Source organism: Roseivirga sp. UBA838, assembly GCF_002296035.1.
Classification (GTDB): Bacteria; Bacteroidota; Bacteroidia; order Cytophagales; family Cyclobacteriaceae; genus Roseivirga; species Roseivirga thermotolerans.
Genome location: NZ_DBHC01000013.1, coordinates 30,409 through 87,663 on the forward strand (window position 1 = coordinate 30,409; position 57,255 = coordinate 87,663).

The 57,255-nt window shown below is 44.1% G+C and carries 56 protein-coding genes (1 of these 56 only partly in view); 27 read left to right on the forward strand and 29 right to left on the reverse strand.

Going from position 1 to position 57,255, the window contains the following annotated elements:
• The first annotated feature begins 244 nt into the window (after positions 1–244).
• Positions 245–697: a 3-oxoacyl-ACP synthase gene (locus tag B3O12_RS04450; protein ID WP_286755434.1), complete on the forward strand. Its 453-nt coding sequence runs from the start codon at positions 245–247 to the stop codon at positions 695–697.
• Between the two features lie 121 nt (positions 698–818).
• On the opposite strand, the gene B3O12_RS04455 is transcribed toward B3O12_RS04450, so the two are convergent.
• The gene (locus tag B3O12_RS04455) at positions 819–2,414 is read right to left on the reverse strand and encodes a M1 family metallopeptidase (protein ID WP_286755435.1); all 1,596 of its coding nucleotides are present in this window, start codon (positions 2,412–2,414) and stop codon (positions 819–821) included.
• Positions 2,415–2,551: 137 nt separating this feature from the next.
• Positions 2,552–3,103 carry a PepSY-associated TM helix domain-containing protein gene (locus B3O12_RS04460; RefSeq protein WP_189629385.1) on the reverse strand — a complete coding sequence of 184 codons (552 nt, stop codon included), beginning with the start codon at positions 3,101–3,103 and terminating at the stop codon, positions 2,552–2,554.
• 108 nt (positions 3,104–3,211) lie between these two features.
• Here B3O12_RS04460 and B3O12_RS04465 point away from each other — a divergent pair, with 108 nt between their 5' ends.
• Positions 3,212–4,054, forward strand: a complete 843-nt coding sequence (locus B3O12_RS04465) for a sterol desaturase family protein (protein WP_286755436.1) — start codon at positions 3,212–3,214, stop codon at positions 4,052–4,054.
• Positions 4,055–4,184: 130 nt separating this feature from the next.
• On the opposite strand, the gene B3O12_RS04470 is transcribed toward B3O12_RS04465, so the two are convergent.
• Genes B3O12_RS04470 through B3O12_RS04480 form a run of 3 tightly spaced genes read right to left on the reverse strand, consistent with a single transcriptional unit; the run spans position 4,185 to position 6,398 of the window.
• Positions 4,185–5,567, reverse strand: a complete 1,383-nt coding sequence (locus B3O12_RS04470; RefSeq protein WP_286755438.1) for an HTTM domain-containing protein — start codon at positions 5,565–5,567, stop codon at positions 4,185–4,187.
• Between the two features lie 59 nt (positions 5,568–5,626).
• Complete coding sequence (locus tag B3O12_RS04475; protein WP_286755439.1) at positions 5,627–5,887, reverse strand: hypothetical protein; 261 nt, start codon at positions 5,885–5,887, stop codon at positions 5,627–5,629.
• Positions 5,871–6,398 (reverse strand): DUF4494 domain-containing protein, encoded by a 528-nt coding sequence (locus B3O12_RS04480; RefSeq protein ID WP_286755440.1) that lies wholly within the window; start codon positions 6,396–6,398, stop codon positions 5,871–5,873. The genes B3O12_RS04475 and B3O12_RS04480 overlap by 17 nt, the downstream gene beginning before the upstream one ends.
• Positions 6,399–6,873: 475 nt before the next feature.
• On the opposite strand from B3O12_RS04480, the gene B3O12_RS04485 reads away from it, so the two are divergent.
• The 3 genes from B3O12_RS04485 to B3O12_RS04495 all read left to right on the forward strand — a co-directional run bounded on the left by B3O12_RS04485 (position 6,874) and on the right by B3O12_RS04495 (position 13,729).
• Positions 6,874–8,049, forward strand: coding sequence for a THUMP domain-containing class I SAM-dependent RNA methyltransferase (locus B3O12_RS04485; protein ID WP_286755441.1), 1,176 nt, complete (start codon positions 6,874–6,876; stop codon positions 8,047–8,049).
• Positions 8,046–10,226 carry a patatin-like phospholipase family protein gene (locus B3O12_RS04490; RefSeq protein ID WP_286755442.1) on the forward strand — a complete coding sequence of 727 codons (2,181 nt, stop codon included), beginning with the start codon at positions 8,046–8,048 and terminating at the stop codon, positions 10,224–10,226. Before B3O12_RS04485 ends, B3O12_RS04490 begins: the two co-directional genes overlap by 4 nt.
• A 122-nt stretch (positions 10,227–10,348) precedes the next feature.
• Positions 10,349–13,729 (forward strand): methylmalonyl-CoA mutase family protein, encoded by a 3,381-nt coding sequence (locus B3O12_RS04495; protein ID WP_286746633.1) that lies wholly within the window; start codon positions 10,349–10,351, stop codon positions 13,727–13,729.
• 401 nt (positions 13,730–14,130) lie between these two features.
• On the opposite strand, the gene B3O12_RS04500 is transcribed toward B3O12_RS04495, so the two are convergent.
• The 4 genes from B3O12_RS04500 to B3O12_RS04515 all read right to left on the reverse strand — a co-directional run bounded on the left by B3O12_RS04500 (position 14,131) and on the right by B3O12_RS04515 (position 18,835).
• Positions 14,131–14,658: a flavodoxin family protein gene (locus B3O12_RS04500; RefSeq protein WP_286755443.1), complete on the reverse strand. Its 528-nt coding sequence runs from the start codon at positions 14,656–14,658 to the stop codon at positions 14,131–14,133.
• 699 nt (positions 14,659–15,357) lie between these two features.
• Positions 15,358–17,133 carry an MAC/perforin domain-containing protein gene (locus B3O12_RS04505; protein ID WP_286755444.1) on the reverse strand — a complete coding sequence of 592 codons (1,776 nt, stop codon included), beginning with the start codon at positions 17,131–17,133 and terminating at the stop codon, positions 15,358–15,360.
• A 420-nt stretch (positions 17,134–17,553) separates the two neighbouring features.
• Positions 17,554–18,486, reverse strand: coding sequence for an energy transducer TonB (locus tag B3O12_RS04510; RefSeq protein WP_286755445.1), 933 nt, complete (start codon positions 18,484–18,486; stop codon positions 17,554–17,556).
• A 25-nt stretch (positions 18,487–18,511) separates the two neighbouring features.
• A complete protein-coding gene (locus B3O12_RS04515) occupies positions 18,512–18,835 on the reverse strand; it encodes a tetratricopeptide repeat protein (protein WP_189629863.1) in 324 nt (107 codons plus the stop codon).
• 156 nt (positions 18,836–18,991) lie between these two features.
• On the opposite strand from B3O12_RS04515, the gene B3O12_RS04520 reads away from it, so the two are divergent.
• From B3O12_RS04520 to B3O12_RS04535, 4 genes are all read left to right on the forward strand, one after another.
• Positions 18,992–19,729, forward strand: a complete 738-nt coding sequence (locus tag B3O12_RS04520) for an electron transfer flavoprotein subunit beta/FixA family protein (protein ID WP_189629864.1) — start codon at positions 18,992–18,994, stop codon at positions 19,727–19,729.
• Between the two features lie 16 nt (positions 19,730–19,745).
• Complete coding sequence (locus B3O12_RS04525; RefSeq protein WP_286742886.1) at positions 19,746–20,699, forward strand: electron transfer flavoprotein subunit alpha/FixB family protein; 954 nt, start codon at positions 19,746–19,748, stop codon at positions 20,697–20,699.
• Between the two features lie 11 nt (positions 20,700–20,710).
• A complete protein-coding gene (locus B3O12_RS04530) occupies positions 20,711–21,295 on the forward strand; it encodes a bifunctional nuclease family protein (protein ID WP_189629866.1) in 585 nt (194 codons plus the stop codon).
• Between the two features lie 62 nt (positions 21,296–21,357).
• Complete coding sequence (locus B3O12_RS04535) at positions 21,358–22,665, forward strand: NupC/NupG family nucleoside CNT transporter (RefSeq protein WP_286742891.1); 1,308 nt, start codon at positions 21,358–21,360, stop codon at positions 22,663–22,665.
• Between the two features lie 276 nt (positions 22,666–22,941).
• On the opposite strand, the gene B3O12_RS04540 is transcribed toward B3O12_RS04535, so the two are convergent.
• Positions 22,942–25,065, reverse strand: a complete 2,124-nt coding sequence (locus B3O12_RS04540; RefSeq protein WP_286755446.1) for a xanthine dehydrogenase family protein molybdopterin-binding subunit — start codon at positions 25,063–25,065, stop codon at positions 22,942–22,944.
• An 18-nt stretch (positions 25,066–25,083) separates the two neighbouring features.
• On the reverse strand, positions 25,084–25,539 hold the full coding sequence (locus B3O12_RS04545) for a (2Fe-2S)-binding protein (protein WP_189629869.1): 456 nt from the start codon (positions 25,537–25,539) through the stop codon (positions 25,084–25,086).
• Positions 25,540–25,834: 295 nt separating this feature from the next.
• On the opposite strand from B3O12_RS04545, the gene B3O12_RS04550 reads away from it, so the two are divergent.
• On the forward strand, positions 25,835–26,434 hold the full coding sequence (locus B3O12_RS04550) for a hypothetical protein (protein WP_286755447.1): 600 nt from the start codon (positions 25,835–25,837) through the stop codon (positions 26,432–26,434).
• Between the two features lie 106 nt (positions 26,435–26,540).
• Here B3O12_RS04550 and pckA read toward each other — a convergent pair whose 3' ends face one another.
• Positions 26,541–28,160: a phosphoenolpyruvate carboxykinase (ATP) gene (pckA, locus tag B3O12_RS04555; RefSeq protein ID WP_189629871.1), complete on the reverse strand. Its 1,620-nt coding sequence runs from the start codon at positions 28,158–28,160 to the stop codon at positions 26,541–26,543.
• A 221-nt stretch (positions 28,161–28,381) separates the two neighbouring features.
• Between pckA and B3O12_RS04560 the strand changes: the two genes are divergently transcribed.
• On the forward strand, positions 28,382–29,908 hold the full coding sequence (locus B3O12_RS04560) for a peptide MFS transporter (protein WP_189629872.1): 1,527 nt from the start codon (positions 28,382–28,384) through the stop codon (positions 29,906–29,908).
• 74 nt (positions 29,909–29,982) lie between these two features.
• Here the strand turns inward: B3O12_RS04560 and B3O12_RS04565 are convergent, their stop codons facing one another.
• Positions 29,983–30,552 (reverse strand): uracil-DNA glycosylase family protein, encoded by a 570-nt coding sequence (locus B3O12_RS04565; RefSeq protein ID WP_286755448.1) that lies wholly within the window; start codon positions 30,550–30,552, stop codon positions 29,983–29,985.
• A 38-nt stretch (positions 30,553–30,590) separates the two neighbouring features.
• Positions 30,591–31,172: a GNAT family N-acetyltransferase gene (locus B3O12_RS04570; RefSeq protein WP_286742907.1), complete on the reverse strand. Its 582-nt coding sequence runs from the start codon at positions 31,170–31,172 to the stop codon at positions 30,591–30,593.
• 79 nt (positions 31,173–31,251) lie between these two features.
• Here B3O12_RS04570 and B3O12_RS04575 point away from each other — a divergent pair, with 79 nt between their 5' ends.
• On the forward strand, positions 31,252–31,872 hold the full coding sequence (locus tag B3O12_RS04575; protein WP_286755449.1) for a trimeric intracellular cation channel family protein: 621 nt from the start codon (positions 31,252–31,254) through the stop codon (positions 31,870–31,872).
• Between the two features lie 3 nt (positions 31,873–31,875).
• Here B3O12_RS04575 and B3O12_RS04580 read toward each other — a convergent pair whose 3' ends face one another.
• The 8 genes from B3O12_RS04580 to B3O12_RS04615 form a co-directional block, all read right to left on the reverse strand.
• Positions 31,876–33,051, reverse strand: a complete 1,176-nt coding sequence (locus tag B3O12_RS04580) for a hypothetical protein (protein ID WP_286755450.1) — start codon at positions 33,049–33,051, stop codon at positions 31,876–31,878.
• Between the two features lie 128 nt (positions 33,052–33,179).
• Positions 33,180–33,875, reverse strand: a complete 696-nt coding sequence (locus B3O12_RS04585; protein WP_286755451.1) for a GDSL-type esterase/lipase family protein — start codon at positions 33,873–33,875, stop codon at positions 33,180–33,182.
• On the reverse strand, positions 33,865–35,514 hold the full coding sequence (locus B3O12_RS04590; protein ID WP_286755452.1) for an AMP-binding protein: 1,650 nt from the start codon (positions 35,512–35,514) through the stop codon (positions 33,865–33,867). Before B3O12_RS04590 ends, B3O12_RS04585 begins: the two co-directional genes overlap by 11 nt.
• 59 nt (positions 35,515–35,573) lie before the next feature.
• Positions 35,574–36,584, reverse strand: a complete 1,011-nt coding sequence (locus B3O12_RS04595; protein WP_286755453.1) for a hypothetical protein — start codon at positions 36,582–36,584, stop codon at positions 35,574–35,576.
• Positions 36,585–36,629: 45 nt separating this feature from the next.
• Entirely contained in the window at positions 36,630–37,100 is a 471-nt protein-coding gene (locus B3O12_RS04600; RefSeq protein ID WP_286755454.1) for a GNAT family N-acetyltransferase, read from the reverse strand.
• A gap of 243 nt (positions 37,101–37,343) precedes the next feature.
• Positions 37,344–38,780: a flotillin family protein gene (locus B3O12_RS04605; protein ID WP_286755455.1), complete on the reverse strand. Its 1,437-nt coding sequence runs from the start codon at positions 38,778–38,780 to the stop codon at positions 37,344–37,346.
• Between the two features lie 10 nt (positions 38,781–38,790).
• Positions 38,791–39,369 (reverse strand): hypothetical protein, encoded by a 579-nt coding sequence (locus B3O12_RS04610; protein ID WP_189629882.1) that lies wholly within the window; start codon positions 39,367–39,369, stop codon positions 38,791–38,793.
• Between the two features lie 215 nt (positions 39,370–39,584).
• A complete protein-coding gene (locus B3O12_RS04615; RefSeq protein ID WP_286748180.1) occupies positions 39,585–40,046 on the reverse strand; it encodes a carboxymuconolactone decarboxylase family protein in 462 nt (153 codons plus the stop codon).
• 212 nt (positions 40,047–40,258) lie between these two features.
• Here B3O12_RS04615 and B3O12_RS04620 point away from each other — a divergent pair, with 212 nt between their 5' ends.
• The 4 genes from B3O12_RS04620 (at position 40,259) to B3O12_RS04635 (ending at position 44,343) form a co-directional block, all read left to right on the forward strand.
• On the forward strand, positions 40,259–40,453 hold the full coding sequence (locus tag B3O12_RS04620) for a hypothetical protein (RefSeq protein WP_286755456.1): 195 nt from the start codon (positions 40,259–40,261) through the stop codon (positions 40,451–40,453).
• 49 nt (positions 40,454–40,502) lie between these two features.
• Positions 40,503–41,399, forward strand: a complete 897-nt coding sequence (locus tag B3O12_RS04625) for a helix-turn-helix domain-containing protein (protein WP_286755457.1) — start codon at positions 40,503–40,505, stop codon at positions 41,397–41,399.
• Positions 41,400–41,621: 222 nt separating this feature from the next.
• On the forward strand, positions 41,622–42,077 hold the full coding sequence (locus B3O12_RS04630) for a (2Fe-2S)-binding protein (RefSeq protein ID WP_286755458.1): 456 nt from the start codon (positions 41,622–41,624) through the stop codon (positions 42,075–42,077).
• Positions 42,078–42,087: 10 nt separating this feature from the next.
• Entirely contained in the window at positions 42,088–44,343 is a 2,256-nt protein-coding gene (locus tag B3O12_RS04635; RefSeq protein WP_286755459.1) for a xanthine dehydrogenase family protein molybdopterin-binding subunit, read from the forward strand.
• 143 nt (positions 44,344–44,486) lie between these two features.
• Here B3O12_RS04635 and B3O12_RS04640 read toward each other — a convergent pair whose 3' ends face one another.
• The 7 genes from B3O12_RS04640 to B3O12_RS04670 form a co-directional block, all read right to left on the reverse strand.
• Positions 44,487–45,341, reverse strand: coding sequence for a sigma-70 family RNA polymerase sigma factor (locus B3O12_RS04640; RefSeq protein ID WP_286755460.1), 855 nt, complete (start codon positions 45,339–45,341; stop codon positions 44,487–44,489).
• The gene (locus tag B3O12_RS04645) at positions 45,338–45,793 is read right to left on the reverse strand and encodes a DoxX family protein (RefSeq protein ID WP_286755461.1); all 456 of its coding nucleotides are present in this window, start codon (positions 45,791–45,793) and stop codon (positions 45,338–45,340) included. Before B3O12_RS04645 ends, B3O12_RS04640 begins: the two co-directional genes overlap by 4 nt.
• A 6-nt stretch (positions 45,794–45,799) precedes the next feature.
• Entirely contained in the window at positions 45,800–46,258 is a 459-nt protein-coding gene (locus B3O12_RS04650; protein ID WP_286755462.1) for a RidA family protein, read from the reverse strand.
• Positions 46,248–46,892 carry a DUF998 domain-containing protein gene (locus B3O12_RS04655; RefSeq protein WP_286755463.1) on the reverse strand — a complete coding sequence of 215 codons (645 nt, stop codon included), beginning with the start codon at positions 46,890–46,892 and terminating at the stop codon, positions 46,248–46,250. Before B3O12_RS04655 ends, B3O12_RS04650 begins: the two co-directional genes overlap by 11 nt.
• A 16-nt stretch (positions 46,893–46,908) precedes the next feature.
• Positions 46,909–47,466: a sigma-70 family RNA polymerase sigma factor gene (locus B3O12_RS04660; RefSeq protein ID WP_286755464.1), complete on the reverse strand. Its 558-nt coding sequence runs from the start codon at positions 47,464–47,466 to the stop codon at positions 46,909–46,911.
• Between the two features lie 276 nt (positions 47,467–47,742).
• On the reverse strand, positions 47,743–48,465 hold the full coding sequence (locus B3O12_RS04665; RefSeq protein ID WP_286755465.1) for a PIG-L deacetylase family protein: 723 nt from the start codon (positions 48,463–48,465) through the stop codon (positions 47,743–47,745).
• A gap of 578 nt (positions 48,466–49,043) precedes the next feature.
• Positions 49,044–49,457, reverse strand: a complete 414-nt coding sequence (locus B3O12_RS04670; protein WP_286755466.1) for a hypothetical protein — start codon at positions 49,455–49,457, stop codon at positions 49,044–49,046.
• 69 nt (positions 49,458–49,526) lie between these two features.
• Between B3O12_RS04670 and B3O12_RS04675 the strand changes: the two genes are divergently transcribed.
• From B3O12_RS04675 to B3O12_RS04725, 11 genes are all read left to right on the forward strand, one after another.
• Positions 49,527–49,718: a hypothetical protein gene (locus B3O12_RS04675; protein ID WP_286755467.1), complete on the forward strand. Its 192-nt coding sequence runs from the start codon at positions 49,527–49,529 to the stop codon at positions 49,716–49,718.
• The gene (locus B3O12_RS04680; RefSeq protein WP_286755468.1) at positions 49,715–51,805 is read left to right on the forward strand and encodes a hypothetical protein; all 2,091 of its coding nucleotides are present in this window, start codon (positions 49,715–49,717) and stop codon (positions 51,803–51,805) included. The genes B3O12_RS04675 and B3O12_RS04680 overlap by 4 nt, the downstream gene beginning before the upstream one ends.
• A 1-nt stretch (position 51,806) precedes the next feature.
• The gene (locus B3O12_RS04685; protein WP_286755469.1) at positions 51,807–52,715 is read left to right on the forward strand and encodes an AAA family ATPase; all 909 of its coding nucleotides are present in this window, start codon (positions 51,807–51,809) and stop codon (positions 52,713–52,715) included.
• Between the two features lie 4 nt (positions 52,716–52,719).
• On the forward strand, positions 52,720–53,355 hold the full coding sequence (locus tag B3O12_RS04690) for a hypothetical protein (RefSeq protein WP_286755470.1): 636 nt from the start codon (positions 52,720–52,722) through the stop codon (positions 53,353–53,355).
• Between the two features lie 2 nt (positions 53,356–53,357).
• Positions 53,358–53,741: a hypothetical protein gene (locus B3O12_RS04695; protein ID WP_286755471.1), complete on the forward strand. Its 384-nt coding sequence runs from the start codon at positions 53,358–53,360 to the stop codon at positions 53,739–53,741.
• Complete coding sequence (locus B3O12_RS04700; RefSeq protein WP_286755472.1) at positions 53,734–54,327, forward strand: hypothetical protein; 594 nt, start codon at positions 53,734–53,736, stop codon at positions 54,325–54,327. The genes B3O12_RS04695 and B3O12_RS04700 overlap by 8 nt, the downstream gene beginning before the upstream one ends.
• 22 nt (positions 54,328–54,349) lie before the next feature.
• Complete coding sequence (locus tag B3O12_RS04705; protein WP_286755473.1) at positions 54,350–54,964, forward strand: DUF3164 family protein; 615 nt, start codon at positions 54,350–54,352, stop codon at positions 54,962–54,964.
• Positions 54,965–55,230: 266 nt separating this feature from the next.
• Positions 55,231–55,566 (forward strand): hypothetical protein, encoded by a 336-nt coding sequence (locus B3O12_RS04710; protein ID WP_286755474.1) that lies wholly within the window; start codon positions 55,231–55,233, stop codon positions 55,564–55,566.
• Positions 55,567–55,958: 392 nt separating this feature from the next.
• Entirely contained in the window at positions 55,959–56,501 is a 543-nt protein-coding gene (locus B3O12_RS04715) for a hypothetical protein (protein WP_286755475.1), read from the forward strand.
• 106 nt (positions 56,502–56,607) lie between these two features.
• The gene (locus B3O12_RS04720; protein WP_286755476.1) at positions 56,608–57,030 is read left to right on the forward strand and encodes a hypothetical protein; all 423 of its coding nucleotides are present in this window, start codon (positions 56,608–56,610) and stop codon (positions 57,028–57,030) included.
• Positions 57,027–57,255 carry the 5' portion of a hypothetical protein gene (locus B3O12_RS04725; RefSeq protein WP_286755477.1) on the forward strand. It continues 224 nt past the right edge of the window, so only the first 229 of its 453 coding nucleotides appear in the window; it begins with the start codon at positions 57,027–57,029; its stop codon lies beyond the right edge, outside the window. The genes B3O12_RS04720 and B3O12_RS04725 overlap by 4 nt, the downstream gene beginning before the upstream one ends.

Below are 57,255 nucleotides of genomic sequence, written 5' to 3' on the forward strand. Positions count from 1 at the left end.
CTTACATCGAACTCAGGTTATTTTAGGTTGTGGACTAGTCTAAATTAGATTCCTTTGGAAGGGAGTGTTCTTAAAATATGAGGCTATAATGGCAAGCGGATATGGAAAAGTATCGCTAAGTTCTGGGAGTCTTTATGCAGATGTCTAGGCGTTTATTTGAGGCTCAGGCCGGCTTAGTAAAAACTTTAATTGGGCTGCAGTAAGGCTTATAAAAAATCTCAAAACTATTTCATTTCTTTGCACCATGTTGGAGTTGAAAAGGGACGTTTTCCGAATGTGTTCGGAGAAAGTCGGTGCACGCATCAATACCTTGGAGGCCGAGCTCAGAAGCCTGAGCGAGTCTGCAGCCTCAGATACGAAAAGCTCAATGGGCGATAAGTATGAGACTTCTCGCGAAATGGTTGGGTTGGAGCAGGAGAAGGTAAGTGAACAATTGGACGATGCGCGGCAGATGCGTAAAGTGCTGGAAAGCCTCAACATAGAGCATAGTGCTTCCAAAATTATCCAGGGCTCGTTGGTCCGTACATCAACGGTGCTTTTCTACATTGCCGTTTCGTTGGGAAAAATAACCGTAGGGGGTAAAGATGTCTTTGTGATTTCCCCCGTATCGCCCATAGGTAAAGAGCTAATGGGAAAGGAAGTTAATCATTCCATTGCTTTCGCAGGTAAGATGGAGCGTATTATTGCCATTGCCTGAGTAGTTTCAGGTATTTTATCCTTCTGCTTTTTTGGAATTAGACTGTATTAAAGGCCACCTGAAGCAACTACTGATCATTGTAAGTGCTTCAGGGTCTTCTGGCCAGGTGCTATCAGATAATCTAATTTTCGGTCAGTTGGCCTTCAAAAAGTAGCCAGCTATTAGGGTCTAACTCAATCTTTGAAGGTCGGGTACTCAGTTCGGGAGACCATACCATCTGTTTTTGGTGTACCGGAATTTTGCGGAGCTCCGACCGTCCGTTGGGGTAGGTGATTTTCACTTCCAGATCAAATAAAAACTCTCCCTGTTGGCGCTGGTTGATTTCCATTTCCAACTTTCCGTTTTTGTAGGCCCATGTGGCTTCTATCTTCGGTTGTCCGGCCTGCATTATCCACTGCTTAAAGAATTGCGCCAAGTCCAGTCCACTGACTTCTTCGAATACCTTTCTGAGGTCTTCGGTATAGGCGTTGGCTAGTTTGTACCTGGCATAATAGGTGCGGATGGCTTGCCAAAACAGTTCATCGCCCACTTCTTTTCTGAGCATGTGCAATACCCAGCCGCCTTTTTGATAAGAGTTGGTATTGAGCAGTTGCATATAATCTTCTATGGCTTTGTTTACAACGGGCACTCGGTTTTGTTTGCTATAATCAATGATTTGCTGGCGCTGCTCTTTTACACGCTGCACAAAATTGTCGCGTCCATATTTCTGCTCCATGTACAGGTTAGTAAAGTAGGTAGCAAAGCCTTCGCTCAGCCATACATGATGCCAGTTGGCTTCAGAGGCTGAGTTGCCGAACCATTGGTGGGCTATTTCATGAGCAATTAATCCTTCAGAGGTGCGCTGCCCATTTACAGAGTTTTCGGAATAGAAGATATTGGAGGCATTCTCCATTCCGCCAAACTGTGTTTTAGATTGTACGTTGGCCAGTTTGGAAAAGGGGTAGGGGCCAACATGGTTAATGAACCAATCGGTGATGGGTAGGGCAAGGGCATAGTCATGAAAGCCTTTTTCCCGATCTTGCGGATACACCCAGGCAGAAATTGGAATGCCATAAATATCTCCGGTATTTTGAATCGCAAACCGGGCAGCTCCAATAACCATTACTTTAGTAGGAATGGCCACTTCCGATCTCCAGTGAGTAAGGGTTAACTTGTCATCGATGTTCGATCGCTCAACCAGTTTTCCGTTGCCAATAACCTGATAATGTGCAGGGGCTGTCACAATCCACTCCACCGTAGCTTTGTCAGAAGGGTGATCCACAATGGGCAGCCAGTGCTTTCCGCGATCAGGCCAGTTGTCACCAAAAAAGGTGCGGTCGCCATACTTGTTTTTAGAAATAATCAGACCGTTAGCAGGAACTCCTTCATAGGCTATGAGAAAGGTGACCCTTTCTCCCGATTTTGCCGGATAGTTAAGAGTAAGTTGGTTGTTTTTGTGGCTAAAATCAATGCGTTTGCTATTGGCCATTACCACATTTACCTTCATTCCTTTTCCGTTGTTTTCGTTCACCAGGTCAAAGTGAAAGTCCGGGCTGTCTTTTAAGAAGTGAACAGTTACGTGAGCAATGCCTGTAATTTGGTCATTTACATCTGTTAGTTGTAGTTCAAAATGATAATGTTGCACATCAATGGTGGCTAACCTTTCGTAGTGCTTTTGGCCATATACACCAACCGATAGAAGCCCCAGTAGTATAGAGGTAAGAATGAATCGTTTCATTTTACCAAGCTAACTAAAAAGTGATTATTGGGAAATGATTTCTACCTCCCTCTGTTTTGAAAATGAATCAAAGAATTGATGGAGTACTGGTTAAATCAGAATTTGAAGTCGATTAAACTTGTTTGAAATCAAATTTTTCAAGCCAGCCAAAAGAGGAAAACCAAAGGGAAAGCCACTCCGGCAAGGGCCAGCCACCAACCTCTTTTCTTAAAGCTATACTTACCACTGGCAATGAACATACCCGTTAGCGCAATGATGATCATGGCGCCACCAAAAATATCGGAATACCATATCCAGGCCGAGTTGGTGGTTTGGTGCAAGTCGGCCATTTCGGCCAGTCCATATCTTCGGCCAAAAAAGTCCAGAGTACCTTCTCCGTTTTCCAGACTTACCTCTGCCATAGCATCTTGAAAGTAGATTCTTAGGTTACCGTTTTGTATTCTAAAGTTGCGGTATTCGTTGCCGACACCCGTCTGCGGAATTAGTGATTTCACTAACTCATCGTTGTATTCTTCAGTGTCTGGCAGGTTTAGCGTAAGAGGTTCCGAACTGAGGGTGTATTGACGCGAGTTAAAGGTTCTCCTGTGGTTCAGTGCTATTCCTGAAATAGAAAAGGCTAGAATAAGCCCTACAAAAAAATAGGCAATGTCTCGGTGGTAGTTGCGGCAGAAGTTCTTAAACTTTCTCACTTAATTTTATTTAGACTGATTATAGATAGCGGCAAAAATAGTGGATGAGTGATTCGAAACAAGTGCAACCGACAATTTTTTTAAATTGGCCAGATGAAAATCTGATGAATGGAAAATCTGGTAAACTTCTTTGCTGATATACCCACCGAATTTCGGGCGGGGATCTTAATTGGTGGTATAGTGGTCTTTTGGATACTGGAAGGAACGCTGCCCCTTTTTCGCTTTCAATACAAGAAGATTCGTCATGCCGGAATTAACCTTTTCTTTACCCTCACCACTATGATTATTGGGTTTGGTTTGGCAGGAGCACTATTGTATGCTTCAGATACGGTGGCTGCCAACCATTTTGGATTATTGTATATTATAGACCTTCCTCTTTGGGCTCAACTGGTAGTTGGTGTACTTCTTCTCGATTTAATAGGGGCTTACCTTGTGCATTGGACAGAACACAAGGTTAAATGGATGTGGAAATTTCATTTGGTTCACCATACCGACACTACGGTAGATGTAACTACAGGGCTGCGTCATCATCCCGGAGAAACCGTGTTCAGAATAGGGTTCACTATTTTGGCCGCCATTATTGTGGGGGCACCTATGTGGATCATCATGTTCTACCAGAGTATGTCGGTGCTGTTTGCGCACCTTACTCACGCCAATATCAACATGCCGAGATCGGTGGATAGGGCTTTATCTTGGGTTTTTGTGACTCCACTCATGCATAAGGTGCATCACCATTATACTCAGCCCTTAACCGACACCAATTACGGGAACATCTTCTCTTTCTGGGATCGCATTTTCGGCACTTTTGCTCAGGTAGATGATACCCGGGAATTGAAGTACGGCATCGATACCCATATGGACCCGAAAGAGAATGATGAAATGGGTAATCTACTAAAGATTCCTTTTCAGCCTTATAGACCTCCGGTGGGCACTAAGTTTGGAGGGGAATAGGAGTATTTCCTTAAGTCGCTAAATGTCAATCGGTTGATTTGCTAAAAAGATAAGCCATATTCCACAGTTCAATATTTTAAAACTATAATTTTAGCCTTAATTCTGTCGGTAAGTTGCTTTCAGACTCACCTCACCACTTCTTTCTAAGTGGCTCTTCCAGGGGTAAGTACCACCAGGCCCATCCCCACCACGGACGTTTTACGTTGGCCAGATCTACCGTAGGGTCAATAATGAGTTGTGGCTTTCTGCCGTTGAGCGATGCAGTGGCCTGCGCAAAAACCATTACATCCATATCCATCAGTGCGTATTCTTGCTTCAGAAACTGGGCAAACTCCCAAATCATATAAGGTTTGCCTTCCATATCATCAATTTGCCATTCTTTCAGGTAGCCTCTCAGGTCAACCAGTATGCGCTCCCCATTGGCCTTGTTTTCCAAGATAAAATTGGTTTCGCCCGATTTACTTCTAAGCTTCATATGCCAGGCATATCGATGTCCTCCTTCGGTCCAGTGCACATTACCGGGAATAAACCAATGCCTGAATGGAAGAACTAGCTGTAAGGTCACAAAAACGGCCAATGCCCAGAGAACGAGCTTTCTTTTGCGAACACCCGGCATTACATGGTCGGTTTCAACTGCAGCCGGACGAGCTAGCTTTAAGCGCACGAAAAGCTTTCTAGGCCAGTCAGGAGCAAAGAATATAGTAGTGGCACCAATCATAAACCACGGAAATATGCCTATGCTAAAGAGTTGAGAGTTCATTAGGTGGAAGGCAGTAATGAGTATAAATGCCGGCCATCGCGACTTTTTCCAAAGTAAAAAGGGCACAATGAGCAGGTCTAGCAGCAAGCCACTATATGAAATGAACAGAACCATCCATTGTTCTTCGAAATAGGTGCCTAAGATGGGGAAATCAGGGTCAAGCCACATGGCTAGTGGATAGCCCTGCAGCCAGTCTGGATTGAGTTTGGCAACGCCTCCAAAGAAATACGGCACTGCTATAATGAACCTTAAGAGCCAGAGTGTCCACAGTGGAGCCGTTCTGTTGCGCAGTTTTTTCCAAATCAGGCTGTCAACGGAGAATCCTTTGTGCGCAGGCAGAAAAATGAGCAGAAAGCTTATAAGTACCACCAAATAGAAATGATTCAGATAGCGGGCTTGCTCCAGCAGATAGGTATAAGTAAAGAGAAGGAAAAACAAACCGGCCGAAACGCGATAGAGAAAACCGATGGCAATAAAAAGAGCTAAAAGCCCCAGAATGAGCCATAGAATAAACATGTAATCTTCCGGTAGTGGCTTGAAGTTAAAGGGTGCATAGCTAAAGTTAAAGTACGGCTCAATCCAATACCTGTAGATCCACCCGTAGCGGAAGTAACGCGTTACCTCCCAAAACATGATGCCACCAAACAGTACCCTAAACAACAGAAGAAAGGCATTGTCTACCGGTTCAAACAGCTTTTCTTTCCACTGTCTGGACCATATTTCTGATAATTCGCCCGAATGCTTTGAGGTCACTGAAAAAGGGTCTGGTTAAAATTGGCGGGTACCTTGTGGTACACGACCTATAAAATTAACTAACCCCTACATTCCTCAATGGCTTTTTCCAATATTCCCATGGTTTTCTCCTCATTCATGCCAATCATAGAGGCAGGGAAGCCCACTTTTAGGTTTTGTATACTTAGGGTTTGTGCCGAAGGGTCAAAAGCATAGTCGAGTGAAATGCCATTTTTGCTCAAATAACCGCTATGGGCAACCATTTCAATGCCCTGTCCTTTGAGCTTGGCACTCAGGCAATCGAATATGGAAAGGTCTATGGAGTTAAATGTTTTGTTCATCTTCGTCTTCTTCTTGGGCATGAACGCTCTCGGCTTCTACTTCGGCTACAGGTCTGAAGTTACCTTCAGGAAGCTTTTCTTCGTCTTTGTAGTGATGAAAAACCTCAAGAATCGGAGATTCTTTAACCTCCGGTACTACAAAGGTGACCAACATGTTGTTCAGGCTTTCATGAATGCGCTCATAGGCCATCTTTACATCGTGAGCTGTAACCAGCATTATATTAGTTACTTTCTTCTCCTTGCCACTGTCTGCATCGGCCACCATATAAGATACCTTGGCCTGGTAAAATTGATCGGCATCTTTATACTCAAAAACATCTACTATTTTACTCTTAGCAATACTGGTTACGGCAAACTCGCCCATTACCCGCTGTCCCATCTCTTCATAAATTCGGGCTTCAGCTTCAGTAAACGAAAGGGCATCGGCCAGGTAGGCCTCAGTTACATTTTTCAATCGGCCGTGCTCGTCCTCTTTTTGATATTTGACTTTGCAGGTAAACCAGGTTTTCATTTGATGTCTTTTAATTGGAACGCGAAGTTAAGAGGGTAAGAATGAAAAAGAAATTTGGATTGTCACTTTCGAGTGAATTTGATCATTTTCAATTGAACCGGTCTTTCCATTACCATTGGGTGAAGAAATAAAGACCGAAGCCAGCCCTAAAGCCAGCCTGAAAAGGAGAGGGCTCGCAATTCTTTTTTATGGCAACAGAGTTGTTTTCAGACGCTTTATATAAACTTTTCATTATGAGTTTGAGGCCTTGGCTGTTCTTTGGGCAAGTTCAAAATGAGAAGTAGGAAAATATGTACTGCCTGCCTTGGTTTTCTTACCCTGACTTAGGCTGATTAAGCTATGGAGGTACTGTTTATGACGACAGGGAGACACAATGCTTAACTACGACTGAAGGCTTCCTATTCCAACGACATAAGGATAAGGCATGGGCATAGTTGGTTTTTTAAATCCATCAATTCTTCCGTATTTCGTCCCAATGAGTAGCGCAGTTTTTCCTTACAAATCGGCCATAGTAGTTACCTGTTTTCCTGAGCAAAGCCCCTGGCTGGCCAGCGAAATTGAAGCGTTGGGGTTTGAGGTAGTTTCCACCAATATTTCTGAAGTAGAAACCGTGGGTTATATGGACGATTGCCTGCGACTGAATATGTGGTTGCGAACAGGAAGCCGTGTGCTTTATCAGATACAGCGTTTCCCTGCCAAAAATGCCAACGATTTATACAGTAGAGTGCGAGCTATTCCGTGGGAAAAGTATTTGCATGCAGATGGCTATTTTAGCATTACCTCTTATGTTAAAAACGATACCATTAGAGACGATAGGTTTGCCAACGTGAGGGTGAAAGATGCCATTGTAGACCGCATGGTAGAAAAAACCGGCAAACGCCCGGATTCGGGCCCCAACAAAGACCGAACGGTTATTCACATTTACTGGAAAGAAGATAAAGTAAGGATTTACTTCGATACCTCCGGTGAAACCATAGCCAAACACGGTTACAGAAAACTGCCCTTTAAAGCTCCAATGATTGAATCTTTAGCCGCTTCGACCATAAGGGCCAGTGAGTGGGATGCTCAGACACCCTTCGTAAACCCTATGTGTGGTAGTGGTACTTTAGCCATAGAAGCCGCTCTGCTCGCTATCAATAAAGCCCCCGGGCTGGAAAGAGAAAACTTTGGTTTCATGCACATAAAGGGCTATGATGAAGAGTCGTGGCAAGGCTATCAGCGCTTAGCCAAATTGCAAATGAAGGCACCGGCTACCGGGCTTAAAATTGTGGCCTCAGACATGAACCGCGATGCCATTAAAGCTGCGCGGGCGAATGCCAAAACGGCCGGTGTTGAAGAACTGATCGATTTTCAGCTTTGTGATTTTCGAGAGACACAAATGCCGGAAGAGCCGGGAGTAATTATGATTAACCCTGAGTACGGTGAACGACTGGGAGAAGAAGAGAAGCTACTGGAGGTATACAGGCAAATCGGTGATTTCTTCAAGCAGAGGTGTCAGGGCTATACCGGTTTTATATTTACAGGAAACATGAACCTGGCTAAAAGCATTGGTTTGAGAACCTCTGTAAGAATTCCCTTTTACAATGCAAAAATTGAATGTAGATTACTGAAGTACGAGTTGTACAAGGGCTCCAAAAAACAAAAGGATTGAAAGCATTAAACGCTATTTTTCACAGCTTTCCTATCAAACTCCTGGTGGTGCACATAAAGCACAATCAGTTTTTATTGCTCTACTGGTTTTTCTTGTTTTCTACTGTGGCCGGTGGTTTCGGTAAAAATTTGGGCATTCCCTATTTGTTTCTCGATCCAATATACCTCGATTCGGTAGGGTTTTGGGGCTTTTTTATTATGGGGCTCAGCCTGGCCGGGTTTTCCATGGCTTTTAACATCACTTCTTACATTCTTGACGGATTCCGTTTTCCTTTTCTTGGCACCCTGCCAAGGCCCTTTACTCACTTTTGCCTGAACAACTCTATTTTACCACTCAGTTTCATGACCTTCTATGTGGTAAAAATTATTCAGTTTCAGCGCGATTACGGTCTGTACAGCACCGGTGAAATAGCCAACTCATTGCTTGGTTTATTTACAGGGTTCGTAATTATGCTGGTGTTGCTCTTTAGCTACTTTACACTTACTAACCGCGATATTCGGGCCGTAATGCGCAAAAAGGCCCGCAAGCAAATTAAGGCCGGCATCAGCCAGAAGCGCAATGCCTTTCGGCAGTTGCAAAGGCTGCGCAGGGGCAATGTGCGTTGCGACTATTACGTGTCTATTAGGCTCGGATTTTTTTCCACCAAGCGTTTCGAAAAGTACTACGACCGGGTGGCTATTCTTGGCATTTTTAAGCAAAACCAGCGCAACGCCATTATTGCAGAGAGTTTTCTAATTGTCACGGTTTTTGGTCTGGGTCTTTTTCAGGAGTCTAGGGCATTTCAAATTCCGGCAGCGGCCTCCAGTGTGCTGTTGCTCACGGTAATTATTATGGCTACAGGAGCCCTGAGCTACTGGTTGCGGTCCTGGGTAGTTACGGCAGCCATTGGCTTGCTTATTATTTTTAACCTGCTCTTTAGTGAGTTTAACTGGGGCTATCGTTATCCGGCCTATGGAATAGACTATACCGTTGGAAAAACTCCCTACAACCTGGACGAAATCCATGAGATTTCCGGCAAAGACGATATTGAAGCCTCCAAGGCCTATTGGCTGGACATGCTCAATAACTGGAAAGCCAAAACAGGGCAAGAGAAGCCCAAAATGCACCTGATTGCTGTTAGTGGAGGAGGGCAACGTTCTGCATTATGGACCACCAATGTGTTGCAACATATAGATTCCGTAAAGCAAGGGCAGTTGATGAACGAAACGTTTCTCATTACAGGAGCTTCCGGAGGGTTAATTGGCGCTGCCTTTTATCGCGAGCTTTTCTGGTTGGGCAACGATCCTCGGAATAGCATCCATCGACACGAGATAGGCAACCAGATTTTAAATCCTTTAATTTTCAAGCTGCTCATCAACGATATTTTCCTGAAAGTAAAATCGTTCGAATATGCCGGGCAGCGATACAAAGTAGAACGAGGCCATACGTTTGAACAGAACCTGGCCAAGAACCTCAATGGGGCACTAGACAGGCCTCTGGCCGATTATCGTTCACCCGAATACAGGGGAGAGATTCCTGCACTTTTGGTGAGCCCGCTTATTACCAATGATGGTCGTAAACTCTATATTTCGCCACATCCGGTAAGCTTTTTGAACTACCGCGATGAGGAAAATACCATTGTACAAGGCGTAGATTTCAGGTCGCTGCTTAGGGAACATCAGCCCGATAGTTTGCGGTTTCTTACAGCCCTTCGAATGAGTGCTACTTTTCCCTATGTGGTGCCCACCATAACCTTGCCCACCGAACCGCCTATTCAAATTGCCGATGCCGGTATTTCTGATAATTATGGGATTGTAGACGGACTTATTTTTCTCAATGTGTTCAAAGAGTGGATTATGGAAAATACCAGCGAGGTGGTGTTCATTACCATTCGCGATTCCAGCAAAGAAGACGAGCTTACCGCGCCCGAACCACAAAACGTAATGGAGCGGTTCTTCTCCCCAATACAGTCGGTTTACAAGAGTTGGGATAAGGTGCAGACCATAAAGAACGACCAGTGGTATGAACTCACCAAAGAGATTTTTGGAGATCATCTCAAAAGGGTAGAGTTTCAATATACCTATCAAACCCTCAACAGGGCATCGCTGAGCTGGCGACTCACAGAATTCGAAAAGCAAAACATAGTAGAATCTATTCATTTGCCCGAAAACCAATGGGCTCTGCAAAAGTTAAAGTAAGAGAGATTAAAGCCTGCCAATGGTTTTAACCGTTTTAATGAGCGGTGTAAAAAGCTATCCTAACAAGTGTTAGGAAAAAGTCTCATTTTGGCTAAATTTGCCCTTCTAGAAATGGATGATATATGCAAGAAGTAGCTCCTTATAAACCCAAGAATAAGATTAGAATTGTTACTGCCGCCTCATTGTTCGATGGTCACGATGCGGCCATTAATATTATGCGCAGAATTATTCAGGCCACCGGTTGCGAGGTAATTCACCTCGGACACGACCGTAGCGTGGAGGAAGTGGTGAACACGGCAATTCAAGAAGATGCCCAAGCCATAGCCATGACGTCTTACCAGGGGGGACATAACGAGTACTTCAAGTATATGTATGACTTACTCAAGGAGAAGGGTGCCGGACACATTAGAATCTTTGGAGGAGGTGGAGGAGTAATTCTTCCGGAAGAAATAAAAGAGCTAATGGACTATGGCATTACGCGCATTTATTCACCGGACGATGGCCGCGCCATGGGACTGCAGGGAATGATAAATGACATGGTGAAGCAGTGCGATTTTCCTACCGGACAAAACTTAAACGGAGAGGTAAATCACTTAAAAGAAAAGGATGTAAAATCTATAGCCAGAGTTATATCGGCTGCAGAAAACTACCCGGAAGAATCTAAATCTGAACTGGATAAAGTTCACCAACTGGCAGAGGCGGTAAAGACACCGGTGCTCGGAATAACCGGAACCGGAGGAGCCGGAAAATCATCGTTGGTCGATGAATTGGTAAGAAGGTTTTTGATCGACTTTAAGGAAAAGCGCATTGGTATTATCTCGGTAGACCCTTCCAAGCGAAAAACGGGTGGAGCCCTGTTGGGCGACCGAATTCGCATGAACTCCATTAACAACCCGCGGGTATATATGCGCTCGCTGGCTACGCGTCAGTCCAACCTGGCCTTGTCCAAGCATGTGCGCGAGGCGGTTCAGGTGCTGAAGGCCGCGGAATATGATCTCATTATTTTAGAGACCTCAGGCATAGGTCAGAGCGATACGGAAATTCTCGATCACTCCGATGTTTCTCTTTACGTAATGACACCGGAGTATGGAGCAGCAACTCAGTTGGAGAAAATAGATATGCTCGACTTTGCCGACATAATTGCCCTCAACAAATTCGACAAACGTGGTGCTCTCGATGCCTTGCGCGATGTAAAAAAACAGTACCAGCGTAATCACGGGCTTTGGAACGCCAAAATTGATGATATGCCGGTGTTTGGCACCATTGCGTCCCAATTTAACGATCCGGGCATGAATTCGCTCTACAAGTCCATTATGGATAAGATTGTGGAGAAAACACAGGCCGATCTAAAGTCTACTTTTGAGATTACCAATGAAATGTCGGAGAAGGTCTACGTGATTCCGCCTAACCGAACCCGATACCTTTCTGAAATTGCCGAAACAAACCGGGCATACGATGCCACAGCACTAACACAGGCCGAGGTAGCAGACAAACTATATGGACTCCAGAGGTCTATCGATACCCTAAAAGACTCTACCATTGCAGACCGCGATAGGCTGATTAAAGGCCTACAAGAATCTTTTGAGCAAGTCAAAATGGACCTCGATCCTTACAACTGGCAACTCATTGAGCAGTGGGAAGAAAAGAAAAGAAAATATTCGGACCCTGTTTATTCCTTCAAGGTTCGTGACAAGGAAATTAAAATTAAGACCCATACCGAATCGTTATCGCATACTCAAATACCGAAAGTATCACTGCCTAAATTCAGAAGCTGGGGCGATGTAATTCGCTGGTCTTTGCAGGAAAATGTGCCGGGAGAGTTTCCATACACCGCGGGAATCTACCCTTTCAAAAGAGAAGGCGAAGATCCTACCCGTATGTTCGCGGGAGAAGGTGGCCCGGAAAGAACCAACAGACGCTTTCATTATGTAAGCTTGGGCATGCCGGCCGCAAGGCTTTCCACGGCATTCGATTCCGTGACACTTTATGGTAACGACCCCGACTACAGGCCGGATATTTATGGAAAAATTGGTAACTCAGGGGTAAGTATTTGCTGCTTGGATGACGCTAAAAAGCTCTATTCAGGCTTCAATTTGTGCGATCCGACCACATCGGTTTCAATGACCATCAATGGTCCGGCTCCAATGCTCTTAGGCTTCTTTATGAATGCAGCCATTGACCAGCAGTGCGAAATCTACATCAAGGAGAATGGTCTGGAAGATGAAGTAAATGCCAAGATTGAAGCCATTTATAAAGAAAAAGGAGTAGCTAGACCGCAATATCAGGGTGAACTGCCCGAAGGTAATGATGGGCTCGGGCTTATGTTGCTTGGGGTAACGGGCGATCAGGTATTACCGGCCGATGTATATAACCAGATAAAGGCTAAAACCCTTTCTGTAGTACGCGGAACAGTGCAGGCCGATATTCTGAAAGAAGATCAGGCGCAAAACACATGTATTTTCTCTACTGAGTTTGCCCTTAGACTAATGGGCGATGTTCAGGAGTACTTTATCGAACACTTAGTTAGAAACTTCTACTCCGTTTCTATTTCGGGCTATCATATTGCCGAAGCAGGAGCTAATCCAATTACCCAGTTGGCTTTTACATTGGCCAATGGCTTTACCTACGTAGAGTACTACCTAAGCCGGGGCATGGATATTAACGCCTTTGGACCAAACCTTTCATTCTTCTTTTCCAATGGTATAGATCCGGAGTATGCGGTGATTGGCCGTGTGGCCAGAAGAATTTGGGCGAAAGCTTTGAAAAATAAGTATGGAGCCAACTCACGGGCCCAAATGCTCAAATACCATATCCAGACTTCAGGGCGATCGTTGCACGCGCAGGAAATTGACTTCAACGATATAAGAACCACGTTACAGGCCTTGTATGCTATTTACGATAACTGTAACTCTCTTCATACCAATGCCTACGATGAAGCTATTACAACTCCAACAGAAGAGTCGGTAAGAAGAGCCATGGCCATTCAGCTCATCATTAACAAAGAACTGGGGCTGGCTAAAAATGAGAACCCTATGCAGGGCTCGTTCATTATAGAAGAGCTAACGGACCTAGTAGAGGAGGCTGTTTTAGCCGAATTCGATCGAATCACCGAAAGAGGGGGTGTGTTAGGAGCCATGGAAACCATGTATCAGCGCAGCAAGATTCAGGAAGAGTCGCTTTACTACGAGACGCTCAAGCATACCGGAGAATTCCCAATTATTGGTGTGAATACCTTCCTGAGTTCTAAGGGCTCTCCAACGGTTCAGCCCAAAGAGGTAATTAGAGCTACTACGGAGGAGAAGGAGTACCAGATCAGCATGTTGGGCAATCTGCATAAGGGCAATGCTCAAAAGGCCAAAGAAATGATTGACAGGGTACAGAAAGCCGCTATTCAAAACCAAAATATGTTTGAAGAACTAATGGAGGCTTGTAAGTATTGCTCACTGGGTCAAATCACCAGTGCCTTGTTTGAGGTAGGTGGGCAGTATCGTAGGAACATGTAATGTTTCTGCGGTGGTGATCAGTTAATCGGTGATCAGAGATCAGGGCCTGAAACCCCATTTTTTAGCACCCATTTCGGGATTAAGGGGGGCGGACATCAGTTGATAGGAAATCAGTGTTTTGGATTGTCATTCCCGCGCAGGCGGGAGTCTCCGAATCACTGGCAGAGAATATACTAGTAGTGAGCTAATCAGAAATAAAGAGTTGGCAATGGCACGAACTAGTGGTCAGACCAGTAAGTAAAGTTCGCCAAGCCAACCGGATTTGGTGATTGCGAGCCGGCCTAAAGGTCGGCAGACATGGAATAAAATAAATTCTTTAAGACGTGGCGATCCGTTTGATGATTGTAAGTGAGGATGCCGAGTACCAATCGACTCCTCCGAACCTTCGTTATAAGCAAGGGTTAGTGGAGTAACTTCAAAACCTTCTTTCGAAAACGGTATACTTGGTCTTCAAAATTCTTCGGCAACTTATTGGCAGAGGTGTCACGATATAGCATACCCTGATATAGCATATCAAAGTATATGGAGCTATTCCTGAAAGGAACTTCAAAGCCTTCAGGGAGTTCCGGACTGGCACCTACTGAAAGCAAAAATGTATGTTTACCTGCCAGTTGTTTACCCATGGCTTTGTGTCTTTCGGTTAAATCCGTGAGTCTGTCGAAGAAGGTTTTCATTATTCCGCTCATGGCATACCAATACACCGGTGTAGCAAACACAATAGTTTGTGACTCGTGCACGGCCCTTGCCAGTTGATTGAATTCATCATTGGCCGGGTAGCGCTGACTATAGGAATAGCCTTCAAAAAAGAAGTTTTGCAAGTCCATAATATTTGCTTCTCCCGGAGCAAAAACCTCATTCACCAGTTTTAAGGTGTTGCTATCACTTCTTGCACTCCCTACAATAACCAGGGGCTTGGTTTTAAAACTCATAGGATCGCAACAGCTCCGGGCTATGAATAGTTCGAGAGCTTTGTTTCGTTACTTGGTGGTTCTATGGGATAAGATCGTCAATTATAAATCGAAATAAGCCAGGGCTCGTTGGCGGCAGGGCAGTATCGCCATTGGTTCAAAATTCAAGCTTTTAAGTTTAAAGTGGGCCATGGTTGCCCTTCGATTAAAGATCATTAAAGACTATAAAATCAATTCGCTGCCGTCATTCTTGCGCATCTGCACACCGCAGGCATGGGAGGCTCAATCACCGGTCGGACCACTCCAAGTGGTCCGACCGGTGGTTTAGGAAGCTCTTGGCCACAATGCCGATTACAAGGCGACTCTTGCTTACAAACGAGGACTAGTTGGGTGACGGAGAGTGCCTAAAAGCAATAAATCGAAAGGCGAAATGCTTAAGTGCTTTAAATACTTTAATCTAAACTACCTATAAAAATAAAGTCTGTGAATGAAGGTGTATCGATTACAAAGCGACTTCTCCGAATCCTCGTTCTCAACAAGTATTAGTTGGAGGCACACCACTGGCCAAACCAACAGGCAATCCGTTTGTTTGGTAGTTAGTATCCCAGAAACGTGTAGTTGTTTTGTTAAGTGAAATTAAGTAAAAGCGGCTCATTATACACTTGAGAGCCTGCAACCCTCAAAGTGGCAGGCTCCCAGGTATGTGGTCATTCTATTCGCTTAATCCTCTAAACCCTTAATTTGTACCGTGACTCCTATTGCATAGGCTGTAACAAAACAAGGTGAATTACTGCCGTTCAAGTCCTTATTAAACTCGGTCCATGTGGTAGAGTTTAACGGATAAGACTGTCTTACTAAATTGCCGTCTCCACCATTGGTTACTGCTCCTAGAACAACTCCTCCCCCAATCAATTTTTGACCACCGGCAACTTGGGCTTGCTGATTACCATGCTGTACTTCCTGAGAGCTTTGACGTTGATATACGGTGCCAGTAATATTTAAATAATCACTACGAATTCCAATAGCATACCCTACTAGCTCCACTTCTGAAGCAGCTCCAACATAATCGCATGCGCTAGCCTGCCACGACACCCAAGAGCCATTGACTTGTCGTGGACCGTTACTAACAATGAACTTGCTATGATTTCCACTTAAGATGGTAGTTTGACACCCCCCACCGGTCATTACAAAATTTGCTACAGACATATTTTGAGCGGTATCGCCTCCTGCAAAGGGGTTTGTACCTGGAGAAGCGCTTATGAATACCTCTAGATAGTTCCCAGGATCATAGACGGCTAAGGCATAGGAGGTAAGATGGCCAGAAGTGTCGGCTGGAACCATGCAGTCATGGCAGGTGGCAGTCCAGCCTGTAATCTCTAGTAGCCCTCCACCATTAGGTATTTGTTGAGTGTTTGGAAAACATCCTGTTAAAAAACTATGCGAATTCTTCATAGGAGATACTCTTGCTCCACCAGAAACAATTTTGTAATGGCTCTTAGTAATTGATACCGTTTTAGAAACAGTCTGGTACTGAACTAATGAAGTATAGTCTGAGAAAAGAGTTGGGTTCTCAAGGCTATACTTTAGAATAAAAAGATCAATGTATTGTTGAATAAACTTAGCTGCTGCTACGTTTTCTGTAGCTTGTGCCAAATCAACCATAGATATTGACTTGTATAAGCCGTATGTAGTATCCACGCTACAGGATTTAACCCATGAATCTATGTTGGTTGAAGATTGAGTAATGTCTATTGAACCTGCGGCTACAGCACTTCCGCCTACTACAAGTACTTCTTGTTTAAAACCTTTTTGTAGTCCTTTTGCATTTAAATTATAAGCAGCGTTGGCTGAAGCTGTGACAGAAACTACACTTTGGTAGGCCGCCTTAACCTGGGATTCAATTTGGGTTTGGTCATCATAGGTTTCGGTGGCCGCGCTTATATGAATTGAGAAGGAGCCGCCCAGATTCCAGCCGGTGGCTATATGAGTACCATATTTATTGACAAATGCTTTCGCTGAAGCTAAAGAATTAACTGATCTTAGATCATTTACAAATTGTTCGTCAAAGAATTCCGTGAGGTTTTGATCTGTCAATTCCGCTGTATTGGACAGATATGTGGTTCCAGTGTTGACTTCTCCAATACATGAACTGCTAAAAGAGGAAGAAGTCTTATACTCATCATGCATCATAGAGGCTTTCACAGAACCACTGTAAAAACCGAAGCTTCCTTCAACCCCAAAGGAAGCAGCAATTGATTCAAAGCTGCTTTGTTGGCTACTTTCAACTTTAAATGTGGCAGAATTAATCTGCTGAGATGTTTGTTGGGTGATGTAATTGGAAAGATTTTGCTTAAAGTTATCAGACCGGATATCATTTAGGTTGTTGACTATTTCCTTTAAGTCTTGTGCCAGATTCTGATCCACTAAATTGAAGGATTGTAATATGAATTGAGATGGAGGCAAAACCACCTTGTTTTGTACAGATGTTGAGACCATGTTTTTTTAAGTGTAATTTCTAGTCAAATTAACTAGAATTCTGATCTGTCAAAACATGCAATGAAAAACAGGAAAAAATACCGATTCCTGTAAGCGAAGTAAAAATACTTGCTTTTGCAATCTGTCTTTCGTTTTTGACCTTGTGTTATTCCGATTATAATTTAACCTGAGTTCGATGTAAGTAGTAAAATATCCCCTCTTAGGAGGTCATTGCGGAATTTTCCTCTGAAAACTTCACATACGCAAAGGAAAATATCCGCAATCTCATTTAGGCTCTGTTGAGATACCGGATAAAACAGCCCTTTTTGAGAGTTTAAGGCCTGTTTTTCCGGCATGAAGTTCTTTTCTTACATCGAACTCAGGTTACTTTTATGTGAGATCGCTACTACGGAAAATGAATTGAGTTGTAGAAAATACCTCTTAGCGAAGCCTAAATACAATTCGGAAGGCCATTCTTGACTTCACGGGTTGCCCTCTTTGTAAACCGGGTAGCCATTTAGAGCTTTCAACTACTCTTATAGCTTCTTCATCACAGCCATACCCTATGCCTTTAAGCACTTCCACATTACTCACCTCACCGTTTTTATCTACTATAAACGAAAGAAACACAGCCCCCTCAATATTATTCCTTTTAGCCTTTTTCGGGTACTTCAAGTTTCGTTGCAAGTGTTTGTGCCAACCCTCCACGCCTCCTACATATTCTGCTTGAACCTCCCTTTCTGTGTAGTGATATATATTGCCCTCTTTGTCCCAACTGGTGCCCGAAACAAACTCACCTAATTCAGAATAGTTCTCTTTATCGAGCGTGCGGCCCTCTTTTTTTCTTACCCATTCACCCACTTTAATACCCGACCTGAATTCTCCCTCAATTGTCGCTTCCATATTAAACGGTTCGGGTCCCTTATAAAAACCAGATCCATCCTTTACTAAAGTATTTCCAAGAGAATCTAATAAACTAATTACGGTATAGAGATTGGGGCTATTGTCGCCCCCAAACTCGAGAGTTGCAAAGGATTGACCATTTTCAAAACCAAGTTTCCAAACACCGATTTTGGTAAGCTTGCTATGGTTTCCTTCCTCTTTTAGCCTACCATTTTTAAACAGGGTTCGGCTAAAGCCCTCCAAGATATTCTGTTTGTAATGGGCATAACCGTAGGGCTCATGACTAGGGAAAAAGCGATCTACTTTGCCTTCTCTATTTTTACCATTGTTTAGCTCATAGTATGCCGCATGTTCTTTTTCTGAATCATCAAGATGTACATGATAAGCTGAATAGTATGTGGTGTCGTTGGCTTGAGAAAAGAGGTTAAAAGACAAAAGGAGGCAAACTCCCGAAAGAATAAGTGTGCGCATAGATCAGTTTTTTAAAGGAGCTAAACTAATCCATCTCGAATAATAAATTCTGATAAGCCGAATTTAATTCGTTTAGTATTTTATGGTTGCCCTGAATTTTAGCCAGGGCAATACCGTCTTCATAAACTTCCAGCGCTTTTTCTTCTTGTTCTAACTGTGTCAGAAGTTGCGCTGCCTGATAGTAAGTGGGCAAATAGTCAGGAAAATCGCTGAGCACCTTTAGCAGTATATTCAATGCTTTCGGGGCATCAGAAGCCATATATTCATTGGCCAGAGCATAGTAGTTAAAGGGTTCGTTTGGTTCTTGCTCAATATACTTTTGGAGGAGTTCTATTCGCCCGCTATTCATCTTTTCGCCTCGTTTTTATTTACTTCATTATTGACTATCTTCGGGGCAAATTTAAGGATAACCTTGGGTTTTAAACCTTTCCGATTAGCTCCATTTTTCTGAACACTTAGGCTAACGTGGGGTTGAATTATAAAATCATTAAACTATAAAGCAAGCATGAACATACTCGTTTGTATTACACATGTTCCGGATACCACCTCTCGCATTGCTTTTACCAACGACAATACAGAATTCGATAAAAACGGGGTTCAATTCATTATTGGCCCTTACGATGACTACGCGTTGGCAAGAGCTGTTGAGCTAAAGGAACAGCATGGAGGAAAAATAACAGTGTTGAACGTTGGAGAAGCAGAAACAGAGCCAACCATACGAAAGGCTTTGGCTATTGGTGCCGATGAGGCGGTAAGGGTAAATGCCTTCCCTTCAGACTCTTTTTTTGTAGCCAACCAAATAGCCGCAGTAGCTAAGCAAGGTGAATACGACCTGATTTTGATGGGACGTGAGTCGATAGACTTTAATGGAGGAATGGTTCACGGAATGGTAGGAGAACTACTGGGATTGCCTTCGTTTTCTCCCGTAATGCAACTCGATGTGGAGGGTACTACTGCTAAAATAACCCGTGAAATAGAAGGTGGTAAAGAGAAACTGGAAGTGAGCCTGCCTTTTGTTGCCGGTTGTCAGGAGCCCATTGCCGAATGGAAAATACCCAATATGAGGGGAATTATGTCGGCCAGAACAAAACCGCTCAATGTGGTTGAGCCTACTGATGCTACAGTACACAGCCAATTGAGCAAATACGAGCTACCTCCGGCCAAAGGAGCCGTGAAGATGATCGATGCCGACAACGTGGAGGAGTTGGTAGATTTGTTGAAGAATGAAGCCAAAGTGATATAACCCAAAAGCAAAAGAAATGTCAGTATTAGTATTTATAGAGTTAGAAGAAGGTAAAATCAAAAAATCTTCACGCGAGGCTATATCATATGCAGCAGCTTTAGGCAATACAACAGCCGTTGCTTTGGGGTCTGCCAGTGCCGATGAATTGGCCACAGCAGGAGCCAATGGAGCTTCTAAAGTGCTTCATGTATCTGACGAGCGGCTCAATGCGGGTCTAATTCAGCCATATGCTGAGGTATTGGCCGCTGCGGCAAATTCCACAGAAGCTACAATTATTGTAACCGCCAAGTCGTCTTTGGCCGATGCCGTGGTAGGAAGAGTAGCCGCAAAGCTGGGTGCAGGCCTTGTGTCTAACGTGGTGGCTTTGCCCGATACTTCCAATGGGTTTGTGGTGAAAAGAAGCATATATACCGGTAAGGCTTTTGCCAATACCAGCATTACCACCGACAAGAAAATTCTGGCCATCAAGAAAAACGCCATTGAATTGAAAACCGATGGTGGGCCGGCCGATGTGGAGGCCTTCTCAGTAAGCCTGGATGATGCTTTGTTCAATGCGAAAATAACCGCTACCGATAAAGCCGAAGGTGATGTGTTGCTGCCAGAAGCTGATATAGTGGTTTCAGGCGGTAGAGGTCTTAAGGGGCCTGAAAACTGGGGCATCATTGAAGATTTGGCCAAAACTTTGGGTGCTGCCACCGGTTGCTCCAAACCTGTTTCTGATATGGACTGGAGGCCTCACCATGAGCACGTTGGCCAAACCGGAGTTAAAGTTAGCCCTTCACTATACATAGCCGTTGGGATTTCCGGAGCCATACAGCACCTAGCAGGAGTCAATTCTTCTAAGTATATTGTAGTGATTAACAAAGACGAAGAAGCGCCATTCTTCAAAGCCGCAGACTATGGCATTGTTGGAGACGCGTTTGAAGTATTGCCAAAGCTCAACGAAGCACTTAAAAAGGCGCTCGCTTAGACTTTTTTATCTTGGAAAAAGTAAAGATTGAAATTTTAGGATTGTCATCGAGTCAGTCGCAATCGACTGGCTCGTTTGCCCTTGTTTTAGGAGAAGTAGATGGCGAAAGAAGACTGCCAATTATTATTGGCATGTTTGAAGCTCAGGCCATTGCACTCGAAATTGAAAAAATCACCCCCAACCGCCCCATGACGCACGACTTGTTTAAGTCGTTTGCCCATGCCTTTAATTACGAGATTACCGAAGTGATTATTTCCGATTTAAAGGAGGGAATATTTTTTGCTAAGATTGTCTGTACCGATGGGGTCAGAACCATGGAAGTAGACTCCAGACCCTCTGATGCTATTGCTATAGGTATTCGGTTTGGCGTTCCTTTTTATACCTATGAGTCAGTATTGGCCGAGGCCGGTATAATACTGACAGACGATGAGGAGATTGTCGAAGAGCAAGATGAACCCGTGGTTGTAGAAAAAAAAGGTGATCGGCTTCAGGACTTTACTATCGATAAGTTGAATGAGATGCTGGATGAAGCATTGAAAGCCGAAGACTATGAGCGGGCAGCCAAGATAAGAGACGAGATCAACCGAAGAAGTTAACCGGAACATCGTTGAAGATGCTGGCTACCCGAAAAGTCAGTTCTGAGATGGTTTAGAATATAATGGACGTATTAAGAGCAGTATTAGGACTGGCTATTCTCATAGGGATAGCCTATTTATTGTCAGGGAATAAAAAAGCCATTAGCTGGCGATTAGTAGGAGTGGGCCTGACCATGCAGGTGGTCATTGCCTTGCTTATCTCTGAGGTAGGGTTTGTACAGAATATCTTTAAGCTGATAAGTGAAGGCTTTGTTTCTTTCCTCAGTTTTGCCCTTAATGGAGCCGAATTTCTATATGGAGATTTGGCTAAAAACAGTGACTCCGTAGAAGACGCCCGTCACAGCCTTGGTTTTCTTTTTGTTTTTCAGGCACTACCCACTGTAATTTTCTTTTCGGCCATAACAGCTGGCTTATACTACCTGGGTATTTTGCAAAAGATAGTGTATGTGTTTGCCTGGGTTATGGCTAAAACCATGAGACTCTCAGGGGCTGAGTCTATGTCGGCTGCCGGCAATGTATTTCTGGGTCAAACGGAAGCACCACTTCTGGTGAAACCCTTTATTGGTAAAATGACTAAGTCAGAACTGCTCTGTTTAATGACGGGCGGTATGGCCACTATTGCAGGCTCTGTATTAGGAGCATATGTTTCTTTTTTAGGGGGAAGTGACCCCGAGCAACAGGCTCAGTTTGCTACTTATTTGCTGAGCGCTTCTATAATGAATGCTCCGGCCGCAATTCTTATGGCCAAGATTTTTATGCCTGAAGAAGAAGAGGTAGATACTGAACTGCGAGTAAGTAAAGACCAGATTGGGGTGAATGTAATTGACGCTCTGGCCGGAGGTGCCAGTGACGGACTTAAATTAGCAGCCAATATTGGTGCTATGCTTTTAGCCTTTATTGCTGTAATATATACCCTCAATTGGATATTGGTTGACGGTATTGGCGAACTGACCGGGCTCAATGCTTATGTGGTTGAAAGTACCGGAGGAGTTTTCAACGGATTTAGTTTGCAGTATATACTTGGGCAGGTGTTCAGGCTATTTGCATTTGCAATGGGGGTTGAATGGCAAGAGACTTTGCAGGTTGGAAGCCTAATTGGGCAAAAGACTGTAATCAATGAGTTTGTGGCTTACCTGAGCCTGGCCGAAATGAAGGCCGATGGAGTACTTAGCCAAAAAGCCATTGTAATATCTACTTATGCCTTGTGTGGCTTTGCCAACTTTTCTTCCATTGCCATTCAAATTGGAGGTATAGGGGGGATGGCACCGGAAAGGCAATCAGACCTTTCGAAGCTTGGGTTACGAGCCCTCATGGCGGCTACTTTGGCCACAATGATGACTGCGACTATTGCCGGAGCACTGTTCGGTTAAATGAGTTTGAGTTGCTTGGCCGCCTTATATTATCTTGACATAAACAGCGGCTGGTGTATGGCGGCAGAGATATAAGAAAGAGGCGGTCTCAAAAGCCTCAAAACCCTTCATTCTGAACTTAGGCTACCTAAAGGCAGGTTCATTTCAGAATCCATAAGTTCGTCAATGAGCGATATGAACACCCAGAACTTGCCTGCCTTGGCCGCAGGTAAGTTCTGGGTGACGCCCACCTAGATTTTGAGACAGCCCCTTTTCTGTTTCATCAATGAGATATGATTATCCTAAGGCTATGTCTTGTTGCACGAAAGGAATTTTGTAAACCCTTCTTCCCGTAGCTTTGGCAATGGCATTGGCCAAGGCTCCACCTGCAGGCGGCAAAGAAGGTTCTCCCAAACCTGTCGGGTGGTTAGTGCCGGGTACAAAATGTATCTCAACATCCGGTGCTTCTTTCATGCGTATAAGCCTAAACTTATCAAAATTGTCGGCTTGTGGTCTACCATCTACAAAGGCAAAGTCTCCATACATGGCGTGGCCTATACCATCTACCACACCCCCTTGAACCTGATTAATGGCTGCTTCAGGGTTTACTACTATGCCGCAATCTACGGCTACGGTCACTTTATCAAGCTTTGGCTGACCGTTGACCTGGCTCATATGTGCAACTTCGGCCACATAGGTGTTATGCGAGTAGTAGGCGCTAAAGCCTTTGGCTATGCCGGCATCGCCATTGTTCCAGCCTCCTTTTTCAGCCGCCAGTTTTATTACCCCAATCATTTTCTCAGGTTCATAGTCTATGGAACCCACCGGGTTGTTTTTGGCACGCTCAAGTATATCGAGCCTCAACTGAACAGCATCAACCCCCATCTCGCCAGCCAATTCATCAAAGAAGGCTTGTTCGGCCATGGCCAGGAAATTGGTTATAGGGGCTCTCCATGCTCCTGTAGTAATATTACTTCTAACATTATGAGAGTCTACTCTGTAGTTTTCAATGCCTCCGGCAGGAAACCAGTTGGAGCGGGTAGAGTCGCCCATTTGTATACCTGCTCCGGTAAGGTGGTAGCCTACCACCTGGCCATTTTTATAGGCTGCCCTGAATTTGTATTTGGATGCCGGACGGTAAGTTCCGGCAGTCATGTCGTCTTCGCGGGTAAAAATAAGTTGAACGGGCTTTCTTATTTTATCAGAAATTTGAGCGGCCTCCACCGCAAAATCGCCATAAAGCCTTCGGCCAAAGCCACCACCCATGCGAGTCATGGCTATAGAAATTTCTTCGGTTTTACGCCCCAGCGCATTGGCCACATTGCTTTGTGTCCATTGTGGGGTTTGAATAGGGCCTTCCATTTCCACTTTGCTGTCTGTAACATTAGCAAAGAAGTTCATTGGCTCCATGGTGTTGTGAGGAAGGAAAGGGGCTTCATAAACTCGTTCCAGTACACCATCGGCCGATTTAAAGGCTTGGGAAATGTTACCATCTTCTCGTTTTAAGCTTTCCTTGCTGGCCACATCCAACAACCGCGATAACTCTTTATCGTGATCAGTAGTGCTTTCCAGATTTCCCGCTTTTTTCCAGTTGGCTTTAATGGCCTTTTTACCTTTAATGGCGGCCCAGGTATTGGTGGCTACTACGGCAATTTTATCTCCGAACTGTACCACATCCAATACACCATTTACCTTTCGCGCTTCAGAATCATCGAACGACTCAAGCTCAGTACCAAAGGCAGGTGGTCTCACCGCGGCAGCATAAACCATTCCTTCTTTTCGGGTATCAATTCCAAATAGAGGTTTGCCTGTAACTATTTGGTCCAAGTCTACATTGGTTTTGCTTTGGCCTATTATTTTAAAGTCTTTGGGGTCTTTGAGAGGAACTTCTTCAGGAATCTCAAATTGTGCTGCTTTAGACGCCAAATGACCATAAGACAGTTTCTTTGAGCCATTATATACATAACCATTTTCTGTTCTTAACGAAGAAGCTGAAACTCCCCATTCCTGAGCGGCTGCCTCTAATAGTAAATGACGGGCACTAGCACCAGCCGTACGTAGGATATTCCAACTAGAACGGATAGACTGGCTACCACCGGCAACTTGTCGCTGAAAGGCTGTACTTAAAGGGGCTTGCTTAACAATCACATCGGCCCAGTTTACATCTAACTCTTCGGCCACAATCATTGGCATTGATGTCTTCACATTTTGGCCAATTTCCGGATTGGGTGACAAAATGGTGACATCACCATTGTCGGCAATGGTAATGAATGAATTGATATCGAACCAAGCGGTTGGTGCTTCTTTGGTGGCTTCTGCCGGGTTGCACCCCCATGCAAATCCAATCATTAGACCACCACCGGCAAGGGCAGAACTTTTTAAGAATGACCTTCTGTCTATTTTAGTCTTTATAAGTGTCATGTTGTTTCTGGTTTTGGATTACATTTCTGCGGCCGTGGCAATGGCGGCTTTTATTTTATTGTAGGTTCCGCATCGGCAAATATTGCCATGGGAGGCATCGGCAATTTCAGAAGCCGATGGTCGTGAATTACGGTTCAGCAAAGCTGCAGCTGTCATTATTTGCCCAGCCTGGCAATAGCCACACTGAGGCACATCGTGCTCCTTCCATGCTTTCTGAAGCGGATGATCTCCTTTTTCAGATAAACCCTCTATGGTGGTTATTTCTGCTTCGCCAATAGCCGATACCGGTAATTGGCAAGAACGCACAGCATTACCGTTCAAATGAATGGTGCAGGCACCGCATTGGCCAATGCCGCATCCGTACTTGGTGCCTCTTAAATCCACCAGATCGCGAAGCACCCATAACATGGGCATATCTGCGTCTGCTTCAACAGTTCGCTGCTTACCGTTTATTTTGAGCGTATAACTTGCCATATCAATGATTTTTTGGAGTTAAATGAGTCATTGAATATAAGCTTTTCCCATTCAAACTCACAGCTTCGGCTGGTAATTGGACATATGCTGATTTTAAAAAGACGAATGGCCGACTTTTGCCTACCAAAGCAAATAGACAGAAGAGCTTATTGAATACTGGCAGTAGTTTTCCGGTGGCGCAGTTTTAACAAGGTTTTTTGAATGATAAGGGTAGAAAAATGCTTTGTACCCCAGAATGTTACAGGTTGTTTTTTCATTCATTAATTTGGAAGCTGTTACACCTAAACATTGTACGATGAAACGATTGAAACTACTCACCCTTTGTGTGGCTGTATTGGCCATCATTTTCCCAACAGGTGGACACGCACAAATCGATAAATCATTGAACGAAACCCTTGAGTCTTTACTCGATGGGGCAGAAACTTATCAGGACTATAAGGTAATCAGGACGAGCGACCTCAGGCGGTTTAAACATGCCATGCAAGATAGTCTAAGCCACTATAGGCAAAGCCTGGCAGATCTGACCGAACAAACCCAGTCTATGCAAGCTACGGTGTTGCAACTGAGAGCAGAAAGCGAGCAATTGGCCAACACTTTGGCTACAGCAGAGTCTCGTGCCGATATGATAGGATTTTTAGGGATGGATATGAAGAAAGCTACTTACAGCATATTTGTTTGGTCGCTGGTGGTTTTGTTGTGCCTGTGTCTGGCCATAATGTATGGTCGTATTCGTCATGTGTGTGGAGTAGTGAAGCGTGTTAAGAGCGCCTATTCAAAGATTGTGGAAGATTATCGCAACCAGCGGTTTCAGGCTACTGAGAAGCAGATTAAACTGAAAAGGGAATTACAAACTGCTCTGAATCAATTGGAATTGGTTAAGAGCGCTGAAGCGTAGGATTAATACTTAATAATCAATAGTAGTGTCGGATTGGCTGTGAGGCCAAGAAAAAAACCCAGCGGACGGCTGGGTTTTTTTGTATTGAGGTTGAAGGTGAGTGCTGTTAAGCATAATCTGTTCTAGGCTGTGGGCCTCCTGCCATGATCTCTTCGTTGGCAAAAGACTCAAACTTCTTAAAGTTGTTCTGGAACATGCGCGCCAGCTTGTTAGAAGTTTCGTAGAAGCCTTTATCGTTTTTCCATGTTTCTCTGGCACTAAGCAGTTCGCTTGGTACATCAGGACAGGTCATTGGAATTTCGGCTCCAAAAATGGAGTGTTTTCTGTAACCCACGTTGTCCAATACGCCCGAAAGTGCGGCCGATATCATGGCACGGGTATATCTCAGTTTAATCCTTGAACCAACTCCGTAAGGGCCTCCGGTCCAACCGGTATTAATGAGCCAAACATTTACTCCGTGCTCATCCATTTTCTTTCCGAGCATTTCTGCATAGGCGGTTGGGTGAAGTGGCATAAAGGGAGCTCCAAAGCAGGCCGAGAATACCGGGGTAGGTTCGGTAACTCCTGCTTCTGTACCGGCTACTTTAGAAGTATAACCCGAGATAAAGTGGTACATGGCTTGCCCTTTGTTCAAACGCAAAATAGGAGGCATTACACCAAAGGCATCGCAAGTAAGGAAGAAGATGTTTTTTGGAATGCCACCAATAGAAGGAACTGCAATATTGTTAATGTGGTCGATAGGATACGATACCCTGGTATTTTCGGTTACTGAGGTGTTGCTGTAGTCTACCGTGCGAGTGCCTTTATGGAAACGGGTGTTTTCTACAATAGCACCATATTTGATAGCCCTGAAAATATCGGGTTCATTTTCTTCGGTAAGGTCTATGGCTTTGGCATAGCAACCACCTTCAAAGTTAAACACGTTCTTTTCGGTCCAGCCGTGCTCATCGTCACCAATCAACAGTCGGTTAGGGTCTGCCGAAAGGGTGGTTTTACCTGTGCCCGACAGCCCGAAGAAGATGGCCGTATCTCTTTTGTCAATTCCCATATTGGCCGAACAGTGCATTGGTAGCACACCATCTACTGTTGGCAACAAGAAGTTGAGTACTGAGAAAATACCTTTTTTCATTTCTCCCGAATACTGGGTGCCCCCAATCAGGATCATTCGTTTGGTAAAGTTTACAATGGCAAAGTTGCTTTGTCTGGTGCCATCAGTTTCAGGGTCTGCCTCAAATTCGGGGCAGCAAATAATGGTGAAGTTGGGCTCAAAGTCGGCAAGTTTATATCCTTCCGGCCTAATGAACATGTTATAGCAGAATAGGTTGTGCCAGGCAAGGGTGTTGATTACCCTGAGTTTTAGACGGTGGGTTTTGTCAGCTCCTGCGTAAGCATCGCGCACGTAGACTTTTTTGTCTTCCAGATGGCTGATCATTTTGTTGTAAATGCGGTCGAACGATTCAGGCGAAATACCAATGTTGATATCGCCCCACCACACTTTGTCTTCTGTTAGTTCATCTCTTACAATGAACCGGTCTTTTGGAGATCTTCCGGTAAATTTTCCTGTGTCACACATTAAAGCACCGGTGTCGGTTAAGTGGCCTTCACCGTTTTTGATAGACTCCTCAATCAGTTCGGTTTGGCTGAGGTTCCAGTGTGCTTCTTTAACTTTTTTAATGCCTGCCGCTTCCAGGCCTGCTTTGTTGGATTTTATTCCAGTTTCTAACATGATTTTAGGCTTAATTTCCTTGTTTATGAAATCGTTTGCAAAAGTAAGTATCGCGCTCGAAATTAATGCATTATTTGCCGACAATTACATTTTAACATCACAAGGAGCCGAAGTAAGCTCCCTTTAGGCTAAAATGTGGCCTCATTTGTGTGAAATGGCTTGTAATATCTTATGGACGGTCGTAGATTGGAAACTTTGCTGTAAAACTAACTAAAACAACTATGTCAGAATTGAGAAGTCAAGAGCCGGAGATGCTCGGCCACCCGAAAGGGTTATTCTATCTGTTCTTTGCTGAGCTGTGGGAACGATTCAGTTTTTATGGAATGCGCGCCTTGCTCACCTTATATATGGTGAACGAAATTTTTGAAGCGCTTGCCACCCGAGATTTGGCTGCTGCAGCCGTTTATTCTTCTTATGGTTCGTTGGTATATGCCTCTACCGTGGTAGGAGGTAGAATTTCTGATAAGCTTTTAGGCTTTAGGCGTTCCATTATGCTTGGAGGTATTCTCATGGCTTTAGGACATTTTGTTTTGGCCATTGAAAATGACATGGCTTTCTTTTTAGCACTGGCTTTCATTGTAGTGGGCAACGGGTTCTTTAAACCCAATATTTCCACCTTTGTGGGAGCACTCTACAAAGATGGAGATGTGCGAAAAGACTCTGGGTTCACCATTTTCTATATGGGAATCAACATTGGTGGCTTTATAGCCCCCATTCTTTGCGGATGGCTCGGTAGAGAATACGGCTGGCACTATGGCTTTGGCTTGGCCGGTATTGGAATGTTAACCGGATTGGCCTTTTTCTGGTCTGGATTGAAAAGTGGAATTTTTGGAGATAAGGGATTGCCCCCAAGTGAGGAGGGGCTCAATAAGCCGGTGCTGGGACTTAAGAAAAAGGTACTTGTTCCTGTACTATCCTTTTTGGCGGCACCGTTTATTGCACTTATGCTGGCTTCTTATGAGCCTGTTTTGGGAGGAGAGTCATTCTTTGGCGACCAAAACTTTGTAAACATCCTCTTCAAAGGAATAGGTATAGCCATTTTGTTATACATGGCCTTCATTATTTATCAGGCCACACCTTCTGAAAGAAAGAAACTGGCTGTGGCGCTATTTATTACCCTTTTTATGACGGTTTTCTGGGGTTTTCATGAGCTTTCAGGGAGCGTAATTACCTTGTTTGCCGACAGGAACGTGAACTTGTCTATTATTGATGCCGCCCAGACCAACTCGCTGAACTCCATGTTCATTATTTTCCTTTCCATTCCTATTTCTTTGCTATGGACCTCATTGGCCAAAAAGAAGAAGAACCCCAGAACTCCATATAAGTTTGGAATGGGATTGCTCTTGGCCGGAGTGAGTTTCTATGTGTTGGCTTTAAGTCGTGGTGCGGCCGATGAAAACGGCATGGTGCCATTTGTTTATTTGCTGTTAATGTACTTCTTACTTTCGGTGGGTGAGTTGTTTATGTCGCCCGTGGGGCTTTCTAAAATTACTGATCTTTCACCCAAGCGAATAGTGGCCTTTATGATGGGGGTTTGGTTCCTTTCTAGTGCCTTTGCCTTTCAGGTAGTTGGGTTCATTGGTAAAAAACTAGCCATAGAGAGCGATAATGCCGATATCAGAGGTTTCGATTCGCTTGATGTATACATTGGAGGTTTTGAGATGATTGCTCAATATGCCATTGGTGCAGGACTTATCGTATTTATTCTTTCTCCATTGTTGAATCGCTGGATGCAGAACGTGCATTAAGGATAGAGTCTTTACTAAAGAGGCTGTTTTAATAGCAACTCGTATGAGGTTAGTGGCTATTGAAACAGCTTTTTTTATTCCATAATCTGCTGAACCCTATACTGAAGTACTGGTAATACCTCTTCTTCAAACCATAAATTCTTTCTCATCCAGATGCCATTTCTGGGAGAAGGATGAACCAGCGGAAAGTACTTGGGTAAGTATTCTTTAAATGATCTCACCGTCTCAGTGAGGTTCTCCTTTCTTCCTTCCAGATAATAGCTTTGAGCATATTGGCCAATCAACAGGGTAAGTTCTATGTTTGGCATTTTTGCCAGTAACCTTTCATGCCATTCAGCAGCACACTCCGGTCTGGGCGGAAGGTCGCCCGACTTGCCTTTTCCCGGATAGCAAAAACCCATAGGAACGATAGCAAAAAGACCGGAGTCATAAAACTGTTCATCGGTTACACCCATCCATTTTCTCAGGTTTTTACCGGAAGGGTCATTCCATGGAATCCCGGTTTCGTGTACTCTTGTTCCCGGAGCCTGCCCAATAACAAGTATTCTTGAAGAACGATGGGCCCGAATCACAGGCCTGGGGCCCAGAGGCAGATGTTCTGCACAAAGTGTACAATTCCTTATTTGTTCCAGTAGGTCTTGCATAACGAAATATCGTAAAAAGCTATGGAACGATAGGTCGTCTATTTGATAGACCAGTCCTGAAAGCCAAACTGCGATAAAATATCTTGTAACGATTTGAGTGGTTGAGGAGAGGCATCGCTCTGATGAAGATCCAAATCCCACCAACTGGTAGTATGCCAGCGGCCCAATTTGTATCCAACGTTTTTCATTTCACCAATGTGTCTAAAGCCTAATGCCTGATGAAACCCGATACTGGCCTGGTTGGGAACGGTAATCACTGCTATGGCCTTACAATAGTTCATGGCCTGCAACATGTGTAGCAGCTGGAGGTACAGCTTGCGGGCTATGCCCTTGTTCCGATGGTTGGGATGCACGTATACGGTTACTTCCTGGTTCCACTGGTAGGCTTTGCGGCTCCGATGATCTGTGGCATAGGCATAGCCTGTTACCACTCCGTTTTCTTCGGCCACCAGCCAGGGGGCTTTTGTCCCATAGGTGAGTATGCGTTGTTCAAACTCCTCCAAAGGTGGGGGAGTCAGTTCAAAGGAGGTAGCGGTTTCCTGAACAATTGGGCTGTAGATACTTAGCATGGGAGCAGCATCGCTAAGTTTAACCATTCGGATAGATATTGCGGATTTCATTATAGAGAAAAAGGGCTGATTAAGGTAAAGATAAAATGCGGTAGTTTTAAAATGATTACAATCAGCGTACTTTCGTGGCATGAACGACTTTTCCAGCGCGGAGCTAATTTATTATGTTGACCTGGCCGGTACGTTTGTCTTTGCCGTCAGTGGTTGGCTGTTGGCCGCTAAAAAAGAGCTGGATTTTTTTGGGGCCTCTGTTATTGCTTTTGTTACGGCAGTGGGAGGGGGCACACTGCGCGATGTTCTCATTGGTTCAACGCCTGTAGGCTGGATGCAAGATGTTAACTATCTTATTATAATTGCCTCCGGCATGTTTGCAGCGGCATTTTTCAGAAGGATTTTTGAAAAGCTCCGCAAAACCATGTTTCTGTTTGATTCCGTTGGTATTGGATTGTTTACCATTCTAGGCCTGCAAAAAACACTCGATCTTGGACTGTCTCCTATAGTAGCGGTTATGATGGGTACTATTTCCGCAGTTTTTGGAGGTGTTTTGCGCGATACTCTGGTCAATGAAATTCCACTAATATTCAGACGGGAAGTTTATGCTACGGTGTGCCTGGTGGGCGGGATAATATATCTTATTCTAGGTCAAACGGCCATTAATGATGACTTCAGAATTATAGTAACCATTTCAATTATTATTACTATCAGAATTCTGGCTGTGGTATACAACTGGTCGTTCAGGGCTGTAAAGTAAGGGTTACTTTTTGCGCTTGTTCTTTTTTCTCTTAAAGTAAAAACTATCAGCTTGCGGACTGGTATAGAAGCCCCATATCAAGGAAAGTGTAATTGCATTGCCCGAATAGTTTACAACACCATTCAGCGCGTAGTCCGTTAAGTTATATTTGGCTTGCAGGGAGAGGTACTGCTTGTGACTCAGGTTATATTTATAGCCCAAACCTGCATTGAAATTGTAGGTGAAAACACTCTCCCCTGAAATGCCGTTGTCTTCATCCTCTTTAATGGCGTCAAATCCATCGATGCCGGCACCGGCAAGAATAAGCACTTCATTTCTGTTCCACTCTATTAACCCCCGGCTGTAGTCTATGCCAAAGTAGCCTCCAAAAAAATGCCTCGTACTTACCTCAAGGCCAAAACCTTCTTTACGATAGGCGGTGTATTCGTTTGGTGCATTGAGGAATTTAAAACTAACTGATAGGTCTAGGGTAGACTTGCCTTTTTTGCCACCAATAAAAAAGCCAATGTTAGGGTGTGAGCCTACGGCCTGCATTTCACCGGTAGGCATCCACCATCCGCCCAAAATTCCAGAGTGCAACTTGAGCATTTCATCAATTTGTCTAACCTTGGTATCATAAGCGCCCTTAATAGGCGATTGGTGATAAGTAGGCAAACGCATCATTTCATGCAAAGAGGGTTCATCGGAACCATAGAAGGAGGCTAGAAAATGTTCGGTGCTTCCGGGTTCATAGTGGCCTATTGCATTTTTGGCCATTCGCGCCAATAGGGTGTTGAAGCTTCCATTGATGGGTACAAAATCGAAATAAGAGGCTGTCCAATTGTTAAATTCCACCCCATCAGCTGCCAGATATACTTTCGTTTGATAACTGGAAAGGTAGTCCATAATGGCTGGTGTAAGCTCTCCTGAAAAGGATTGATTATGGAGCGATAGAATGGTTTTTGCTCTGAATACAGGTTCGGTAAGGCCACACTTGCCTTGCCAAAAGTTGAGCAGCAATTGTGCAGAGTCTAACTCGCTGGTTACAAAATAAGACTCCAGCATTTCAACCGAATTGAGGGCAATGTCAAAACAGTTTATCGTTCGTTTTACCATTCGGTCTTCAAAGGTTGGTTGTTGTGCTAAGAGGCTGAAGGTGCTGCTTAGAAGAAGACAGCCAATAAGGAGGTTATTGCGCATAGTTTATTATAAAATGCAAAGTTAAGTATGTTGCGTATTGATTGTTATGCCCGCGTCTCAATTATTTATCCATAAGCCTTTGATGGCCACAATTGCTCAGCCTGGGGCAGATTTGAACCAGCCTCTGCCTATTCCATAAGCCCTTCACTTTTGAGAATTTTCACCCATAGGGCATAGCCAGCCTCATTTAAATGAAGACCATCGTAGGTCAATTCGGATTTGAGTCGCTGACGATTGTCCAGAAAGAAGGGAAAGAGATTAAGGAATTCTACTTCATGTTCAGCACAAACCTTAAATAGGAGCTGGTTGGTCATAAGTACTCTGTATTGTTTGTCGTAGTGCTGAGGAAACCCATCGAACTCTGGATTTACAGGGAGTATGCTTTGTACGATTATTCTGGTACGAGGGCTTTCGCTTTGTATTCGTTGAATGATCTTTGCTATGTTGTTGGCAATGACTGCCTCGGGAATATCCATGCCGATGTCGTTAATGCCAATTAAGAGGAACAGCTTGTTTGGTTTGCGCTCTGTGATTTCACTGAGTCGATTGATAATGCCAAAGGAGATGTCGCCTCCTATGCCACGATTGAGCACTTTACTGTCTGGGAAATAAGCCTGCCACTGGCCACCTTCTGTAATACTATTGCCCAGAAAAATGATTTGTCCGGTGCTCATAGGGTCTTTCTCAAACTGCTTTAGTCTGTTTTGGTGGTGACGCATAATGTAGGGCACCGTGTCGAAAACCCTTTGGTGGGTAATCTGTGCTAAACTTTGCGATAAACAGAAGAAAAACAGACTGCCTGCCAACCATTGCTTAGGCTTCATAAACCACCGACTCTTCATGATCGAACCATTGAGGGTACATGGGCATATGGAGGGCTTCTACCCGGTTACGTTTTACCTTGAGCGAAGGGGTCATGAGGCCGTTTTCTACAGACCAGATTTCTTTCATGATTACCGCCTTGGCAATTTTTTCATATGCCTCAAGGCTGGGGTTAAGCTCTTCTATAGTCTGCCAAACGGATTGGCTAAGTTCTTCTTTGCTTTTCTTTTTCCCACTTTCAGAAGGTACAATCAGAGCTATGGGCTGAGGAATACCCGTACCTACCACGCATACCTGGTCTACATCGTAATTTTTAAGCAATTGAAGCTCTATGGGGGCAGGCGAAATGTATTTTCCTTTATCTGTTTTGAACTGGTCTTTTACCCGGCCGGTAATGCTCAGAAAACCATCGTGATCGAACTCGCCAATATCTCCGGTTTTCAGGAAGCCATCTTCGGTAAACATTTCGGCAGTCTTTTCAGGCTCTTTGTAATAACCTTTCATCAGGCAATTACTCTTTATTAGTATTTCACCCTCAGCCGATAGTTTGGATTCTACCCCGGGAAGTGGTTTGCCAACAGTTCCAAACTTGTTTTGACCGGGAAGATTAAAGTGGGAGAGAATACAGTCTTCGGTCATTCCGTAGGCCTGGTTAATGATTATGTCCAGACGGGCGTACCATTGCTTGAGGCTTACGGCTATGGGAGCAGCTCCCGAAAAATTGGCCATTGATGCCGAAAGCCCCAGTTTTTTCTTGATTTTCTTCTTTACCAAGCCACCAATTAGCGGAAGGGAAAGCAGGCGATCGAGCTTTTTCTGTGGCATTTTCTCCAAAATCTTTTCCTGGAATTTTTGCCAAATACGAGGTACACCAAAGAATATATGTGGCTGAACGGAAGATAAATCTTCAGCGAATGTTTCGAGCGATTCGGGGAAGCTTACAATGGCCCCACGAAAAACAGACGACAGCTCTATGCCGGCTCTCTCGGCTATATGAGTCATAGGCAGGTACGAAAAGTGCCTGGGACGCTCCGGTAAGTGAATGACATCGATGGCCGTGTTGATGAGCTGTGCAAAAGCTCCAACCGTATGCATAACTCCTTTAGGCTGGCCGGTGGTTCCTGAGGTATACATAATGGTCATTAGTTCATCGCTAGTTTGTTCATGTACAGTGGCACTTGGTTCGTGCTGAGCAATAAGCCGCTCCCAGGTATGATGCTCCATAGTGCCGTACATTTCAATGCCAATAGTCAATATATCGGGGATTCCGGCTTTTTGACTGGCATAATCGTCCAGTTTACCAACAATGATTGCTTTCGACTCACTGTGATCGAGAATTTCATGAATGGATTCTGCACCAAGCGTGGGGTAAATGGGTATTGAAATACAGCCTGCCGCCATTATGGCGAGGTCGGCCATAATCCAATGAGCGCAGTTTTTGGAAAGCAAAGCCACGTGGTCACCGGGCTGAATGCCCAGATTGTGTAGGGCAGAGACCATGCGGAGAATCTGGTCATTACTTTCGGCAAATGTGAATTCAACAAACTTCCTGTTAACGGGTTGTCTCAGGAATACTTCATTGGGAATGCTCTCAACCCAATGGTTAAAAGCCTCCAGTGGCGAGGAAAATCTGCGCGTCATAAGTCAAGAGTTTGGCAAATGGAATATAATGAAAATATGATAATGTGAGGATGCCGGCTTTAGAAAAGCCAGGCAATTTTCAGGTTCAGATCAAGATTCAGCGCCCACTGGTTTTTTACCTGTCTGTTCGAAGCAAAGTTGTAGTTGATCCATTCCCATTGGGCATTAAAGTGCTCCAGATTTTCAGGAGGGTTTATGTGCTCTACATTTCTAATACGGGCTCCAAAGCCAGCAAATCCATCGAGTATCAGCCGTTTGCCAAGGCTATACTCTATACCCCAGCGGGGTGTAAGGGAGTGAAACTGCTTTTTAATTTGTGTGAGCTGCCACACCACAATATCGCCCTGACCATCAGGTTCGGTGAATGAAAGGCTGGCTTCGCTCGTTTTGTTCAGGTATTCATAACCCAGGCTAAGGTAAAACCGGCTGTTTCGCGTGTTTCTGTAAAAGCGTTTTACTTCTGTTGTAGCCGCAAAACCACGGGCTTTTCTGGCAAGTTCGCTATTAAAGGGAATAAGGTGCTTGTAGGTAAACTGCAAAGAGTGCTTTATAGAAAGCATGTGCTGGTAGGAAATTTCCAGACCCGGATGCTGCCCTCCAACTGGCGACAGTGGGGTTAGCGCGATGCGATTAGGCCGACTGATGAGCAGGGCACTGTCGGCTGGTAGGTAGGGAGTGTAGAACCCTCCGGCCAAATCGACATATACACGCCTTGGGTACTCCCATTTTTTAGTGTTTAGTTCATCTACCAGAAAGCCTAGAGCGTATGGCGAAAACAGATTCAGGTAGTACAGTTTAGACCTTACCGGTAGAATAGAGATTCTGGTTTGGTGCTGCTCATTGAAGAAGCCAATCGATAGAGGTTGTGTGGTGTTTTCGAATACGGTTGTAAATGGCCCCGGCATTTTGTTAATGAGTGTGTCTTCATCTATAATGAAATTGGCGGGTTCGGAAGTCTCAATGGTTACGGTACTGTAGCGGCTGTTGAATAAAGATGCACAAGACTGCATGAACAAGCACATGATAATGGTAGCAATGGCCGGAATAATTTTGGCATTCTTATGCAACATGGTTGCAATGTAGCAAAGGCTTTACATACTGCTGTTAAGGTAAAATTATTTTAAAGAGGAGGATAGTTCTTTGCGGAAGCACAGGCTGTTGGTCACTCCTTCGTATTGTCCGTAGTTGGGTATTCGGCCATACCCATTTTTAGTATAGAGTGCAACCGCTTCATGTTGCCTTTTGCCCGTTTCTAGTATTGCTGAAGTAAAGCCCAGGTTGTGCGCCCAGTCTTCCAGACCTTTTAATACAAGCCCGGCAATTCCTTTACCACGGTGTTCTTCGGCTACATACATCCGTTTTATTTCAACTGTGCATGGGAAACTATGGGCCTTAAAGGCTCCACATGCTACGGGTTGATGATTAAGGTAGGCCACCAGACAGTGCTTTAAGGAATCTATGCTGTTGAACCGGGCATAAAAAGCATGTTCATCGCCATCGCGTTGGGCCAACTCCTGATCGAGCAGTTTAACCAACGCTACAAAGTGGGGGTGAGAAGAGTCCGTTTGGGTAAGAGAAGGAGCCATGAGCTTGTTTTGGTAATAGGTTTAAAAAAGGGTTACTTATTTAGATCACAAAGCCGTATAGACCACTTGAACTACAAACGGTGTCTTTACAGTACCTTATAGGAGCCATTTATAAAGAGATAAATGGAGGTGAGGTGTTGAAATATGCGTCATGCTTCTTACATAAGTAATCCTATAAAACAAATAACCCTTCGGTAACCATCAGTCACCGAAGGGGGCTAAGGCGTTTATCTTGTCAAAAGGCTATTGTCCTTTGCTTTTATCTGGTTTGGTCTCACCCTTTACTTTTTCGGCCATTTCCTGAATCTCATCGGCCGACTTACCTTTCAGGTATTCAGGGAGTTCCATACCTGCCATATTGAACATTTCTTGTAGTGGAGGTACGGATTTATACAGGCCTGAGATAAAATTAGCGGTAGACGTTTTGTTTTCAGGGCCATTGCCGCTGCCATTGTCCCACACAGTGATTTTATCAATCTTAATGTTTTTAATGGCTTCAGTTTGCAAGCGAACAAGCTCCGGTAATTTATCGGCCACCAACAGTAGAACAGCATTTTTGGAGTCATTTCCGGCTGCTTTCACTATCTGCTCAAGACCTTGAGCCTGTTTGGTGAGTACTTCGTAAATACCTTTTGCTTCGGCTTGCTTCATGTACAATATAGCGTCAGCTTCACCTTTGGCTTTTCTTCTAATCATTTCTGCCTCTGCTTCAGCCGCAATTTCTACCCGTTGCTTGTCTATTTCGGCAGGTACCACCACATCGGCTGTTTGAGTAGACTTGTCGCGTTGGGCACGAGCAATTTCGGCTTCTTTTTCTGCCGCATAGGCCTCTTCAAGAGCTTTTGCAGCCTGTACTTTCTCAGCTGCGGTAGAAATCCTCTTTGCTTCTGCTTCTTTTTCAATACGGGAGGCATCGGATTGAGCTACTTTAATTTTAGCCAGGTTTTCACCTTCTACGGCTTTGGCATTGGCTGCGGCTACTTGGGTGCGCTGGTCTTGTAAGGCATTGGCCTGCCCAATTTGCCCGTCTCTGTCTTTTTCGGCTACACTTTTAATGGCATCGTTAATGGCTTTGGCAGCAGCCTCTTTACCAAGTGCTTCAATATAGCCCGACTCATCTTTAATGTCGGTCACGTTTACGTTGATAAGTTTAAGACCGATTTTTTTCAATTCGGCCTCAACATTAGAGGCTACATTGGCCAGAAATTTATCTCTGTTGCTGTTAATTTCCTCAATATCCATTGTGGCTACTACCAACCTTAGCTGACCAAAAATGATGTCTTTGGCGAGGTCATGAATATTTTGTTGAGAAAGACCCAAAAGTCTTTCGGCAGCATTGTTCATTATGCCTTCTTCGGTAGAAATACCCACTGTAAACCGAGAGGGTACATCCACCCGAATGTTCTGACGGCTCAAGGCGTTGGTCAGGTTTACTTCTATGGAGATAGGGGTCAGGTCTAAAAAGGAGTAATCCTGAATAATTGGCCAGATAAAGGCGGCACCTCCATGAATACACTTGGCGGAACGACCTGATTCGCTTCCTTTTTGTCCGCCAACTTTTCCATAGACTACCAATACTCTATCGGAGGGGCACCTTTTGTACCTCCTGAAGATGCCGATGAGCATTACGAATACGAAGATTACCGAAACGGCAATAATGATGATAAATGATTCATTCATATGTGTTGAATTAGTGTTTAGAGACGAGAAGAATATTGTCATTTATGACCTCTTTTACATTAACCACCGCTCCGGTGGGTAAGTCTTCAGGGTCATCGGTTATGGCTTCTAACTCTCTTAGAGAGCCCTGCACTTTTACAAGTACTTTACCAATATTGCCACGACTGCCGTGTATGCGCATGTAAACTTCGGCCACAGCCCCTTTGGCGTTATTGATATTGAGGGTGCCACTATCTGTTAGTTTACTAAAGAAATAGAAGAGACTAGCCATTAGGGTCATCATTAAAAGCCCTGCAATGGTCGATACGATGAGGGTGGTTGCAATGCTATAACCGGAATCGAGCGAGGCAATGCCTGACCAGGAAAAGATAGTAAAGAAGCCTATAAAGTTCTTTAGGGTAAAAAATTGGAAGCCTGCTCCACTGTCGCTTTCAACATCAAAGTCGGCATCCCCGTCTACCTCGATTTCTCCGCCAATAAAAGTGAGTACCATTTGGATAAGGAAAATGAGGGTGAAGGGAATTGCCAGGCCCCAGTAAATTTTGTGGATTGTATCTAATGCATTCCACCATTCTGATAAGTTCGACATGCAAGGAAAAATTTGGTAGAATTAAAATATGGTTTTTTAGTATTCCAATCCAAATAAATCAGGTCATGGGTGTATAATTTTGCTGAGTGGCGAATGAACGGGTTAAAAAAAAGTAGGATTGCTATCTGAGATTTAGCCAACCGGAGCTGCTCGTGCCGCAGGCTAGAAGAGGGATAGAGCAGCCTGGCAGCAGAGCAACTTCCGGAATGTAAATTTTAGGCATATTGACCAACTACATAGCCTCCTGGTACAGTACCAAAAGCAATGTTCAGGCGTGTCCAGGTATTGATTTGGGAAATGGCCAGAGTAATCAGGGCAATTTGATCTTTGTTAAAGTACTTCTCCAGGGCAGCCATTAATTCAGGCTCAAAATGTGCCCGATTTACATTGGTGATAGCTTCGGTGTAGGCCAACACGGCTTGTTCCAGTTCGGAGTAGTATGGGGTTTCCCTCCAGGCCGATAGCGAATAGAGCCTTTGTGGTGTTTCTCCCAAATGTTCGGCTTCTTTATAGTGCATGTCCAGGCAGTAGGCACAACTGTTTATCTGGGCAACTCTTAGCTTTATGAGCTCCAGCAGTTTGTGATCAATACCAGACTTGTACAGAATGCTATCTGTTTTAATAAGGCCGGCAAAAATGGAATTGTCGATTTCGTTTTGTGCTATTCTTGCTTTCATGATTATGTTTTTTCATTACTACAGTTGAGGAGCAGAAAGTGTGACAATACTTATAAAAATTGTAGGGGCTGATTGGAAGACTTTCCTGTTAGCCAGAATGCCTCTTTCTGCTTTTACAAAGCGGGCTGTTTGAAATTCGTAAGTTTTGCTTTGAACTTTGTTAGACAGGTGGGCAACAGAACCTAGAGTTTTGTAGGCCAAAGGCTGCTAAAATGAAACTCGTCAAAGACCGGATGCTCATGGTGTTTTTTCTCATGGGCTTTGTTAGCCTCTTAATGAGTCAAACCAAAGAGGGAGGTGTTGGCCCAATTCATTTCAATGGGAATGTCTCAATTGGCTACAAGACTTTCGGTTGGAACCTGAGCTTGATTTACAGTTTTAGAACTATCCTCCAAAAAGAGAAATGAGATGCTCAGCAGTTGGTCAGAATGGTTTGAATATTATAAATTTCTAGTCATGAAAAGTGCGGAATCGTTAGAAGAGTTTTACAAAAGAAAGTTTCAGTGGGTGCCTGAGCAAATTAGGAAAGACATTGGGCACTTCAATCTTTTTAGGTTAAAACCGGACTTTTGTGGTTTTGAAAGCGTGCCTTACAGGAGGCGCGATTTCTATAAGGTGCTGCTCATGAAAGGGCATAGTAGGGTACACTATGCCGATAAGGTTTTTGAGGTGAAAAACTATGCATTGTCTTTCTCTAACCCCAAGATTCCTTACAAATGGGAGCATATTGAACCCATGGAAGAATGCACCTATTGCATCTTTAGTGCCGATTTTTTTCACCAATTCGGGCATTTTCAGGACTACGAGGTGTACCAACCCAATGGCACACATGTGTTCGAGCTCTCAGAGGCTCAGGCGGCTGAGGTACGGGCTGTATTCAATAGAATGGAGGAGGAGTTTAATTCGGAGTATAAATACAAATACGATCTGGTGCGAAATCAGATTTTTGAGCTACTCCATTATGCGCTCAAACTCCAGCCATCGGAACAGTTAGATGCGCGGCCTGTAAACGCTTCCCGAAGAATTGCCATGCTTTTTATGGAGCTTTTAGAGAGACAGTTTCCGCTCGATGAGCCCAATCAGTATGTGGCCATGCGCTCTGCCTCTGAGTTTGCCAGGCAACTGAATGTGCATGTAAATCATCTCAACCGGGCCGTCAAAGAAACCACGGAGAAAACCACCACGCAGCTCATTACCGAGCGCATTATGCAAGAGACAAGGGTGCTGCTAAAGCAAACCTCATGGTCGGTTTCCGAAATTGCCTATTCACTAGGCTTCAAGGAAGTGACTCACTTCAATAACTTCTTTAAAAAGAATCAGGAGTTAAGCCCATTGAAGTTTAGAAACTCGTAAGTTTTTGATGGTCTGGCTGGGTTGTCAGCTTATTGATTGTCGTTTCTTAGAACCCATAAATAGTTGCAGGCTATTTTTCGTAGACTTCAGGTTGATGTTTGTCCTGAAAAATCAATCCTTCATCGATACTGTTTGATTTTCGTAAGTGCCTGTTTGAAATGCTTAAGTTTAATTACCTTAATGAAGGTATACTGCATCTTAAAACCATCATAAGAATTATATATGGCTAGTTTTCAGTTACAAATTAATGGCGAAAAACGAGCGGTAGACGTAGACCCAAATACCCCATTGCTATGGGTGTTGCGTGACCACCTCAGTTTAAAAGGAACCAAATACGGCTGTGGAATTGCTCAGTGCGGAGCTTGCACAGTGCACCTTAATGGAACGGCCGTTCGTTCGTGTTCCATACCCGTCTCGGCAATTGGTAATCAGCCAATCACAACCATTGAGGGACTTTCTGAAAATGGAGATCACCCGGTACAAAAAGCCTGGGTTGAATTAGATGTGGCCCAATGTGGTTATTGTCAGCCGGGACAAATGATGAGTGCAGCAGCTCTGCTAAAGGCCAACCCAAACCCTACCGATGAGCAAATTGCCTCTTCTCTCAATGGCAATCTGTGCCGTTGTGGTACCTACCTAAGAATAAAACAGGCCGTAAAAAAAGCAGCAACCCTTTAATGCCAAAAAGATGAGTAGAAAAGAATCGAAACTAAGCCGCAGAAATTTTTTGAAATCTTCAGCATTGGCGGGAGGAGGCTTAATGATCAGTTTTAGCTGGTTGGTTAGCTGCAACTCTAAACGTGAGGAGGCCCTGGGCTTGCCTGAGGAGTGGTTTGAACTGAACGGGTTTTTAAAAATTGGAGATAATGGACTGGTAACTATTATGGCTCCTAATCCGGAGTTCGGCCAAAATGTAACCACCTCACTACCCATGATTATTGGCGAAGAACTGGATGTAGATTGGAATAAAGTAATTGTAGAACAGGCCAAGTTTAATACCGATGTATTTACAAGACAGTTTGCCGGAGGTAGTCAGTCCGTAAGGCAGGGATGGGTAAACGGGCTAAGAGAAGCCGGAGCCGCAGCTAAGTATATGTTAAAAGAGGCTGCTGCAAAACAATGGGGCGTTTCTGCAAGCGATATTACAACCAAAGAAGGAGTGCTTTCTCATGTGGCCAGTGGAAACTCTGCAGGCTATGGCGAAATGGCTTCTCTGGCGGTGGGTATAGAAATACCCGAAACGCTCGAACTCAAAAAAACATCTGAGCTTACACTGGTGGGTACAGCTCGAAAAAATGTAAGAGGAAAAGATATTGTGACCGGTAAGCCCATGTTTGGGATAGACTACGAAGAGGAGGGCATGCTCATAGCCATGATTATACACCCGCCAGCCTTTGGTATGCGATTGAAATCTTTTGATGCCACCACTGCCAAACAGATGAGCGGAATTAAAGAGGTATTTACCATTACTTCTTTTCCCAACGATGAGCCCAGAGGGTACTTTAGCACCGATGCTTTTACTGAAACAGTGGTAGTGGTTGGAAATACCACATGGGAAGTAATGCAGGCCAAAAAGGCAGTGAGAGTGGAGTGGGAACAGAGTCCGGCTACACAGATTACAACCGCTGGGTTTGGAGGAACCCAACAGGTTACCGTTCCTGCGGGTCTCGAAAACAGTACAGATCATTATAGACTCATGCAGCAAATGGCTGCCAGGCCCGGCAGAATAGAAAGGAGAGATGGTAATCCGGAGGCGGCATTCAAAAAAGCTGCGAAGGTAATTGAGCGTACCTATACTGCACCTTTTTTGGCGCACAATGCCATGGAACCGATGAATTTTTTCGCCCGTGTTACGGATGATATGGTTCATCTGGCAGGTCCGTTGCAAGCTCCTGAATTTGCTGAACAGGCTGTAGCCAATCGCCTGGGCGTACCATTGGAAAAAGTAGATATTAAGATGACCCGAATGGGAGGTGGTTTTGGCAGAAGGGCCTATGACCATTATGTAGTAGAAGCTGCTTTAATTTCCCGACACATGAAGGCCCCCGTAAAACTGGTGTATACCCGGGAAGACGATATGACCAATGGAATTTATCGTCCGTCTTACCATGCCACCTACAGAGCTGCCTTGGATGAAAACAATAACCTCATTGCCTTTCATGCCAAGGCCGGAGGTATTCCTGAGAGTCCGCTGCATGCCAACAGGTTTCCTGCCGGAGCAGTGGAAAACTATCTGGCGGAATCGTGGCAAATCGATTCGAACATAACGGTGGGAGCTTTCCGGGCTCCGCGGTCTAATTTTATTGCCGGTGCAGAGCAGTCGTTTTTAGACGAAGTAGCTGAAGCGGCAGGTAAAGATCCCATTGAGTTTAGGTTAGAATTATTAAAAAGGGCTAGAGAAAACCCTGTTGGCGATAGAAATGACTATGAGGCCGATCGGTATGCAGGGGTATTGGAGCTGGTTAGGGAAAAGTCTAATTGGGATCAGCCGGAAGAAGGAGTATCGCGAGGTGTTTCTGCCTATTTCTGTCATAATAGCTATGTAGCTCATGTGCTCGATGTAGAAATGGAAGGAGGCGAACCGAGAGTTAAGAAGGTGACTTGTGCGGTAGACTGCGGAATTGTAATAAACCCATTGGCGGCCACTAATATGGTTGAAGGAGCCGTAGTAGATGGCATAGGTCATTCACTTTACAGTTATTTAACCTTCAACAACGGGGCAACTGAACAGAATAACTTTAATAGGTACCGAATGATTCGGCATAGCGAAGCTCCTGAAACTATTGATGTGCATTTTGTTAAAAATGATATTGCACCTACAGGCCTGGGAGAACCTCCCTTTCCGCCTGTGTTTGCTGCGGTTGCCAATGCCCTGTACAAGGCCACCGGTAAAAGACATTACAATCAACCTTACATGGTACAACAGCAGATTTCCTTGGGTTAATTTCTACTTGATAGTTCAGCAATCGAAAGAGGGTGTTTCAAAAGCCAGGTCAGCCTTGCCCTAAACTTGTCTGTCTGTCGGTATACAAGTTCAGATTGACGAGTTTTAATGCTTTTTAGATGCCCTCTTATTTTGTCATCACCCTAAGGCTCTTGTACAGCTAAACGAAGGTTGCTAAGTTTTTCAGGGTCGAGAACATGGTAAAGGTGCTCAATCTGCCCAAACCTATTGATTTCAAATACCTGGCAAAGTTTTAGGTTAGAAGGGGTCCAATAGAGAAGGGCAGGAAAGTGATTGACTACGGTTGGAGTAATGGTGCACTCTTTGAGAAAACGCTCATAGACCGTAAACAGCAGTTGCGCCACCTCTTGCGCACCTTGAGCCACCCGGGCCAGAACTTTAAGTCCTGAACCACCATCGGCCCTGAACCCTATGTCTTCTTTGAGTACCTGCTCCAATGCTTTCAGGTCTTTGTTTCGAATGGCGGTGAGGTAATGGGCCAGAATGGCCTCCGTTCCCGGTAGTTTCACTGGTTTAACGGCATGTTTTTGCCTCTGGCCGGAGAGTTTCTTTTTAGCCCTGCTTAAGAGCTGTCGTGTGTTTTCAGTACTTTGCCCCAAAAGCTCAGCCGTTTCTTCATGCTTATAGCCAAAAGCTTCTTTCAGTATGAATACAGCCCTTTCTTTAGCCGTTAGGTGGTTGAGTAGCGTAAGCATGGCATACGACAAAACCTGTTGATTATTTACTGTTTCTTCGGCTGAAGCCAACACATAAGGTTCGGGCAACTGATTGTTAAGCTGTTCATTTTTAAGCTTTTGTTCCTTGATGTTGATGGAACGGTTAATCACTGATTTTATAAGATAGTTTTTACTATCAGGATATTGCCCCCGGGCACTACTGAGCTTAGTAACCACATCTTGAATGGCATCTTTGGCATCTTCTACAGAACCCAAAATGTTATATGCATAGGGAAAGAGTAATTGCTGATAGTTGTTCATTTGCTTTTGCAGGCCGAAAGGTAAATCCAAACAATAAAAAAGAGTTGAAGCGGAATTCTGAACCATAGGTAGTTTATTCCGGGACCATCCAATGCTCCGGTTTGATAGTTTAACCCTTGCATGGCTGCGTTTATGTTGGCCGGCAATACCAGAAGCAAAAAGGCAATAAGCAACCAGCCGGTAGTTTTAGCATATTTTCGGCTTAAAAGGCCCAGAGCAAATACAATCTCAAGTGCACCGGTGAGGTAAACCAACAGCTTTCTGGCCGGTAAAAAGTCAGGAATCATTTGGGCCATTCCCGAGGGAAAAAGAAAATGGCCTATGGCCGAAAAGACAAGCATGGCAGCCATGGCCCACCGGCCGGAGGTGCGGAGTCTCCAATTATTCTTTACCTTTTTTAACCCGAGGGCAAGCAGTAGAAACGACCCTAAAAGCACGATAAGTGGAAGCATAGGAGCCTAGCGATTTAGGGTTGCGGTTAGTGTTAGGCCCACAGAGAAGTTCCTGGGCAAGTGATGTACTCCAAAAATGGCTCTTGAGTGAGTTCCTTTTGTTCCCAGCAGAGTTAGTAACAATTCAGAAGCACCATCCACAACTTTAGGACCATCATCCCAAGTTTCAGAAGCCTGAAAGTATGCGTCTATGTGGTTGATACCTTCCAGTCTGTCTATGCCCACTTTATGATGAAGCTGCGACACAGCGTTGAGGGCGGCCAGTTGCATCGCTTTATAACCATCTGCTGTAGAAAGCTCTTTGCCCAGCCTTCCCTGAAAAAGGTATTCCCCATCTTTAATAGGAAATTGAATGGCAAGGTAGATTGTGTTTCCACGGATATTCACCGATTGATAGGCGCCTCCCGGGGTAGAGGGTTGAAGCAATTCAAAGCCTTTGGATAGAGCAAATTCGTTAAAGTTCATTAGTAGAGTTTTGTTGTGAATGATTTTCTATAGCATTTGGTTCACCCGGCAGAGGGGCTTTCAATGCTTTTATAGCCAGATAGGCTATCCATAAAAAATAAAATGTAAACCCTAAGCGCTGTCCCAGGCCGGGCATATCGCCACTTCTAAGAAAACCGCTGAGTATGGAGAGCCAGGCCAGTGCCAGCGATGGACCAGTGACTTTTTTCCAGTAGTAATGCTTTTTTAAAACAATGGGCAGAGTGAAGGCGGCAATCATAAAAGCAATAAAGCTACCTATACTACCCACAGTGTGCAGTAGCATGGTAGCTGAGGAACGCTCTTCAAAATCGCCCGGAAAAACACCGGAAAAGGTCATCAGTATACCGGAAAGAGCTAGACTCACCAATACTATTTTGGCAGTACTTTGTCCTTTTATGTGCCGGTAAAGTCCAAGGGCAAACAGGGCTATAAGCAGGCCGGTTAGGCCATAACCAAAAATGTTCCACCACCATTTATAGGGAGCGTCTACATCGCCCAATTCACTAATGGCTTTGGTCAGGTGGCTGTATTCAGGCCTTAAGGTCGAAAGAGTTAGGTAAGTGACTAAGAAGAGCAGTGGAGCAAAAAGCCCTGCAAGCGCATACTTTTTCATGGAAGGTACACAAGGTTTAACATTGGCAACTGGACGGTGTTGAAATTTCAGTGATTTTTTGAGGGACTCCCGCCTGACAACATTGGCTGATCATTTTTCCGAGCTTCTTTCTGCCGCGTTGTATCTTGGATCTGAGCGTCACGTAGTTCATTCCCAATTGTTCGGCAATTGTTTTTTGTGGCTTGCCCTCTAATTCTGACCAGACCATGATGTTTCGAAGATCGGTCGGTAAATGCTCCATAAATGGTCTGATGCATCGGTTCAGGTGATCGAAAGAGGCCTCATCGGCTTCCACCGGAAAATCTGGCAGTTCGTTTTCCGGTAATGGACTGGTGATGTGCTTTTTGCTTCTGTAATAATCAATCACAGTGTTTCGGGCAACGGTATAAATCCAGGCTTTCACATGGCTAATCTCTTCCAGGTTGCTTTCTGCAATTTTACAGAAGACCTCTTGTGTGAGGTCTTCTGCGTCTTCTGTCTGATTCACCTTGCTTTTTACAAAGCGCAGTATGTCTGAATATAGCGAGTGTGCCAGAGTACTGGTATTAAGCAAATTCTCTTGATTCTTTGCCATAGTATGGTTTTTTGAACTAACAGCAGGCAAAATCTGCCTGATTTTTAGAACGACTTTGAGCCGGATCGCAACATGGGCTTCCGTCTTTTGGCGGAGCACAGCAGGGTTCGGACGGTGATTGCTTGCTCTTTGGAGAAGCCGAAGAGCAGCATGAGTTTTGACTGGTTTTAACGGTTTTATGTTTCATGGGGATGGCGTTTGTTTCATGTTTTTCATCACCTATTTTGAGGTAGCTGATGTACAATTGATATAAATACTTAGGTATCTGGAATGGGTTTAGTTTTTAACCTGTGCAGTAATGTCTGTAAGAGGAGGGCTAAAGTCTTCAAAGGCCAATTCAAAATTTACCTTCCTTCCAATTTTTTCTATTACCCCGGTTTTTTCTACCATTTCCTGATAGGTATCGTAACAAAGGAGGGCTTTTTTCATGGCCTCCACGTCTTCATTGGCAAGTGGTACAACCACATCAATCAGTGCCTCTTCAGTTAGCTTAAGCCGGGGCCAGCCATTACTCATAAAGGTGGGTTCACCGGAGTCTGGCATGGTGAAAAAGGCCAGACGCTTTAAGTAATGAGCCCCTCTATCACGCATTTGTAAGAAGACTCGTTTTACCACGGCATGAGTCACAATATGATCGTGAAAGCCGCTGGCACCATGTACCGGGTAGGTAACTACCACATGAGGCTCAATTTTTTCTATGTAACGGCTCACTTCTTTCTCCAAAATCCTTGGGTCAAGTTCTTTAAGCCCGCTGTCTGGATAATCGAGTACCTCCATGGAGCTTAGTTTTAGACTCTCTTTAACCTTGAGCATTTCTTTATACCTCACTTCGCCCATTTGGTCTACGTTGAGTCCTAGTTTATGGCGTACCTGAGTGGCGCCTCCCTTAGTGAGTGTAAGTAAGTGCACCTCATGGCCTCCGGAAACCTGTTGGTGTATGGCTCCAGCCGGACCAAAAGATTCGTCATCGGGATGAGGAAAAATATAGAGTATCTTCATTTTAATTGGTTTTGTCGTGACCATTAATGCTTTCTTTTGCCGTATCAGACGAACATGTTTTAAAATGATGCATATATAGGGCACAGAACCAACCCAACAAAAACGGCTTTTGATAAAAAACATTCAAAAACGGCTTTTAAAAGCTGATTAAGGCGATTTTATACACTTTTTAAGGTCATCAACACTGCAAATCAAAAGCTGCAAATGACCATTTATGACCATTCTGGGTTAATCACTAAGCCCAAATTTACTCAAAAAGGGCATTCAAGGACTATTTAGGGGGATTTATACTGCATTTAAAGGGGCTTTTCACGCCTTACCTATTTGTTTTTTACGGGTAAAATGTCTCCTAAAGTTCGATAAAAGTACTAGTTAGGGGGACACTTAGGGGGACATTTAGGGGGACAAAAAGGGACTGGAAATGACTTAATGAAAAATGTTTAGTGCTTTTAAAGGGGCTTAAAACATGTAAAATAATTAATAATACCTACCCTATAATCCCAAAGTATAGAGATTGCAAACATTAATTAATTAACTAACTATCAGTCAGTTACGTATTGTACAAAAGTTGAAAGTGCTTAAAGCTTGCTTGTGTGTTTAAGGTTGGTAAAGTACTTCCTAGTCTCTTTGAGTATTTCTAAGTGGTTTTCTGATAATTTAATCAGGCTACTAATCTCGTTATCGATCGAATGTATGAGATTGTCATGCTTAGCTTTGTTTTTCGGGTAGATTTCTTCCGGCTCTGATACTTGTGAAGGTTCCCCCTGGATTGAATACTTACCGTACATATCCCCCTTATCATAAATGAGCCATAAGATGCTAACGGCAGGGTCGTATTCTAAAAATCTATAGAAATTTTGTTCAGAAATACCTGTTTCAGAGTTTATTACCCCTTTTGCTATACCGGTGCGTTTACAGAACTCATACTCTGAAAGACCATGATATTCCATATACTCGCGAATTTTTTTCTTTATGCGTGATATTTCTGCCATAATATTTTTGCAATAGTTGAAAAACTCCCCTATGTTTGTGTTAATACTAACAAATGTAAACACTTATACATGGGAAAAAAAAGCCTTACACCAAGATATCCCGAAAATATTTCGGTGAAAAGCCAAGTGGTGAAGCAGGGACTATCCCAAACCAAGATAGCTGCTGAACTAGGATTGAGCAGAGAAATAGTGAGTATGACCCTTAATGGTCACCATAAAGGAGTAAACATAATTCCAAGAATTAAAGACCTATTAAAATGAGTTTAAGCCCTTACGAAATGCATGATGGTCAGGTGGGAGTTCGGTTGAGCTTCTTACTAACGGATGAAGACAGAAAGAACGACAGAAGTGTTGAGGTGACGAGCTATGATGCATATAAGAAAAGGGCTAAGCGTACACCTGGCTTTAGGTTGAAGCAAGGCCGTGGTGCCGGTAATGAAGCACTGGTTTGCTGGGACATGATGCCGTATGATTGGCAACAGGAAATTAAACTGGTGTTTGGTGAGTTTGATAAGGAATATAATCCCCTCGAAAAGTTCTGGGAAATTTCTGCCGAAGCAAAGCGATTCTATGATGAATATCAAGATGAAGATGGCGAGTACCTAAACAAGGACCAGAAAGACCGATATACCGCTAACGCCTCCATTATTGAGGCGATCATTAAGCTGAAGGCAGATCGTAAAGCTCAGCGCAAATCTCGTAGTGGTTCATTGAAAGGTATATGGGCATCGCTTAAGAAAGACGCCATCAACTTTAACGAGTGGCTAAAAGAGCATGGCTATCGCCAGCACACCCTCCCATCTAGTGAGCGATATTTCAAAAACCGTGTGATTGAGTTTCAGAAATTCAGCTACCACAGCCTGATAGATGGCCGAAGAAAGAACACTAACCGCCAAGTGGTTACTGCTGAAATGCTCACCCTCTGGAAGGCTATCTATGCCGGACAAAAGAACTACAAACCTACCTACATTGAAGTTGCCAGAAAGTATGAAGGCTTTTTGAATGGTCACATTGAGGTATTGAATGAAGATACCGGTGAGCTGTTCAACCCTACAGATAGCTGCTATAAGCCAGCTTCTGACAGTACTATATTCTCATATCAGAAAATTTGGGAGAACAGAGTGGCTACACACTCGAAGAGAAGTGGAAACCGACAGGTCTTCAAGTCCATTTTCGAGCCATATCATAAGATGGATATGCCAAAGTTTGCCGGGTCTATTATATCTATAGATGACCGCCAACCACCATTCAAGAACGAAAATGGCGACCGACTTTGGTTCTATCTCGGTATCGATCTAGGCAGCAGTGCCTTTACCACCTGGGTATATGGCAGCAGTAAAGAGGGCATCATATTAGACTTTTATCGCCAGATGGTTCGCAACTACACCGCATGGGGTAAAAACATCCCTCATGAGCTAGAGTGTGAAATGTCTCTCAATAGTGCTTATAAGGAAACTCTTTTGCAAAACGGGGCTATGTTTCAAAAAGTCAGAATTGAAGCTAATAACGCAAGAGGTAAGCGTATTGAGAGATACTTCAAAGATGTGAGATATGGCCGCGAGAAGAAGTTAGAAGGTTGGTTGCCAAGACCACACGCCAATTCTGAATCTAATCAAGGTGATGCCACCAAAGTGCCTCGTAAGCCGAGTAATTGGATAATTGAGAACGTGCTAAAAATAATTGAGGACTGGAACAATGAGCCTCATCCAGATCAGGAAGCGAACGAAGGCATGACACGCTGGGACCACTTTTGGGAAAAGCAGCATCCTGAGCTTAAGCCAACCAACTGGAACGGCATTCTACCACACATTGGCTACCGAACCGAAACAAGTATGAAGGCAGGTAGAATCCTACTTCAGAACAAGGCTCGTGTGGTTGGTTTTGATGGTGAAGTTGCCACCGGTGAAAGGCTCATCAACATTATGCGCAGAATTGAAGGTAAGGATGTGGTGGTGTACTGGCTAGATGATCACCAAGGTAATGTGCTGAAGTCACTGGTTTACGATCGTGAAGAAAACCTAATCTGTGAGCTTCTGGGCGACCTTGCTTATAACCGTGCCAGCCTTGAGCAAACGCCTGAGGACCTTAAAAACAGAGAGCTTATTTCTGCCTATACCAACACGGTGCAGACTTACATTCGAGATCATGCCAATGCCATTGAGCCGGTAGTGCTCATTGAGAAGCCTAAGCCATTCACGGGTAAGCGCAAATTCCAAATTTCCGAGATAGGCAGAGAACAGCCACAAGCCAATGATACCGATGAGGTGGTAATACTGGATGACAACCTCACTGAAGAGGAAGAACTAATAAATACAACTTTCACAACATCAACCAAAGACAGATTCTAATATGGAGCTAAGGATTGAAATAAAAGACAGGATAGTTGAAACTGCTCTAAGTCATAGAGAACAGTTTACTGGTAGCGATAGCTCATTTGCTAAAACATTGGGCATTAACCAAGCAGTATTTAACAGGCTTAAAAATGGCGAACGAGAGGGTTTACTAAAGGACTCCAAATGGTTAGAGCTAGCAGAGAAGTATGATATTTCACTCACTAAAAAGCAGTGGAACATTGTTAAAACAGATGTATTTAAGACAATACTCGAAGACGTTCAGAACTGCCAGCGTTTAGGTATTTCTCTCATGTTTGCCGATGAGTGCGAGATAGGAAAAACCACCACCCTAAAGTGGATTTCCAGAAACGTAAAGAATGCCATTTATGTAGACTGCTCGCAGGCAAGAACAAAAACAAAGTTCTTAAGAACATTCGCTCAAGCTGTAGGTGTAGACCCTCAAGGTAAAATCTCTGAGCTAGCCAGCCTTATAAAAAGACAGCTTTGCCTGCTTAGCGCCTCGCACTCTGTAGTAGTGCTTTTAGATGAAGCCGGAGACATAGACACCAATACCAGAATAGAGTGCAAAGGCATTTGGAACTACTGCGATGAAATGGGGCACGTTGGCTGGTACGCTGCTGGTGCCGACTCTTTAGAGCATAACATTAGCCGAGGCATAGCCAATAAAAAGCTCGGCATGCGCGAATGGTTTAGCCGCTTCGGTAGCCGATATAATAAGATTGTCCCTCCTGGTAAAGAAGAAAAAGAACTCTTCTACAAGAAGCTAATCAGCGATGTACTGAAAGGTAATATTCAAAACAAAGACCAGATAGGCACATGGACGAACAAAGCCATTAAGAGCGATCTGGTGAACCACTACGGTGGTCTTAGAAGAGCTAAATATACTGTGCTTCTAAACCAGTAGAAGCATGGCGCAGAAGAGACTTAAACGAGCCTATTCTGTACAGAATATACTCGATAAAAAATATACGCTCCTGGAGTGGGGCGAGCCATGGGTAGAAGCATTTGGCAACCCGGAGAATAAAGGTGTTTGGTTCATATGGGGCCAAAGTGCTAGCGGTAAGAACGCATTGATTTTTCAAATGATCAAAGAATTCAGCCGATTTGACAGAATAATTATGAAAGACATGGAGGAAAGCACAGCTCATACAGTGCGTCTTGCCTTTGAAACATTCAATATGATCAAAGTTTCAAAGAAACTGATTTGGGCACCTGATGAAACCATGGAAGAGTTTGACGAAAGGTTATCGGCACATAAGGCGCCCAGGGTAGCGATCATCAACAGTTTGCAATATACAGGATGGACATGGGCAGACTACCTCGCTTTCATTAAGAAGCATGAAGAAAAACTGATTGTCATAACTAGTCAAGCAGATGGTAAGAAACCGGATGGAAGGTTAGCGAAAAGGATAATGTACGATGCTTCACAAAAGATTTTTGTAGAGGGCTTTAGAGCCTACTCCAAAGGGCGATACATAGGACCTAAAGGGTACCTGGAAATTTGGAAAGAAGGAGCCGCGCACTATCACGGCACAGAAGAATAAGAATGAAAACGAACAAGACACATATAGCCAAAGTAAGAGCAGCCATGCAAACCACGCGTGAGCAGGTGCAGCAGCTTTTGGGCTGGGACCAGCAGGCCTATTGTGACTTTCAGTTTCAGCAATACTGTGCCTTTGTAGAGAAGATAACGGACGGCTGGCCACAGGTACGCAACGACCTGATGTATAGCCCTGTTTTCCGTGGCTTCTGGAACTACGAATGGAATATCCGCGACCAACGCGACTGGCTGAGCTTTGCCAGTGACTGCGAAGACTACGGCTATAAGCTCAGCGAATACCTCTTTCTCAACGACCATTTGAGGCTATTGCAAGATGAAGACTTTATGCGGGCATACAACCAGACTTTAGAAGTGATAATGTATGAATAGCCGAATAGAACATATAGCCAAATCAGTAGCGAGTGTTTACGCTATCAAACCCGACAGGCTTCTGAATCTTGGTAATAGCATGAGAAGCAAAGGTACAGGTTTTCGTGAAGCCATAAGCATGTTCATATACACACTTTATCAGCACTTTAGCTCGAAAGAAAAACTAGCACAGGCAATAGGTTTGAGTACCCCTACTGTGAAGTATCATATAGACAAAATAGAATTCCAAATTGAGAAATACATTGATGTGGAGGAGAACCACATTAAGGTAATGGAAGCCCTTGAAATTATGACCATAAGACTGAATTCATCCCAGCAAATGGCTCTTCTCGATGTTCTGAATCTATACCTAAATGGTAAAGCTAAAGACGTAGCCGAAGAGTTGATAATGGAGCACATAGATGAAGTTTATGAGCACCTGCGCAAGAGAATAAAGAAAGGAACGGCAAACCTACTTCTCTCTTCTAAGCAAGAGAAAGCCTTTACCATCTGGTATATGCATAACGGCTATCAATTTGTAGAAAATACATACGCCTATAACACCATACAGCAGGTGATAGCACAACTAAAACCCATAGTAAAATAGCAAACAGTATAAAGAAACCGCCATGCAACAGAAAAGTAAATCTGAGTTCTGGATAGATGAAAAGGGCAACAAAATCCCTTACAACAGAACCACAAAGTACGAGAGAGCCTGCGAGAGAAACACTGCTGCTCTATTGAAGAAAGCTCAAAAAGCAAGTGAAATGCTCGCTGATCTGAAGGAAGATTTCATGAATAGATGTGAAGAAGCCTTCCAACTGGCGATGCAAGAGATGGACGGAAAAACCGAAAACCAGAAGAGCTTCACATGGTACAACTTCGACCGATCTATTAAAGTTGAACGCTCCACGAGTGAACCCATCAAGTTCGATGATCTAACTATTAAAGCCTGTAAAGACAAGCTAGAAGAGTTCATGAATATAAGCGTGGAAGCCAAAGATGAGTTCGTCAAAGAAATGGTAGTAGATGCCTTTGAAACAAGTCGTGGCAACCTCGACACCAAGAAGGTAATGAACCTACTGAGATGGAGAAGTAAAGTAAAAGCGCCTCTCTTCCAAGATGCCATGGACCTCATTGAAAAAGCAATTCGCAGACCTTCAAGCAAGGTTTACTATCGCATCTGGGTGAAAGATAAGCAAGGTGAATATCAAAACGTTGAGCTCAATCTCAGCAACATTTAAAACACTCATACAATCGAGAAAGAGGCCTCAGCTGCAAGGCAGCAACATGTGAAATGAGTGGGGCGCAGGAGCTTACCAGATTCGTACTGCGCTATCAACCTAGAACAGGTACATGGAGGCCAGAAGCAACAGTTAGACAAAAGGAGCCAGCAATAGGGCTGGCTCCTCTAAGAAATTAAGATAGCCATGATAGCAAATGGCCGTACTGACGGGTAGCCGCAGTGAGTGGCTACCCACTTAGGAATGAAACAGTAAACCCTAGAGATATGATATACCTACTAACCTTCTACTTCTCACTACTTGCCCTCGGTCTTATATGGGCAGTGAGAGAAGACATTAAAAAAATCAGGCTGAAGCTAGACGATGAGTTTTCATACATCACCGGCATTAGCCAGCAACGCTATGCCAGAAAGGTATTTCTGGAAAGGTGGAGCAATGAATTAGCCCAGTTGAAAAAAGCATTGAGTACTCCCTTCACCCAGCGCAGTTCCGGCAAGGCCGGAGCTGTAGAGGGAGTCATAAACTTTGAAGTATTGACTTCGAACTGCCGCTGTATTATACAGCCAAAGGCAGTGAAAGAAACTGCTGCCAACGGGCAGTAGCCATAGTTAGTTTTTTTGGTTGAAAGGCCCTGACGCAGCTATAGCTTGTCAGGGTTATGATCTGGCCGCACAGGAGCGCAGCAAGGTGAAAAAGTGAAAGTCCGTAGAGAAATGATGACATCCGGGCGCTAAGTAATCCAAGCCTTTAGCCGTAGGGGTTCGACTCCCCTCCAGATCACCGCGAATAGTGATTACGCACCGGTGGAGAGCCAAGCAGCTCTCTTAATGCGGGCACCCAGACCCGATACTTCATGAATACATAATGATAGGTTGTTTTAGACACGCCACTCCGCGATTTCAGGAACGTCTCTCTTACCCCAGACGGGGGTAAATGGAGTGGCACTCTCTGAAGCAAGTAATCAGAAATCAGTTAACAGAAAACAGGAAAGAAGATGTCAGAAGTCAGAAGTCAGAAGTCAGAAGACTTAAGCGAAAAGCCAGTATTACTCATTCTAAAGGTTAAACCATCAGAGGTTGAGTCAGCCAATGCCGTGTTAGCATTTGCACGGGATTATTCAAAAGTATCTCCAGCACTATTTGAAAATAATGGGTTGGATATGGAAAGCATCAAGTTTGCCGATGCTTTTCGAAAAGTATTGATCGATGCAATATTCAATAGTGAAAACAATCCTAATTCAGGAATAGAACTAATCGCCCAAGAGCGAAGGGTGCAGATTGAAAAGCATAGGTGGTCAGATATACACGATGATGGTCATGATTGGAATGAGTTAGCAAAAGCTGCCGCTTGTTATGCTCTCCCCGACCATGAACGCGCATCCCCACGTATTTTGAAATCGGGCACTTTTCAAGAATATTTCTGGCCATGGAAAGAGGAATATTTCAAACCCTCTCCAGACAACCGCATCAAAGAGCTGGCCAAAGCAGGAGCACTTATCGCTGCGGAGATCGATCGAATTCAGCGTATTTCCAAATAACCCAGCATGAAACAATTTTATAAAGACCTAGCCATAGCCACCGTAGCGGCAGCCGCCATTATTGTTCTGATTATGCTGGTAATTTCCACTTGTAACTAGAATAGATATGGTACTAGGATTTAAAAAAGAGTTTAAGCAGCCAATTCTCGATGAGATTAAAATACACTCATTCAGAGAAGACCCTAATGGTAGATGGAAAGCCGGAAACAGTATTCAAATGGCTACGGGTGTAAGAACAAAACACTATAGCTGCTTTAAAGAGGCTGTCTGCACTTCTACCCAAACCATAAAGCTGGTCAATAATCCCAGTTCTATGTTAGCAATTGTAGATGAAGTATTCATCTTTCATTTCAATGCAATGAACATTATAGCTGTTAATGACGGCTTTGAAAATGCTTATAGCATGATGGATTTCTTCTTTGGCGATCAGTCCAAAAACTTCGGTGAGGTAACAAGAAAGATCATTCACTGGACGGACTTCACTTACTCCTACTCATCAATCGAAAACCTTCTAAATAAACAACAATGAAAAGCTATTTAAAACCCATTTACTGGGCACTGATAACCATTACACTGCTGAGCAGCTGCGCGCAAGAAGATGAACCAACCCCCACCGGAGAATTAAAGGTGCTGGTACGCAACAGCAACGGTGCAGGCGATAATACAGCAATGTCCATACTCTGGGTATGGCCTATTGAAGAAACGGGCTGGCATGTAGAAAGTGCGCTGGAACTACTTAATTCTGACTGGGCAA

Bases quoted from the DNA above. Each gene is read 5' to 3' on its own strand.
- B3O12_RS04595 (WP_286755453.1), bottom strand. From the start codon at position 36,584: ATGTTGCATAAGAATGCCAAAATTATTCCGGCCATTGCTACCATTATC.
- B3O12_RS04615 (WP_286748180.1), bottom strand. From the start codon at position 40,046: ATGAAAGCAAGAATAGCACAAAACGAAATCGACAATTCCATTTTTGCC.
- B3O12_RS04550 (WP_286755447.1), top strand. From the start codon at position 25,835: ATGAAACGATTGAAACTACTCACCCTTTGTGTGGCTGTATTGGCCATC.
- B3O12_RS04450 (WP_286755434.1), top strand. From the start codon at position 245: ATGTTGGAGTTGAAAAGGGACGTTTTCCGAATGTGTTCGGAGAAAGTC.
- B3O12_RS04535 (WP_286742891.1), top strand. From the start codon at position 21,358: ATGGACGTATTAAGAGCAGTATTAGGACTGGCTATTCTCATAGGGATA.
- B3O12_RS04605 (WP_286755455.1), bottom strand. From the start codon at position 38,780: ATGAATGAATCATTTATCATCATTATTGCCGTTTCGGTAATCTTCGTA.
- B3O12_RS04560 (WP_189629872.1), top strand. From the start codon at position 28,382: ATGTCAGAATTGAGAAGTCAAGAGCCGGAGATGCTCGGCCACCCGAAA.
- B3O12_RS04610 (WP_189629882.1), bottom strand. From the start codon at position 39,369: ATGTCGAACTTATCAGAATGGTGGAATGCATTAGATACAATCCACAAA.
- B3O12_RS04705 (WP_286755473.1), top strand. From the start codon at position 54,350: ATGCAACAGAAAAGTAAATCTGAGTTCTGGATAGATGAAAAGGGCAAC.
- B3O12_RS04720 (WP_286755476.1), top strand. From the start codon at position 56,608: ATGGTACTAGGATTTAAAAAAGAGTTTAAGCAGCCAATTCTCGATGAG.
- B3O12_RS04505 (WP_286755444.1), bottom strand. From the start codon at position 17,133: ATGGTCTCAACATCTGTACAAAACAAGGTGGTTTTGCCTCCATCTCAA.
- B3O12_RS04710 (WP_286755474.1), top strand. From the start codon at position 55,231: ATGATATACCTACTAACCTTCTACTTCTCACTACTTGCCCTCGGTCTT.
- B3O12_RS04650 (WP_286755462.1), bottom strand. From the start codon at position 46,258: ATGAACTTTAACGAATTTGCTCTATCCAAAGGCTTTGAATTGCTTCAA.
- B3O12_RS04670 (WP_286755466.1), bottom strand. From the start codon at position 49,457: ATGGCAGAAATATCACGCATAAAGAAAAAAATTCGCGAGTATATGGAA.
- B3O12_RS04515 (WP_189629863.1), bottom strand. From the start codon at position 18,835: ATGAATAGCGGGCGAATAGAACTCCTCCAAAAGTATATTGAGCAAGAA.
- B3O12_RS04525 (WP_286742886.1), top strand. From the start codon at position 19,746: ATGTCAGTATTAGTATTTATAGAGTTAGAAGAAGGTAAAATCAAAAAA.
- B3O12_RS04695 (WP_286755471.1), top strand. From the start codon at position 53,358: ATGAAAACGAACAAGACACATATAGCCAAAGTAAGAGCAGCCATGCAA.
- B3O12_RS04655 (WP_286755463.1), bottom strand. From the start codon at position 46,892: ATGAAAAAGTATGCGCTTGCAGGGCTTTTTGCTCCACTGCTCTTCTTA.
- B3O12_RS04580 (WP_286755450.1), bottom strand. From the start codon at position 33,051: ATGCGCAATAACCTCCTTATTGGCTGTCTTCTTCTAAGCAGCACCTTC.
- B3O12_RS04645 (WP_286755461.1), bottom strand. From the start codon at position 45,793: ATGCTTCCACTTATCGTGCTTTTAGGGTCGTTTCTACTGCTTGCCCTC.
- B3O12_RS04575 (WP_286755449.1), top strand. From the start codon at position 31,252: ATGAACGACTTTTCCAGCGCGGAGCTAATTTATTATGTTGACCTGGCC.
- B3O12_RS04485 (WP_286755441.1), top strand. From the start codon at position 6,874: ATGAGTAGCGCAGTTTTTCCTTACAAATCGGCCATAGTAGTTACCTGT.
- B3O12_RS04715 (WP_286755475.1), top strand. From the start codon at position 55,959: ATGTCAGAAGTCAGAAGTCAGAAGTCAGAAGACTTAAGCGAAAAGCCA.
- B3O12_RS04545 (WP_189629869.1), bottom strand. From the start codon at position 25,539: ATGGCAAGTTATACGCTCAAAATAAACGGTAAGCAGCGAACTGTTGAA.
- B3O12_RS04540 (WP_286755446.1), bottom strand. From the start codon at position 25,065: ATGACACTTATAAAGACTAAAATAGACAGAAGGTCATTCTTAAAAAGT.
- B3O12_RS04700 (WP_286755472.1), top strand. From the start codon at position 53,734: ATGAATAGCCGAATAGAACATATAGCCAAATCAGTAGCGAGTGTTTAC.
- B3O12_RS04680 (WP_286755468.1), top strand. From the start codon at position 49,715: ATGAGTTTAAGCCCTTACGAAATGCATGATGGTCAGGTGGGAGTTCGG.
- B3O12_RS04510 (WP_286755445.1), bottom strand. From the start codon at position 18,486: ATGCGCACACTTATTCTTTCGGGAGTTTGCCTCCTTTTGTCTTTTAAC.
- B3O12_RS04570 (WP_286742907.1), bottom strand. From the start codon at position 31,172: ATGAAATCCGCAATATCTATCCGAATGGTTAAACTTAGCGATGCTGCT.
- B3O12_RS04585 (WP_286755451.1), bottom strand. From the start codon at position 33,875: ATGAAGCCTAAGCAATGGTTGGCAGGCAGTCTGTTTTTCTTCTGTTTA.
- B3O12_RS04565 (WP_286755448.1), bottom strand. From the start codon at position 30,552: ATGCAAGACCTACTGGAACAAATAAGGAATTGTACACTTTGTGCAGAA.
- B3O12_RS04620 (WP_286755456.1), top strand. From the start codon at position 40,259: ATGAAACTCGTCAAAGACCGGATGCTCATGGTGTTTTTTCTCATGGGC.
- B3O12_RS04625 (WP_286755457.1), top strand. From the start codon at position 40,503: ATGAAAAGTGCGGAATCGTTAGAAGAGTTTTACAAAAGAAAGTTTCAG.
- B3O12_RS04590 (WP_286755452.1), bottom strand. From the start codon at position 35,514: ATGACGCGCAGATTTTCCTCGCCACTGGAGGCTTTTAACCATTGGGTT.
- B3O12_RS04690 (WP_286755470.1), top strand. From the start codon at position 52,720: ATGGCGCAGAAGAGACTTAAACGAGCCTATTCTGTACAGAATATACTC.
- B3O12_RS04480 (WP_286755440.1), bottom strand. From the start codon at position 6,398: ATGAAAACCTGGTTTACCTGCAAAGTCAAATATCAAAAAGAGGACGAG.
- B3O12_RS04520 (WP_189629864.1), top strand. From the start codon at position 18,992: ATGAACATACTCGTTTGTATTACACATGTTCCGGATACCACCTCTCGC.
- B3O12_RS04630 (WP_286755458.1), top strand. From the start codon at position 41,622: ATGGCTAGTTTTCAGTTACAAATTAATGGCGAAAAACGAGCGGTAGAC.
- B3O12_RS04640 (WP_286755460.1), bottom strand. From the start codon at position 45,341: ATGAACAACTATCAGCAATTACTCTTTCCCTATGCATATAACATTTTG.
- B3O12_RS04660 (WP_286755464.1), bottom strand. From the start codon at position 47,466: ATGGCAAAGAATCAAGAGAATTTGCTTAATACCAGTACTCTGGCACAC.
- B3O12_RS04495 (WP_286746633.1), top strand. From the start codon at position 10,349: ATGCAAGAAGTAGCTCCTTATAAACCCAAGAATAAGATTAGAATTGTT.
- pckA (WP_189629871.1), bottom strand. From the start codon at position 28,160: ATGTTAGAAACTGGAATAAAATCCAACAAAGCAGGCCTGGAAGCGGCA.
- B3O12_RS04635 (WP_286755459.1), top strand. From the start codon at position 42,088: ATGAGTAGAAAAGAATCGAAACTAAGCCGCAGAAATTTTTTGAAATCT.
- B3O12_RS04600 (WP_286755454.1), bottom strand. From the start codon at position 37,100: ATGGCTCCTTCTCTTACCCAAACGGACTCTTCTCACCCCCACTTTGTA.
- B3O12_RS04455 (WP_286755435.1), bottom strand. From the start codon at position 2,414: ATGAAACGATTCATTCTTACCTCTATACTACTGGGGCTTCTATCGGTT.
- B3O12_RS04665 (WP_286755465.1), bottom strand. From the start codon at position 48,465: ATGAAGATACTCTATATTTTTCCTCATCCCGATGACGAATCTTTTGGT.
- B3O12_RS04685 (WP_286755469.1), top strand. From the start codon at position 51,807: ATGGAGCTAAGGATTGAAATAAAAGACAGGATAGTTGAAACTGCTCTA.
- B3O12_RS04675 (WP_286755467.1), top strand. From the start codon at position 49,527: ATGGGAAAAAAAAGCCTTACACCAAGATATCCCGAAAATATTTCGGTG.
- B3O12_RS04500 (WP_286755443.1), bottom strand. From the start codon at position 14,658: ATGAGTTTTAAAACCAAGCCCCTGGTTATTGTAGGGAGTGCAAGAAGT.
- B3O12_RS04475 (WP_286755439.1), bottom strand. From the start codon at position 5,887: ATGAACAAAACATTTAACTCCATAGACCTTTCCATATTCGATTGCCTG.
- B3O12_RS04465 (WP_286755436.1), top strand. From the start codon at position 3,212: ATGGAAAATCTGGTAAACTTCTTTGCTGATATACCCACCGAATTTCGG.